Origin of the sequence: Pseudoroseicyclus aestuarii (genome assembly GCF_003217255.1) — a bacterium.
Classification (GTDB): domain Bacteria; phylum Pseudomonadota; class Alphaproteobacteria; order Rhodobacterales; family Rhodobacteraceae; genus Pseudoroseicyclus; species Pseudoroseicyclus aestuarii.
In genome coordinates, this window is record NZ_QJTE01000002.1 from 493,266 (window position 1) to 549,562 (window position 56,297).

50 protein-coding genes (2 of these 50 cut by a window edge) are annotated in these 56,297 nt (G+C 70.2%); 28 read left to right on the forward strand and 22 right to left on the reverse strand.

Annotated features, from left to right (window positions below):
• The 8 genes from DFP88_RS07185 to DFP88_RS07220 form a co-directional block, all read left to right on the forward strand.
• Positions 1-637, forward strand: partial view of an ABC transporter substrate-binding protein gene (locus DFP88_RS07185; RefSeq protein ID WP_425450821.1) — the 3' portion only. It extends 602 nt beyond the left edge of the window; the window shows 637 of its 1,239 coding nt (coding positions 603-1,239); its start codon lies off the left edge, out of view; its stop codon occupies positions 635-637.
• A 274-nt stretch (positions 638-911) separates the two neighbouring features.
• On the forward strand, positions 912-1,763 hold the full coding sequence (locus DFP88_RS07190; protein WP_425450822.1) for a carbohydrate ABC transporter permease: 852 nt from the start codon (positions 912-914) through the stop codon (positions 1,761-1,763).
• A 31-nt stretch (positions 1,764-1,794) separates the two neighbouring features.
• On the forward strand, positions 1,795-2,703 hold the full coding sequence (locus DFP88_RS07195; protein WP_110813771.1) for a carbohydrate ABC transporter permease: 909 nt from the start codon (positions 1,795-1,797) through the stop codon (positions 2,701-2,703).
• Between the two features lie 6 nt (positions 2,704-2,709).
• The gene (locus DFP88_RS07200) at positions 2,710-3,813 is read left to right on the forward strand and encodes an ABC transporter ATP-binding protein (RefSeq protein WP_110813772.1); all 1,104 of its coding nucleotides are present in this window, start codon (positions 2,710-2,712) and stop codon (positions 3,811-3,813) included.
• An 8-nt stretch (positions 3,814-3,821) separates the two neighbouring features.
• Complete coding sequence (locus tag DFP88_RS07205) at positions 3,822-6,245, forward strand: beta-mannosidase (protein ID WP_110814178.1); 2,424 nt, start codon at positions 3,822-3,824, stop codon at positions 6,243-6,245.
• Complete coding sequence (locus DFP88_RS07210; RefSeq protein ID WP_342767696.1) at positions 6,245-6,991, forward strand: sugar phosphate isomerase/epimerase family protein; 747 nt, start codon at positions 6,245-6,247, stop codon at positions 6,989-6,991. The genes DFP88_RS07205 and DFP88_RS07210 overlap by 1 nt, the downstream gene beginning before the upstream one ends.
• Positions 6,988-8,115: a Gfo/Idh/MocA family protein gene (locus DFP88_RS07215; RefSeq protein WP_110813773.1), complete on the forward strand. Its 1,128-nt coding sequence runs from the start codon at positions 6,988-6,990 to the stop codon at positions 8,113-8,115. Before DFP88_RS07210 ends, DFP88_RS07215 begins: the two co-directional genes overlap by 4 nt.
• A gap of 141 nt (positions 8,116-8,256) precedes the next feature.
• Positions 8,257-9,456 (forward strand): MFS transporter, encoded by a 1,200-nt coding sequence (locus DFP88_RS07220; protein ID WP_245904727.1) that lies wholly within the window; start codon positions 8,257-8,259, stop codon positions 9,454-9,456.
• A gap of 74 nt (positions 9,457-9,530) precedes the next feature.
• Here the strand turns inward: DFP88_RS07220 and DFP88_RS07225 are convergent, their stop codons facing one another.
• Genes DFP88_RS07225 through DFP88_RS07240 form a run of 4 tightly spaced genes read right to left on the reverse strand, consistent with a single transcriptional unit; the run spans position 9,531 to position 14,053 of the window.
• Positions 9,531-9,986, reverse strand: coding sequence for a DUF3035 domain-containing protein (locus tag DFP88_RS07225; RefSeq protein ID WP_110813774.1), 456 nt, complete (start codon positions 9,984-9,986; stop codon positions 9,531-9,533).
• Positions 9,987-9,995: 9 nt separating this feature from the next.
• On the reverse strand, positions 9,996-10,613 hold the full coding sequence (lspA, locus tag DFP88_RS07230) for a signal peptidase II (protein ID WP_425450823.1): 618 nt from the start codon (positions 10,611-10,613) through the stop codon (positions 9,996-9,998).
• Positions 10,614-10,630: 17 nt separating this feature from the next.
• Positions 10,631-12,214 (reverse strand): bifunctional phosphoribosylaminoimidazolecarboxamide formyltransferase/IMP cyclohydrolase, encoded by a 1,584-nt coding sequence (purH, locus tag DFP88_RS07235; protein ID WP_110813775.1) that lies wholly within the window; start codon positions 12,212-12,214, stop codon positions 10,631-10,633.
• A gap of 27 nt (positions 12,215-12,241) precedes the next feature.
• Complete coding sequence (locus tag DFP88_RS07240; RefSeq protein ID WP_245904728.1) at positions 12,242-14,053, reverse strand: heparinase II/III family protein; 1,812 nt, start codon at positions 14,051-14,053, stop codon at positions 12,242-12,244.
• A gap of 252 nt (positions 14,054-14,305) precedes the next feature.
• On the opposite strand from DFP88_RS07240, the gene DFP88_RS17310 reads away from it, so the two are divergent.
• The 5 genes from DFP88_RS17310 (at position 14,306) to DFP88_RS07265 (ending at position 19,644) form a co-directional block, all read left to right on the forward strand.
• Complete coding sequence (locus DFP88_RS17310; RefSeq protein WP_110813776.1) at positions 14,306-15,145, forward strand: calcium-binding protein; 840 nt, start codon at positions 14,306-14,308, stop codon at positions 15,143-15,145.
• 166 nt (positions 15,146-15,311) lie between these two features.
• Positions 15,312-15,581 (forward strand): 30S ribosomal protein S15, encoded by a 270-nt coding sequence (rpsO, locus tag DFP88_RS07250; RefSeq protein ID WP_110813777.1) that lies wholly within the window; start codon positions 15,312-15,314, stop codon positions 15,579-15,581.
• 244 nt (positions 15,582-15,825) lie between these two features.
• The gene (pnp, locus tag DFP88_RS07255) at positions 15,826-17,967 is read left to right on the forward strand and encodes a polyribonucleotide nucleotidyltransferase (protein WP_110814183.1); all 2,142 of its coding nucleotides are present in this window, start codon (positions 15,826-15,828) and stop codon (positions 17,965-17,967) included.
• Positions 17,968-18,232: 265 nt separating this feature from the next.
• On the forward strand, positions 18,233-18,898 hold the full coding sequence (locus DFP88_RS07260) for a L,D-transpeptidase (protein WP_110813778.1): 666 nt from the start codon (positions 18,233-18,235) through the stop codon (positions 18,896-18,898).
• Between the two features lie 161 nt (positions 18,899-19,059).
• Positions 19,060-19,644 carry a L,D-transpeptidase gene (locus DFP88_RS07265; RefSeq protein ID WP_110813779.1) on the forward strand — a complete coding sequence of 195 codons (585 nt, stop codon included), beginning with the start codon at positions 19,060-19,062 and terminating at the stop codon, positions 19,642-19,644.
• On the opposite strand, the gene DFP88_RS07270 is transcribed toward DFP88_RS07265, so the two are convergent.
• Genes DFP88_RS07270 through DFP88_RS07275 form a run of 3 tightly spaced genes read right to left on the reverse strand, consistent with a single transcriptional unit; the run spans position 19,641 to position 22,036 of the window.
• A complete protein-coding gene (locus DFP88_RS07270; protein WP_181418584.1) occupies positions 19,641-20,504 on the reverse strand; it encodes a glycosyltransferase family 8 protein in 864 nt (287 codons plus the stop codon). The two genes, DFP88_RS07265 and DFP88_RS07270, sit on opposite strands and share 4 nt — an antisense overlap.
• Positions 20,501-21,379 carry a glycosyl transferase gene (locus DFP88_RS17015; protein WP_181418585.1) on the reverse strand — a complete coding sequence of 293 codons (879 nt, stop codon included), beginning with the start codon at positions 21,377-21,379 and terminating at the stop codon, positions 20,501-20,503. Before DFP88_RS17015 ends, DFP88_RS07270 begins: the two co-directional genes overlap by 4 nt.
• Positions 21,380-21,382: 3 nt before the next feature.
• A complete protein-coding gene (locus DFP88_RS07275) occupies positions 21,383-22,036 on the reverse strand; it encodes a peroxiredoxin (protein WP_110813781.1) in 654 nt (217 codons plus the stop codon).
• A 144-nt stretch (positions 22,037-22,180) separates the two neighbouring features.
• Between DFP88_RS07275 and DFP88_RS07280 the strand changes: the two genes are divergently transcribed.
• Positions 22,181-23,629 carry an aldehyde dehydrogenase family protein gene (locus DFP88_RS07280; protein ID WP_110813782.1) on the forward strand — a complete coding sequence of 483 codons (1,449 nt, stop codon included), beginning with the start codon at positions 22,181-22,183 and terminating at the stop codon, positions 23,627-23,629.
• Between the two features lie 181 nt (positions 23,630-23,810).
• Here DFP88_RS07280 and rpsU read toward each other — a convergent pair whose 3' ends face one another.
• Positions 23,811-24,017, reverse strand: coding sequence for a 30S ribosomal protein S21 (gene rpsU, locus DFP88_RS07285; RefSeq protein WP_110813783.1), 207 nt, complete (start codon positions 24,015-24,017; stop codon positions 23,811-23,813).
• Positions 24,018-24,152: 135 nt separating this feature from the next.
• On the opposite strand from rpsU, the gene DFP88_RS07290 reads away from it, so the two are divergent.
• The 5 genes from DFP88_RS07290 to DFP88_RS07310 all read left to right on the forward strand — a co-directional run bounded on the left by DFP88_RS07290 (position 24,153) and on the right by DFP88_RS07310 (position 29,746).
• Complete coding sequence (locus tag DFP88_RS07290) at positions 24,153-24,842, forward strand: COQ9 family protein (protein ID WP_110813784.1); 690 nt, start codon at positions 24,153-24,155, stop codon at positions 24,840-24,842.
• A 2-nt stretch (positions 24,843-24,844) separates the two neighbouring features.
• Positions 24,845-25,819, forward strand: a complete 975-nt coding sequence (locus DFP88_RS07295; protein WP_425450824.1) for an NAD(P)H-quinone oxidoreductase — start codon at positions 24,845-24,847, stop codon at positions 25,817-25,819.
• A gap of 122 nt (positions 25,820-25,941) precedes the next feature.
• Positions 25,942-26,700 (forward strand): electron transfer flavoprotein subunit beta/FixA family protein, encoded by a 759-nt coding sequence (locus DFP88_RS07300; protein WP_110813786.1) that lies wholly within the window; start codon positions 25,942-25,944, stop codon positions 26,698-26,700.
• Complete coding sequence (locus DFP88_RS07305) at positions 26,700-27,626, forward strand: electron transfer flavoprotein subunit alpha/FixB family protein (RefSeq protein ID WP_110813787.1); 927 nt, start codon at positions 26,700-26,702, stop codon at positions 27,624-27,626. Before DFP88_RS07300 ends, DFP88_RS07305 begins: the two co-directional genes overlap by 1 nt.
• Before the next feature lie 110 nt (positions 27,627-27,736).
• Positions 27,737-29,746: a M3 family metallopeptidase gene (locus DFP88_RS07310; protein WP_110813788.1), complete on the forward strand. Its 2,010-nt coding sequence runs from the start codon at positions 27,737-27,739 to the stop codon at positions 29,744-29,746.
• Between the two features lie 88 nt (positions 29,747-29,834).
• On the opposite strand, the gene DFP88_RS07315 is transcribed toward DFP88_RS07310, so the two are convergent.
• Complete coding sequence (locus DFP88_RS07315; protein WP_110813789.1) at positions 29,835-31,163, reverse strand: replication-associated recombination protein A; 1,329 nt, start codon at positions 31,161-31,163, stop codon at positions 29,835-29,837.
• A 142-nt stretch (positions 31,164-31,305) separates the two neighbouring features.
• On the opposite strand from DFP88_RS07315, the gene DFP88_RS07320 reads away from it, so the two are divergent.
• Positions 31,306-32,724, forward strand: a complete 1,419-nt coding sequence (locus DFP88_RS07320) for a TrkH family potassium uptake protein (protein WP_110813790.1) — start codon at positions 31,306-31,308, stop codon at positions 32,722-32,724.
• Here DFP88_RS07320 and DFP88_RS07325 read toward each other — a convergent pair.
• Positions 32,721-33,341 carry a response regulator transcription factor gene (locus tag DFP88_RS07325; protein WP_110813791.1) on the reverse strand — a complete coding sequence of 207 codons (621 nt, stop codon included), beginning with the start codon at positions 33,339-33,341 and terminating at the stop codon, positions 32,721-32,723. The genes DFP88_RS07320 and DFP88_RS07325 overlap by 4 nt on opposite strands.
• 154 nt (positions 33,342-33,495) lie before the next feature.
• On the opposite strand from DFP88_RS07325, the gene DFP88_RS07330 reads away from it, so the two are divergent.
• The 3 genes from DFP88_RS07330 (at position 33,496) to DFP88_RS07340 (ending at position 38,074) form a co-directional block, all read left to right on the forward strand.
• Positions 33,496-34,017 (forward strand): putative pterin-binding protein, encoded by a 522-nt coding sequence (locus DFP88_RS07330; protein WP_110813792.1) that lies wholly within the window; start codon positions 33,496-33,498, stop codon positions 34,015-34,017.
• 2 nt (positions 34,018-34,019) lie between these two features.
• Complete coding sequence (locus DFP88_RS07335; RefSeq protein WP_110813793.1) at positions 34,020-36,590, forward strand: hybrid sensor histidine kinase/response regulator; 2,571 nt, start codon at positions 34,020-34,022, stop codon at positions 36,588-36,590.
• A gap of 104 nt (positions 36,591-36,694) precedes the next feature.
• Positions 36,695-38,074, forward strand: a complete 1,380-nt coding sequence (locus DFP88_RS07340; protein WP_110813794.1) for an aminotransferase family protein — start codon at positions 36,695-36,697, stop codon at positions 38,072-38,074.
• On the opposite strand, the gene DFP88_RS07345 is transcribed toward DFP88_RS07340, so the two are convergent.
• The 3 genes from DFP88_RS07345 to DFP88_RS07355 all read right to left on the reverse strand — a co-directional run bounded on the left by DFP88_RS07345 (position 38,071) and on the right by DFP88_RS07355 (position 40,693).
• The gene (locus DFP88_RS07345) at positions 38,071-39,267 is read right to left on the reverse strand and encodes an acyltransferase (RefSeq protein ID WP_110813795.1); all 1,197 of its coding nucleotides are present in this window, start codon (positions 39,265-39,267) and stop codon (positions 38,071-38,073) included. The genes DFP88_RS07340 and DFP88_RS07345 overlap by 4 nt on opposite strands.
• An 87-nt stretch (positions 39,268-39,354) precedes the next feature.
• Entirely contained in the window at positions 39,355-40,002 is a 648-nt protein-coding gene (locus tag DFP88_RS07350; protein ID WP_181418586.1) for a TetR/AcrR family transcriptional regulator, read from the reverse strand.
• A gap of 124 nt (positions 40,003-40,126) precedes the next feature.
• Positions 40,127-40,693: a YqgE/AlgH family protein gene (locus DFP88_RS07355; protein WP_110813797.1), complete on the reverse strand. Its 567-nt coding sequence runs from the start codon at positions 40,691-40,693 to the stop codon at positions 40,127-40,129.
• 105 nt (positions 40,694-40,798) lie between these two features.
• Between DFP88_RS07355 and DFP88_RS07360 the strand changes: the two genes are divergently transcribed.
• Entirely contained in the window at positions 40,799-41,599 is an 801-nt protein-coding gene (locus DFP88_RS07360) for a protein-disulfide reductase DsbD domain-containing protein (protein WP_181418587.1), read from the forward strand.
• Here DFP88_RS07360 and DFP88_RS07365 read toward each other — a convergent pair.
• The 7 genes from DFP88_RS07365 to ubiA all read right to left on the reverse strand — a co-directional run bounded on the left by DFP88_RS07365 (position 41,596) and on the right by ubiA (position 51,379).
• On the reverse strand, positions 41,596-44,943 hold the full coding sequence (locus tag DFP88_RS07365; protein WP_110813799.1) for an efflux RND transporter permease subunit: 3,348 nt from the start codon (positions 44,941-44,943) through the stop codon (positions 41,596-41,598). The two genes, DFP88_RS07360 and DFP88_RS07365, sit on opposite strands and share 4 nt — an antisense overlap.
• On the reverse strand, positions 44,943-46,409 hold the full coding sequence (locus DFP88_RS07370; RefSeq protein ID WP_110813800.1) for an efflux RND transporter periplasmic adaptor subunit: 1,467 nt from the start codon (positions 46,407-46,409) through the stop codon (positions 44,943-44,945). The genes DFP88_RS07365 and DFP88_RS07370 overlap by 1 nt, the downstream gene beginning before the upstream one ends.
• A gap of 111 nt (positions 46,410-46,520) precedes the next feature.
• Positions 46,521-47,051, reverse strand: coding sequence for a molybdenum cofactor biosynthesis protein B (gene moaB, locus DFP88_RS07375; RefSeq protein WP_110813801.1), 531 nt, complete (start codon positions 47,049-47,051; stop codon positions 46,521-46,523).
• 39 nt (positions 47,052-47,090) lie between these two features.
• Positions 47,091-47,918, reverse strand: a complete 828-nt coding sequence (locus tag DFP88_RS07380) for a uracil-DNA glycosylase (protein ID WP_110813802.1) — start codon at positions 47,916-47,918, stop codon at positions 47,091-47,093.
• 81 nt (positions 47,919-47,999) lie between these two features.
• Positions 48,000-48,329 (reverse strand): hypothetical protein, encoded by a 330-nt coding sequence (locus DFP88_RS07385; protein WP_110813803.1) that lies wholly within the window; start codon positions 48,327-48,329, stop codon positions 48,000-48,002.
• Between the two features lie 40 nt (positions 48,330-48,369).
• Positions 48,370-50,337: an OmpA family protein gene (locus tag DFP88_RS07390; RefSeq protein WP_110813804.1), complete on the reverse strand. Its 1,968-nt coding sequence runs from the start codon at positions 50,335-50,337 to the stop codon at positions 48,370-48,372.
• A 64-nt stretch (positions 50,338-50,401) separates the two neighbouring features.
• Positions 50,402-51,379, reverse strand: a complete 978-nt coding sequence (gene ubiA, locus DFP88_RS07395) for a 4-hydroxybenzoate octaprenyltransferase (protein ID WP_110813805.1) — start codon at positions 51,377-51,379, stop codon at positions 50,402-50,404.
• A 12-nt stretch (positions 51,380-51,391) separates the two neighbouring features.
• Here ubiA and DFP88_RS07400 point away from each other — a divergent pair, with 12 nt between their 5' ends.
• The 4 genes from DFP88_RS07400 to DFP88_RS07415 all read left to right on the forward strand — a co-directional run bounded on the left by DFP88_RS07400 (position 51,392) and on the right by DFP88_RS07415 (position 54,978).
• Positions 51,392-52,114, forward strand: a complete 723-nt coding sequence (locus DFP88_RS07400; RefSeq protein WP_110814184.1) for a 16S rRNA (uracil(1498)-N(3))-methyltransferase — start codon at positions 51,392-51,394, stop codon at positions 52,112-52,114.
• The gene (locus DFP88_RS07405) at positions 52,114-52,989 is read left to right on the forward strand and encodes a GNAT family N-acetyltransferase (RefSeq protein WP_110813806.1); all 876 of its coding nucleotides are present in this window, start codon (positions 52,114-52,116) and stop codon (positions 52,987-52,989) included. The genes DFP88_RS07400 and DFP88_RS07405 overlap by 1 nt, the downstream gene beginning before the upstream one ends.
• On the forward strand, positions 52,982-53,536 hold the full coding sequence (locus DFP88_RS07410) for a hypothetical protein (RefSeq protein ID WP_146227442.1): 555 nt from the start codon (positions 52,982-52,984) through the stop codon (positions 53,534-53,536). The genes DFP88_RS07405 and DFP88_RS07410 overlap by 8 nt, the downstream gene beginning before the upstream one ends.
• 71 nt (positions 53,537-53,607) lie before the next feature.
• Positions 53,608-54,978: a glutamate--cysteine ligase gene (locus DFP88_RS07415; protein ID WP_110813807.1), complete on the forward strand. Its 1,371-nt coding sequence runs from the start codon at positions 53,608-53,610 to the stop codon at positions 54,976-54,978.
• A 79-nt stretch (positions 54,979-55,057) separates the two neighbouring features.
• On the opposite strand, the gene plsY is transcribed toward DFP88_RS07415, so the two are convergent.
• Together plsY and pyrC are read right to left on the reverse strand one after the other, a co-directional pair.
• Positions 55,058-55,642, reverse strand: coding sequence for a glycerol-3-phosphate 1-O-acyltransferase PlsY (gene plsY, locus DFP88_RS07420; protein ID WP_110813808.1), 585 nt, complete (start codon positions 55,640-55,642; stop codon positions 55,058-55,060).
• Positions 55,639-56,297, reverse strand: partial view of a dihydroorotase gene (pyrC, locus tag DFP88_RS07425; protein ID WP_110813809.1) — the 3' portion only. The gene runs 619 nt beyond the window's last position; only the last 659 of its 1,278 coding nucleotides appear in the window; the start codon falls outside the window, past its right edge; the stop codon is at positions 55,639-55,641. Before pyrC ends, plsY begins: the two co-directional genes overlap by 4 nt.

Consider the following 56,297-nt stretch of genomic DNA (forward strand, 5'->3'; position numbering starts at 1 on the left):
GCTGGCGGGTGAAGAAGCCTGGCTCGCCGTGAACCAGGACAAGGATGCCGAAGTCGCCCGCGGCGAAGACTATGCCCGGGCCTTCCAGGCCTTCGGCGAAGCGCGCGAAATGGCCGACGGCGTCTCGGTGCAGGACTGGAACCAGGCGACCAACGCCGTGATCCAGGGCGAGGCCGCAGCGCAGATCATGGGCGACTGGGCGCAGGGCGAATTCGCCATGGCCGACATGGTCGCGGGCGAGGACTACGAATGCCTGCCGGGCCTCGGCGACATCGCGATCCTCGATGCCGGCGGCGATGCCTTCTACTTCCCGCAGCAGAGCGACCCCGAGGTCGAGGCCGCGCAGAAGGAGCTCGCGGCCCTGCTTCTGGACCCCGAGGTTCAGGTCGCGTTCAACTCGGTCAAGGGCTCGCTCCCGGTGCGGGGTGACGTCGACCTCGGCAGCGTGAACGAGTGCACGCAGAAGGGTCTTCAGCTTCTGGCCGACGGCAACGTCGTTCCCTCCGGCACCGCGCTGCTGTCGCCGGATACCACGAACTCGCTCAACGACCTGATGACCGAGTTCTGGAACACCCCCTCGATGACCCCCGAGGACGTGCAGGAGCAGTACGCCCAGATCATCGAACAGGCGGACTGACGCCGCCCGGACGGCCCGCCCGATGGGTGGCGGGCCGTCCCCACACGCTCCGGCCTCGCCGCCGGCCCGGGGAGGGGCCAGCGAGGGCCACGCCCCCAGCCGCAAGGTGGCCCGCTTAGGGCCGGCGCCGTGGACGGAGCGAAAGACCGGACCCGACCGGGTCCACCCTGAGGGAGGAGTTTCAATGGCCGTCGCAGAAGACGCCGGGTCCACCGGCCACAGAGCCGCCGCTTCATCGGGCGCCAAACGCCCAAGCCGGCTGCTGCGCAACCCGATGTCGAAGATCGCGCTCGTGCCGATGATCGCGATCGCGCTCGTCGTCTTTCTGGGCGGGACGGTTTGGACTATCGTCTATTCCTTCACCGACTCCGGCCTTCTGCCGCGGCTCGACTGGGCCGGGCTCGAGCAGTACGACCGGCTCTGGTCGACGCGAAAATGGATCGTCTCGATCCAGAACCTCGCGCTTTACGGCTTTGCCTCGATGATCGGCACGCTGGTGATCGGCTTCACCCTCGCCGCGCTGCTGGACCGCAAGATCCGCTTCGAGGGCGTCTTCCGCTCGATCTTTCTCTATCCCTTCGCGCTCAGCTTCATCGTCACCGGCCTCGTCTGGCAGTGGATCCTGAACCCGCAGTTCGGCGTTCAGGGCATCGTGCGCGGCTGGGGCTGGGAAAGCTTTTCCTTCGACCCGCTGAACAATCCCAACATCGTCATGTGGGGCCTGCTGATCGCCGGCCTCTGGCAGGGCACGGGCCTCGTGATGTGCATCATGCTCGCCGGCCTGCGCGGCATCGACGAGGACATCTGGAAGGCCTCCCGCGTCGACGGCATCCCGGTCTGGAAGACCTACATCCGCGTCATCATCCCGATGATGCGCCCGGTCTTCGTCACCGCGCTGGTGCTGATCGCCAGCGGCATCGTGAAGCTTTACGACCTCGTCGTCGCGCAGACCGGCGGCGGGCCGGGCATCAGCAGCGAGGTGCCGGCGAAATACGTGATGAGCGCCATGTTCGGCAGCCAGAACCTTGGCCAGGGCTTTGCCGCCTCCTCGATGATGCTGCTGAGCGTCGTGATCATCCTGATCCCCTGGGCCTACCTCGAATTCGGAGGCAAGAAGCGTGGCTAATCCCGCAACACTCGGCGCCACGGGCGCAGCCATGGATGCCTCGCGCGGGCAGATGTCCTCGGACCATCACCGCGGACCGCGTCCGAAAAAGGCCCTCTCGCGGCGCAACATCATGCTCTACGGCGTGCTGATCGTCGTCTCGCTCTACTACCTGCTGCCGCTTTACGTGATGATCGTCACATCGCTGAAGGGGATGCCGGAAATCCGCATGGGCAATGTCTTCGGCCCGCCGCTCGAGGTGACCTTCGAGCCATGGGCCAAGGCCTGGAGCCAGGCCTGTACCGGCATCAATTGCGACGGCCTCAGCCGCGGCTTCTTCAACTCGGTGCAGATCCTGATCCCCTCGGTCCTGATGTCGATCGCGGTGGCCAGCGTCTCGGGCTACGCGCTGAGCATGTGGAAATTCCGCGGGTCCGAGGTTTTCTTCACCATCCTGCTGATGGGCGCCTTCATCCCCTATCAGGTGATGATCTACCCGGTGGTGCTGCTCCTGCGGAACATGGGCCTTTTTGGCAGCCTCTCGGGTCTGGTGCTGGTGCACACGGTCTTCGGCATGCCGATCCTCGTGCTGCTGTTCCGGAACTACTTCGCCTCGCTCCCGGTGGAGCTGTTCAAGGCGGCGCGCGTCGACGGCGCGGGATTCTGGCAGATCTTCTTCCGGATCATGGCCCCGATGAGCCTGCCGATCTTCGTCGTCGCGATGATCCTGCAGGTCACCGGCATCTGGAACGACTTCCTCTTCGGCGTGATCTACACGCGCCCGGACCAGTACCCGATGACCGTCCAGCTCAACAACATCGTCAACTCGGTGCAGGGCGTGAAGGAATACAACGTCAACATGGCCGCCACGCTGCTGACCGGCCTCGTGCCGCTCACCGTCTACTTCGTCTCCGGCAAGCTCTTCGTCCGCGGCATCGCCGCCGGCGCGGTGAAAGGATAACTCCCGATGAACGACATGTCCCAGACCGCCACCGGCAACCCGTCTGTCAGCATCCAGGACCTCGACCTGTCCTTCGGCGCCGTGAAGGTGCTGCAGGGGCTGAACCTCGACATCGCGGAGGGCGAGTTCCTCGTGCTTCTCGGGTCTTCGGGCTGCGGCAAGTCCACGCTTCTGAACTGCATCGCCGGGCTGCTCGACGTCAGCGACGGGCAGATCTGGATCAAGGGCAAGAACGTCACATGGGCCGAACCCTCTGACCGGGGCATCGGCATGGTGTTCCAGTCCTACGCGCTCTACCCGCAGATGACGGTGAAGGGGAACCTGAGCTTCGGGCTGAAGAACGCCCGCGTGCCCAAGGACGAGATCGAGCGGCGGGTGGCCCGCGCCGCCGAGGTGCTGCAGATCGAGCCGCTGCTGGACCGCAAGCCGGGCGCCCTGTCGGGCGGCCAGCGTCAGCGTGTCGCCATCGGCCGGGCGCTGGTGCGCGACGTCGACGTCTTCCTCTTCGACGAGCCCTTGTCCAACCTCGACGCCAAGCTGCGCGCCGACCTGCGGGTCGAGCTCAAGCGCCTGCACAACCAGCTGCAGAACACGATGATCTACGTCACCCACGACCAGGTCGAGGCGATGACGCTGGCCGACCGGATCGCGATCATGAAGGGCGGCGAGATCATGCAGCTCGGCAGCCCGGACGAGATCTACAATCGCCCGCGCAACCGCTACGTGGCCGACTTCATCGGCTCGCCTTCGATGAACTTCATGGACGGGCACCTCGAGAACGGCGTGTTCAGCACCGACGAGCTGAGAATGCCGATGGATGGCTACGAGTTCACCGCGCGCCAGCCCGGCGGCCCCGCCATCCTCGGCATCCGGCCCGAGCATGTGGTGACCGGAGAGCTCGTCTCCGGCGCCCCGGTCCAGCACGAGGTGACGGTCGATCTGGTCGAACCCATGGGCTCCGACACGCTGGTCTGGGCGAAGCTGGGCGAGCAGATCTTCCGCATCCGCATGGACGGCCAGTCGCGCGTCAAGCCGGGCGAGACCATGGTGATCGGGCTCGACCCCTCGCGCGCATCCCTGTTCGATGCAGGCACCGAAGACAGACTGTGAGAGACACCTTGCCCGCAACGACCCGCGACCTGACCGGCGACGCCTGGACCCTGAGCGACGCCGACGAAGACTATTCCTGTCCCATCGCCCTGCCCGGCGATGGGGTCACCGCCCTGCAGCAGGCCGGGCTGATCCCGGACCCCTACTGGGGCCGCAACGAATACGACCTGCGCTGGATCTGCCACCGCGACTGGACCGTCACCCGCGATCTCGACCTCGATGAGACCGAGGTTGACTTGGTGCTGACCGGCCTCGATTGCGCGGCGCAGGTGCTGCTGAACGGGCAGCCGGTTCTCGAGGCGGCGAATGCGTTCCGCACCTGGCGGGCGGATCTGTCGGGCGCGGCGAAGGTCGGGAGCAACCGGCTGGAGATCCGGTTCCGCGCCCCGGTCGAGGCCGCGAACGAACGGCAGGCGGCACAGCCCTTCTACATCCCCTGGCACGAGGGGAACTGCCCGCTGCCCAACGGGAACATGCTGCGCAAGCCGCAGTGCGACTTCGGCTGGGACTGGAACATCGCCCTCGCGCCCTTCGGCGTCACCGGCGGCATCGTGCTCGAGCCGCGCCATGTCCCGCAGGTAAAGCGGTTGAGCGTTTCGCAGGACTGGCAGGGAGAGGCGGTGACGCTGCATGTCACCGCCCATGCCGAGAATGCCGAGGGGCAGGAGGCCCTTCTGCGCTTTGCCGGGCAGGAGGTGCGGGCAACCGTCACCGGCGGCACCGCCAGCGCCGCTTTCCACATCGAGACGCCGGAGCTCTGGTGGCCCAACGGCCTCGGGCCGCAGGTGCTGCACGATCTGAGCGTGACGGTGGGCGAGGCCGAGGCGCACCGCCGCATCGGCCTGCGCAGGATGGAGCTGGTGGCCGAAAAGGACGCCGCCGGCACCGCCTTCGGCATCCGCGTCAACGGCCATCCGGTCTTCGCCAAGGGCGCCAACTGGATTCCCGCCGACGCGCTGGCGGGGCGGATCACCGATGCCGCGACGCGCGATCTGCTGCAATCGGCGGCGGATGCCAACATGACGATGATCCGCGTCTGGGGCGGCGGGCGCTACGAGGCGGACAGCTTCTACGAGGCCTGCGACGAGCTGGGGCTGATGGTCTGGCAGGACTTCATGTTCGCCTGCCATCTCTACCCCTCGACGCCCGAGTTCCTGTCGGACGTCGAGCAGGAGGTGCGCGAGAACGTCGCCCGGCTGCACCACCATGCCTGCCTCGCGCTCTGGTGCGGCGACAACGAGCTGATCGGCGCGCTCGGCTGGTTCCCCGAAAGCACGAAGGACCGCGACCGCTACCTCGTGAACTACGACCGGCTCAACCGCGCGGTGGAGCGGGCGCTGAAGGAGACCGATCCGGGCGCCAACTGGTGGCCCAGCAGCCCCAGCCCCGGCCCGATGAGCTTTGGCGACGCCTGGCACGACGACAGCGCGGGCGACATGCACTTCTGGTCGGTCTGGCACGAGGGGCGCGATTTCGACCACTACCGCGACGTCTCGCCCCGCTTCTGTTCGGAGTTCGGCTTCCAGTCCTACCCGAACATGACGACGATCCGCACCTTTGCCGATCCGGCGGATTTCAACGTCGCGGCGCCGGTCTTCGAAAGCCACCAGAAGAACGCCGGCGGCAATGCCCGCATCGCCGAGACGATGTTCCGCTACTTCCGCTTTCCGCAGAAGTTCGAGGATTTCGTCTGGCTGTCGCAGATCCAGCAGGGGATCGCGATCAAGACCGCCGTGACCCACTGGCGCAGCCTCAAGCCGCATTGCATGGGCACGCTCTACTGGCAGCTCAACGACACATGGCCCGTCTGCTCCTGGTCCTCGCTGGATTACGGCGGCGAGTGGAAGCTGCTGCACCACATGGCAAAGGATTTCTACGCGCCGCTCACCGTCTCGGCTGTGCCGGAGGGCGGGGCGATCCGCCTTGTCGGCATTAACGACCACCGCGAGGCGCAGGAGATCACCGTCACTGCCCGCGCGCTGGGCATGAGCGGCGAGACGCGCGCGCTGGGGCAGGCGACCGCCACCCTCGGCGCCGATGCCGCCGAGGTTCTGCGGATCGAGGCGGGCGCGCTGGCCGAAGGCGAAGTTCTCGCCTTCGACTGGCGGTCCGCTGGGGGCGAGGGGCGTGACATCCACGCGCCCGAGCCCTGGAAAAGCTACGACCTGCGCGATCCGCAGGCCGTGCTCGACGTCGCCGAGGAGGGCGGCGTCTGGTGGGTCGAGGTTACGGCCCATGCCGCCCCCGCCTTCTTCGCGACGGTCGAGGCCGATGTGCCCGGCCGGCTGACGGATGCGGCGGGACACATCATGCCGGGCGAGACCGCCCGCATCGGTTTCACGCCGCGCGATCCGGGCGCGCGGCCGCGCTTTACCCTGCGCGATCTCTACACCGCCACCACGGCGGTCCCGGAGGGAGGAAAGGACTTCTGATGCACGTCTCTTATCAACTTTACTGCTCGCGCAAGTTCGGCCCGATCGAGGCCACGCTCGCGATGCTGGCCGAGGCCGGCTACCGCGAGGTCGAGGGCTACGGCGGCCTCTACGAGGACGTGAATTCGCTGGAAACGGCGCTGCAGGACACCGGGCTTGCCATGACCTCGGCCCATATCGGGCTCGATATGGTCGAGGGCGACCCCTCGCGCGTGCTCGGCATCGCCGAGCGGCTGGGCATCCAGAAGATCCTGGTGCCGCACCTCGCCCCCGATGCCCGCCCGACGGATGCCGCCGGATGGGAAGCTTTCGCCACCCGTCTGGTCAAGGCCGGGCAGCCCTACCGCGACGCGGGGCTGGTCTTCGGCTGGCACAACCACGACTTCGAGCTGGCCGATCTCGGCGGCGGGCGCACGCCGCTGGATATCCTGGCGCAGACGGACGGCATCGAGCTCGAGCTCGATCTCGGCTGGGTGCGCGTCGCCGGGCACGATCCGCTGGACTGGCTGACCCGCTACGGGCCGAAGATCACCGCCGCGCATGTCAAGGACATCGCCCCCGACGGGCAGGCGCAGGACGAGGACGGCTGGGCCGACGTGGGCCATGGCATCATGGACTGGGATGCGCTGTTCCCGGCGCTGCGCGAGGCGGGCGTCGATCACGTCGTGGTCGAACATGACAACCCCAGCGACGACCGCCGCATGGCGACCCGCTCGCTGGAAACCATCAAGGGATACGTGAAATGAGCGCGCTGGGCGTAGGCATCATCGGCTGCGGCAATATCTCGGCGGCCTACCTGCGGCTGGCGCCGCTGTTCAAGGACATCACCGTCAAGGCCGTGGCCGACATCAACCCCGAGGCCGCGAAGGCGCGAGCCGAGGAGTTCGGCGTCCGCGCCGAGACGGTCGAGGACATCCTTGCGGCGCAGGACGTGGACGTCATCGTCAACCTGACGGTGCCGGCGGCGCATTACGAGCTGACGCGCCGCATCCTCGAGGCGGGCAAGCACGCCTATTCCGAAAAGCCGCTGGTGCTGGAGCTGGATCAGGCCAAGGCCCTGCAGGAGCTGGCGGATGCCAAGAATCTGCGCATCGGCTCGGCCCCCGACACCTTCCTCGGCGGGGCGCATCAGGCCGCGCGCCGGGCGATCGACGACGGCACGACGGGCCGCATCCTTGGCGGCACCTGCCACGTCATGAGCCGCGGGATGGAGCATTGGCATCCCAACCCCGACTTCTTCTTCCTGCCCGGCGCCGGGCCGGTCCTCGATATCGGGCCCTACTACGTCACCAACCTGATCCAGCTGATCGGGCCGGTGAAGGCGGTGACGGCAATGTCCAGCTCTGCCTGGAGCGAGCGGACCATCGCCAACGGTGCGCGCACCGGAGAGGTGCTGCCGGTGAAGACGCCGACCAACATCCACGCCATCCTCGAGTTCGAGAACGGCGCGGTCGTCACGCTGGGCGCCAGCTGGGACATCCATGCCCATCGCCATGCCAACATGGAGCTTTACGGCGAGAACGCCTCGCTCTACGTGCCCGACCCGAACTTCTTCGGCGGCAAGGTCGAGCTGGCGGGTCCCGAGGCGGCGGTGCTCGACGGCGCCGACCATCCCTTCGGCGCGCCGAACCAGGATGTCGGCACCGCCAAGGAGCAGGCGAACTACCGCACCGCGGGCCTTGCCGACATGGCCGCCGCGATCCGCGAGGGGCGGCCGCATCGCTGCAGCCTCGATCTCGCGGTGCATGCGATCGACGTGATGACCTCGATCCTCAAGGCAGGCGAGCAGCGCGGCTACGTCGAGATGACGACCACCTGCGAGCGGCCCGCCCCGATGACAGCCGAGGACGCGCGCGCCCTGATGGCCTGAGGCTGACCAGCCCCGCGGCCGGGTGCGGCCGCGGGGCAAACCGCCTTGAACTTCGCGCCGATCCCGACGAGTGCTGCGCGCCGGGGAGGAGGGGACGCGCCCCTCCAACGCCCCTCGCGCGGAGCCGACAGGATCGACAGCATGACCAAGACAGACAGCCCCGCCATGCCCACGGGCCGCAGCGCCGCCCCGGCAGGCACGCGGATCGTCCTTTTCGCGCTGGCCATGGGCGGCTTCACCATCGGCACGACCGAGTTCGCCGCCATGGCCCTCGTCCCCTATTTCTCGGAAGGGCTCGGCATCACCGAGGCCTCTGCCGCCTATGTCATCGCGGCCTATGCGCTGGGCGTGGTGATCGGCGCGCCGCTGATCGCGGTGCTGGCCGCGCGGCTGCCGCGCCGGCGGCTGCTGGCGGCGCTGATGCTGCTGTATGGTGCCGCGAACCTCGCCTCGGGTCTTGCGCCGAATTTCGCGTCACTGGTGGCGCTGCGCTTCCTCGGCGGGCTGCCGCATGGGGCCTACTTCGGCATCGCCACGCTGCTGGCCGCCGGGATGATGGCGCCGGGCCAGCGCGGGCGCGCGATCTCGAAGATCATGATGGGGCTGACGGTGGCGACGATCATCGGCGTGCCCGGCGCGAATATCCTCGGCCAGACGATCGGCTGGCGCTGGTGCTTCGCCATCGCGGGCGCGCTGGCGCTGGCGACGGCGGCGATGATCTACGCCTTCGCGCCGCGCGGCACCGGCACCGCCTCGGACCCCTTGAAGGAGCTGGACGCGCTGAAGAACCGGCAGGTGATCCTGACGCTGCTTTTCGGCGCCATCGGCTTTGGCGGCATGTTCGCCGTCTACACCTACCTCGCCTCGACGCTCGAGCAGGTGACGGGCGTCGCTCCGGGGATCGTGCCGCTGTACTTCTCGCTCTTCGGGGTCGGGATGACGCTGGGCACCTTCGTCGCCGGCTGGGCGACGGATCTGTCGCTGAACGGATCGACCTGGGGCGTTCTGGGCGGGATGACGCTGCTTCTGGCGATCTACCCCGCGGTGACCGGCAGCCCGCTGGGCATGGCCGTCATGGCGCTGCTGATCGGCGGGGCGGGGTGCCTGACGATCATGCTGCAGACCCGGCTGATGATGGTCGCCCGCGAGGCGCAGACCCTCGCCGCGGCGCTGAACCACGCGGCACTGAACGTCGGCAATGCGCTGGGGCCCTGGCTGACGTCGCTTTTCCTGGCGGCGGGCTATGGCCTGCCCGTGGCCGGACCCGTGGGCGCCGTTCTCGGTGTCGCGGGGCTGGCGCTGTTCGCGCTGACGCTCTGGGACGAGCGGCGCGCGGGCTGACACCGGGGGAGGGGGCGCTGCCCCCGAGGCCTGCGGCCTCTCCCCCGGGATATTTTCAAAGAGAAGACGGCGGCTCAGTCCCGGGGAGGGGCCGAGGGGGTGGCGGCGCCGGCGGCGCGCCAGCGGGCGAGCTCGGCCGGGGCATCGAGGCGCTGGGCGGCGAAGCGGCCGTAGTAGCGCGCGGTTCCGGGGCGGGCGCCGCCCTGGCGGGCCGCGGCCTCGCCGGCGAGGGTGGCGCGGATCTGCGGCTCGGGCGCGCCGGCGGCGGCGAGCAGCGCGGCGTCGGAGGCCGGGATGCCGGACCCCGAGGGGCTGCCGCCCAGCCGGGCCACGGCGTCGAGGGTCGGCGTGCGGTCGGTGCGGTTCGTCCCGCCCGGCGTCGGCTGCGGCAGGCTCAGCACATCGGGGATCTGCAGGGCATCGCTCGGCAGGACCGAGAATTCGTCGGGTCCGCCGCCGCCGCGGGTCCGGTTGCAGCCGGAGACGAGGGCAAGGGCGCAGAGCGCCGCGATGATATGCGTGGTCCTCATGGCGCCTCTCTAGCGCGCTTCGCCGGGGGCGTCACGCGGGGTCTTGCCCTCGGGTGCGGGGGCTGGGGCGGGGGCCTTGGCGGGCCGCCGCGCGGGGGCCTTGCGCTTGCCTTCGGCGGGGGCCGCCTTGGCGCGCCTGGTGCCGCCCTTGGGCGCCGCGCCGCCGGGCTTTGGCGGATCGCCGGCGAAGAGGATCAGCCCGACGGCGCCGAGGAAGATCGCGATATCGGCGACGTTGAAGGCATAGGGGTTCTCGATGCCGCAGCAGGTCACGTTCAGGAAATCGGCCACAGCGCCGTAGAGCAGGCGGTCGACGACATTGCCCAGCGCCCCGCCGACGAGCAGCCCGGCGGAGAGCTGCACCCAGCGCGTCGCCGCGCCGCGGGCGATCCAGACCAGCACCCCGGCGCTGATCGCCAGCGCCACGCCGATCAGCACCCAGCGCATGTCGAAGCCGGAAAACAGGCCGAAGTTCACGCCTTGGTTCCAGGCCATGCGAAAGCCGATGAAGCCGGGGATCACGTCGAGCGCCATGCGCCCGGACAGATCGAGGGCGTGGACGACGACGTATTTCGTCGCCTGATCGGCGAGGAAGACCCAGAAGGCGGCGGTCAGCGTGATGCGCAGGGCGGGGGGCATCGCCATCAGTGCCGGAAGTGCCGCATGCCGGTGAAGACCATCGCCAGCCCAGCGCCGTCGGCGGCGGCGATGACCTCCTCGTCCTTGACCGAACCGCCGGGCTGGATCACCGCCCGCGCCCCGGCCTCGGCCGCGGCGAGCAGCCCGTCGGGGAAGGGGAAGAAGGCGTCGGAGGCGACGACGGAGCCCTGCGCCGGCGTATGCGGCAGGCCCAGCGCCTCGGCCATCCGCTCGGCCTTCACCGCGGCGATCATCGAACTGTCGAGCCGGCTCATCTGGCCCGCGCCGATGCCGACGGTCTGCATGTCCTTGGCGTAGACGATGGCGTTGGACTTCACGTGGCGCGCCACGGTCCAGGCGAACATCAGGTCGCGCAGCTCGGCCTCGCCGGGTTGGCGGCGGGTCACGACGCGCAGGTCGTCCATGCCGATGGCGCCGGCGTCGCGGTCCTGCAGCAGGTAGCCGCCGGCGATCTGCCGCAGCATCGGGCCGGCGGCGCGCGGGTCGGGCAGGGCGTCCAGTGTCAGCAGGCGCAGGTTCTTCTTGGCGGCGAAGATGGCGCGCGCTTCTTCGTCGGCGCCGGGGGCGATCACGACCTCGGTGAAGATGCCGGTGATGGCGCGCGCGGTCTCGGCGTCCAGCGGGCGGTTCAGCGCGACGATGCCGCCGAAGGCGGAGGTGCGGTCGCAGTCGAAGGCGCGGGCATAGGCCTCGGCGGCGGTCTCGCCCAGCGCCACGCCGCAGGGATTGGCGTGCTTGACGATGACGCAGGCAGGTCGGTCCTGCCCGAACTCGGCCACCAGCTCGACCGCGGCATCGGTGTCGTTGAGGTTGTTGTAGCTCAGCGCCTTGCCCTGGTGCTGCGCGGCCTGCGCGACGCCGGGACGGCTGCCGTCGGTATAGAGCGCGGCGGACTGGTGCGGGTTCTCGCCGTAGCGCAGGCCCTGCGCCAGGGTGGCAGAGACGCTGCGGCGGCGCGGCGCGGCCTCGCCGATGGCGCCGGCCATCCAGGTGCTGACGGCGGCGTCGTAGGCGGCGGTGCGGCCATAGGCGATCTGCGCGAGGCGCTGGCGGAAGGCGTAGGTCGTGGCGCCCTCGTTCGCGTCCAGCTCCTCGAGGAGGGCGTCGTAATCCTCGGTATCGGTGACGGTCGCGACCCAGGCGTGGTTCTTGGCCGCGGCGCGCAGCATGGCCGGGCCGCCGATGTCGATGTTCTCGACCGTCTCGTCGTAATCGGCGCCGCGGGCCACCGTCGCCTCGAAGGGGTAGAGGTTGACGACCAGCAGATCGATCCCGCCGATGCCATGCTCGTCCATCGCGGCGCGGTGGCTGTCCTCGCCGCGCAGGGCGAGCAGGCCGCCGTGCACCATCGGGTGCAGCGTCTTGACGCGGCCGTCCATCATCTCGGGGAAGCCGGTGATCTCGGAGACGTCGCGCACCGGCAGGCCGACCTTGCGCAGCGCGGCGGCGGTGCCGCCGGTGGAGACAAGCTCGATCCCGCGGGCGTCGAGGGCGCGGGCAAGATCGACGAGGCCTGTCTTGTCCGAGACGGACAGCAGCGCGCGCTTGATCGGAACGGTCTGGGTCATGGCATTCTCCGGGCCGCCGGCGCGGCGCTACTCCTCGTCCTCGGGCCGTGCGACGTCGCGCAGGCCCTGCGGCGTATCCTGCGCCTTGGACAGGGTCCAGCGCACGCGCGTCGCATAGGCCATCGCGCGGGCGGATAAAACCACCTGCTGCGTGGGCCGGGGCGCGGGGCGCCCGGCCTCGAGGTACATCGACCGCTCCAGCGCGAGGCTGGCGGCGCCGTCGTGGCGCAGGACCCAGATCTCGCCGTTGCGCAGCGCCAGCGCGACGGCGCTGCCGCCCTCGGCCTCGGCGGCATCGACATCGGGGTGCAGGTGGAAATGGATCGAGAAGCCCAGCCCCCTGTTGCCGCCCTGGCCAAGCATCTGGTCGAAGCGGCGGGTGTCGCCGGGGCTGAGCGTCGTCAGCAGGTCCTCGCCCGTCAGGCTGCGCCCGTCGCTCGACAGATCGAGGATGCGGGCATGGGTCAGGCCATGCGTGCGGCGCCAGCCGTCATGCGCCGTCTCGAGGCGCAGCGCGATGGCCTCCGGCTCGACGGGCACGGTGCGCGGGCCATCGGTCAGACGCTCGGCCCCGCCGCGCCCGGCCTGCCCGAAGCGCGCGGAGGAGTAGCCCTGCAGCGCCAGCGTGGAGTGGCTGGCCGTGGCGCGTCCGGCCTGCCGCCAGTCGGGGCCGAAGTCGCCGCCGGCGCCGCAATTGACGATCAGCGGGCGCCGCCCCGAGGTCAGCTCGAAGGCGAGGGTCGAGGCATGGGGCTCTGCCCCGCCGGCGCCCGAGGGCGGCGGCGCGGCATCGAGGATCAGCGTCGTGCGCCCGGCGCCGAGGCGAGCGTAACCCATGTGCAGCCCCGGCCCCGGCCGCGCCCGGCTGCCCGAGGCGGCCAGCGCCTGGTCGAGGCGGCCCTCGGCGCCGCGCCCGCCGCCGTGGAACCGCGCGAGGCCGCCGTCGGCATGGCGCAGCGCCCGCAGGGTGGCGGCGATGCGCCCCATCGCGAGGCGCAGCACCGGCGGCACGCGCCGCTCGGCGGAGACCAGCGCCTGCACGGTGCCGCCCAGAAGGGACAGGATCTCCAGCAGCGCCTCGGGGTTGCGGCTGTGGATCGCGCCTGTCTCGTCGATCCGGCGCGTCACCTCCTGCGCCAGCGCGCCCGTGGCAGGCTCTGCCGGATCGCCGATCCCCTCCAGCGACAGGCCGGCATGGATCAGCCCGGCCAGCGCCTCGATCCGGGGCAGGCCGGGCTCGGCCCGTTGCCAGTGCCGGGCGAGGAAGGCGGTCTGCGCGCCCAGGCTGCGCAGGAGGCGCGCCCGCTCGTCCTCGGTGCAACCGCGCAGCACGAAGGGCGCATGGTCAATCCAGCGCATCAGCCGCCGCGCCATGATGCGCGGCGCCCAGCCGGGCCCGCGGCCACCGCCGTAGCGGGCGATCCAGCCCTGCAGCCAGTCCTGCGCCCGCCCCCGCGCCTGCGCCCCGCCGAGGGCGGCGAGATCCTCGAGCCAGGCAAAATCGTGCAGCGCCTCGGCGGCGGAAGCCTCTGCCGTCCCGATGTCCCAGATCGAGCGGCCTTCGAGCTGCACCCGCTCCCCCTCGATCAGGGCCCGCCCCGCGAGCAGGTCCCTGCCGCGCTCGAGGCTGCCGATGCTGCGCGGCTCGGGCGGGGTGGCAAAGCCGGTGGCGGCGGGCGCGCGAGCGGCGAGCCTGACCTGCAGGCGGTCCAGCAGCCGCCGCCGTCCGGCCCAGGCCGCGCCGCGCGGCTGCGCCGGGGCGCGGGCCCCTGCGGATGCCGCGTCCTGCGGCGGCCCGATCGCCCCGTCGTCCCTGCCGCTGCGCTTGCCGATCTTCACCTTGTCTCCATGCCTGTGCCGTAGCGACGGCGCGTGCCTGCCCTGCCCGGTTCGCCGCCGTGGCGTGCGGCAGCCTATGGCGCCGCGCCGCCCAAGTCACGCCGCCGCCGTGATCGCCCCGTCCGCGCTAACCATTGGCTAACCGCGGTACCCGGTTTGGCAGGGGGGAAGGGCGAACTTGTGGTAATTAGCTTTTGAAGAATTTCGGGACCGGAAGCCGTCCCTCACACCAAGAAGGAAAGGATCATCGCGATGTTGGGATTTCTGGGCCTGATCGGCGTGTCGCTTGCGGGGCTGGCTTTCGTCTCTGGCGACGAGGACGACGACGAGGGCGGCAGCGCCGTCGAGCGTGACGACGGGACGGCCGTGGACATGGCGCCCGCGCAGGGCGAGGGAGAGCTGATCGACCTGCCGCCCGAGGAGGACGAGGCCGTCTATGAGCCGGAGCCGGTCGAGGTCACCTCGAACGAGACGGTCGTCGCCGGTGACTGGACCTTTGACGACGACGAGGAGCCCGAGACCGACTTGGACGAGGAAGCTCTCTGGGACGAGGTCTGGGACGAGGTCGAGCTTGCCCTCGACGAAGAGGGCGATGTTCTGCCGCTGCGCGACGAGGGCGAAGCCTTGCCCTGCATGACCGGCGGCGAGGGCAATGACGTTCTCGAGGGCTGCGACAACGGCGGCCTGCTCAGCGGCGGCTGGGGCGACGATGTGCTGACCGGCAATGCCGGCGAGGACGAGATGCAGGGCGGTGCCGGCAACGACGTGCTCGACGGTGTCGAGGTCGGCGCGGCCGAGGCCGACATCCTGAACGGCGGCTCCGGCGACGACCGGCTGATCGGCGGCGCGGGCGACGTGCTTTCGGGCGGACGCGGCGCCGATACCTTCGAGATCGCCCCCGGCGACGAGGTCGCGGTGATCGCCGACTTCGACCCCGCGGCCGATGCGCTGGTGCTGCGCGGCGGCGCCGAGACCGTCCTCGACACGCTGACCAGCGAAGACGGGCTGACGCTTCTCGCCGATGGGCAGCCCGTGGCCTACCTCTCGGGGGTGACGGCACTGGATCTGTCGCTGGTGCAGATGGCGGCCTGATGACACGAGGCAGGTTGTGATCGGCCGGGTCGGGACCCCTTCCCAACCCGGCCGATAACCTTTATAGGCGGCCATCCGCACCCGGACCCCGGGACGGACACCTTCAAGGGCCTTGCTGGACGACATCCCGGCTTGCGCCGTCCACCCTGTTTTCAAGGAGATCCCGATGTCGATCACGCCGGAAGACAAATCCAAGCTGATGAAGGACTACGCGACGCACGAGGGCGACACCGGTTCGCCCGAGGTGCAGATCGCGATCCTCTCCAGCCGCATCGCCACCCTGACCGAGCACTTCAAGGTGCACGCCAAGGACAACCACGGCCGTCGCGGCCTGCTCAAGATGGTTGCCCAGCGCCGCAAGCTGCTGGACTACGTCAAGGGCAAGGACGAGGCCCGCTACCAGAGCCTGATCCAGCGCCTGGGCCTGCGCCGCTAAGCGCCGGACTTTGCGAATTTGGAAAAGGGGTCGCTTCGGCGGCCCCTTTTTCGTTCCGCCTGCGCTTTGGCCCTCTCAGCGCACCGCTTCCCTCAGGGCCGGCTTTGCTGTATGGCCCCGCCATCTCGAACGGCGCGTCCGGCCCCTGGCGCATGAGACAATGGAGGGGCGGCGGCAATACGGCCGCCACGCAATGAGGGACGGCAGGGAGGGCTCTGCCAGCGTCCCAGATAGGAATCGCATGATGTTCAACGAAACGAAAAAATCGATCCAGTGGGGCGAAGAGACGCTGACCCTGGAATCGGGTAAGGTCGCGCGTCAGGCCGACGGCTCGGTCATCGCCACGCTGGGCGAGACCTCCGTCATGGCCAACGTCACCTTCGCCAAGGCGCCGAAGCCGGGCCAGGACTTCTTCCCCCTGACCGTGCACTACCAGGAAAAATACTACGCGGCCGGCAAGATCCCCGGCGGCTTCTTCAAGCGCGAGGCGCGCCCGTCCGAGAAGGAGACGCTGACCGCGCGCCTGATCGACCGCCCGATCCGCCCGCTCTTCGTTCCCGGCTTCAAGCATGAAGTGCTGGTGATGTGCACCGTGCTGAGCCACGATCTGGTCAACGATCCCGACATCGTCGCGATGATCGCCGCCTCGGCCGCGCTGACGATCTCGGGCGTGCCCTTCATGGGCCCGATCGCCGGCTGCCGCGTCGGCTACACCGGCGGCGAATACGTGCTGAACCCGACGATCGACGATCTGGACGGCATCCGCACGAACCCCGAGCAGCGCCTCGACCTGATCGTCGCCGGCACGCAGGACGCCGTGATGATGGTCGAATCGGAAGCCTACGAGCTGACCGAATCCGAGATGCTGGGCGCCGTCACCTTCGCGCACGAGCAGATCCAGCCGGTGATCGACCTGATCATCGACCTGGCCGAGGATTGCGCGAAAGAGCCCTTCGATTTCACCCCGCCGGATTACAGCGGTCTCTACGACAAGGTGAAATCCGCCGGCGAGCAGAAGATGCGCGACGCCTACGCCATCTCCGACAAGCAGGAGCGGACGAGTGCCGTCGCCGCCCTGAAGAAGGAGCTGATCGAGGGGCTCTCCGAAGAGGAGCAGGCCGATCCGAACCTCGGCGCCGCCCTCAAGAAGCTGGAATCGACCGTGCTGCGCGGTGACGTGGTCAAGAACGGTCGCCGCATCGACGGCCGCGCCCTCGACCAGGTCCGCTCGATCGACGTGCAGACCGGCCTGCTGCCGCGCACCCATGGCTCGGCCCTGTTCACCCGGGGCGAGACGCAGGCGCTGGTCGTGACCACGCTGGGCACCGGCGATGACGAGCAGTTCATCGACGCGCTGGAAGGCACCTCGAAGTCGAACTTCCTGCTGCACTACAACTTCCCCCCGTACTCGGTGGGTGAAGTGGGCCGCGTCGGCTCCCCCGGCCGCCGCGAGATCGGCCACGGCAAGCTGGCCTGGCGCGCGCTTCAGGCGGTGCTGCCGGCGAACACCGACTTCCCCTACACCATTCGCCTGGTGTCGGAGATCACGGAATCCAACGGCTCCTCCTCCATGGCCTCGGTCTGCGGTGGCAGCCTCGCGATGATGGATGCCGGCGTGCCGCTCAAGGCCGCCGTCGCCGGTGTCGCCATGGGCCTGGTGCTGGAAGACGACGGCTCCTGGGCCGTTCTGACCGACATCCTGGGCGACGAGGATCACCTCGGCGACATGGACTTCAAGGTCGCCGGTACCGAAGAGGGCATCACCAGCCTTCAGATGGACATCAAGGTGGCCGGCATCACGCCCGCGATCATGGAAAAGGCGCTCGAGCAGGCGAAGGCCGGCCGGATGCACATCCTGGGCGAGATGAACAAGTCGGTCTCCGGCGTCGGCCAGTTCTCGGTCCATGCCCCGCGGATCGAGACGATGACGATCCCGCAGGACAAGATCCGCGAAGTCATCGGCTCGGGCGGCAAGGTCATCCGCGAGATCGTCGAGGTTTCGGGTGCCAAGGTCGACATCAACGACGACGGCGTCATCAAGATCGCCAGCGCCAACGGCGAGGCCATCCAGAAGGCCTACGACATGATCTACTCGATCGTGGCAGAGCCGGAAGAGGGCAAGGTCTACAAGGGCACGGTCGTCAAGCTGGTCGATTTCGGCGCCTTCGTGAACTTCTTCGGCAAGCGTGACGGCCTCGTGCACGTCAGCCAGATCGAGAACCGCCGCCTGAACCACCCCTCCGACGTGCTGAAGGAAGGCCAGGAGGTCTGGGTCAAGCTGCTGGGCTTCGACGATCGCGGCAAGGTGCGCCTGTCGATGAAGATCGTCGATCAGGAGACCGGCGAAGAGATGAAGAAGGACGAGGAAGAAGCCGCGGCCGAGTAAGGCCAGGGTTTCCCCGTCCGAAAGGCCCCCGAAGGAGACTTCGGGGGCCTTTTTCGTCTTCGGCTGCCGGCTCTCTTGGCGCGCGGGTTTGGCCATGGCTCACGGCAACGTGGGGCCATCAGGGCATCAGGGCCGGGGATCGCGGGCAGGGCGGGGGCTTCCGGGCTTGATGTGACCGGGCGCCCGGCTTAGCTGTGGCGGGATCACGGGCCCTCAGCAGGCCCGCCGAAAGCGCTGCTGAGCGCAAGTCAGACGAGGGAACCCGATGTTCACACGGCGCCATCTTATCGCTTCGACAGCCGCCGCGATCGCGGCCCCCGCCGTCCTGCGCGCGCAATCCGCGACCCTGCCGGCGATGACCGATTTCGCCGGGGCCCCGGCCCCCGCGCCCCAGCGGCAGGCCGCCGCCGCGCAGCCCGAGCCCGTCATCGATCTGCCGCCGACCGTGCAGGACGGCTACCAGATCCCGCCGCAGTACCAGGCCGTCGTGGTGCCGACCCGCGGCCTCGCGGCGAACCAGATCCACATCGTCCCGCAGGAATACCACCTGTATTTCACCCTGCCGGGCAACCGCGCCATCCGCTACGGCGTCGCCGTCGGGCAGGAGGGTCTGGGCTGGTCCGGCAGCGCGACGATCAAGCGCAAGGTCGAATGGCCCAGCTGGACCCCGACCCCCGACATGATCGAGCGCGACCCCGAGCATTACGAGCAGTACGCCGACGGCATGCCCGGCGGCCCCGAGAACCCGCTGGGCGCCCGTGCGCTCTATTTCTACCAGGGCGACCGGGACACGGCGATCCGCGTGCATGGCACGACCTCGCCGGCCAGCATCGGCAAGTCGGCCTCGAACGGCTGCTTCCGCATGTACAACAGCCACGTGATCGACCTGTACAACCGGGTGCCGATTGGCGCCCGCGCCTTCGCCTACTAAGTCCAGGCCGAAAGGTTCAGCGCCGCGGCGGCCGATGGGCCGGCGCGGCGTTTCCTATTCGTGATGCCCCTCGCACCCCTGGGCTGTTAAAGCTGCCTTAAGGGATGACGCAGAATCCTTGGGCAGAGCAGGCCCGGACGCGAGGGAGGGGACAGGATACCATGACAGGATCGAACATCGGCCGTCGCGCCTTTCTGGCCGGCGGGGCCGCCGCCGCCGGTCTGGCTGCCGCGCCGGCTGCCGCGCAGGTGATGTCGCAGCGGCCCTTCGACATCCCCGAAAGCTGGCGACCGCGCGTGGTCGACATCAATGCCGATGCGCCAGCCGGGCTGATCTACGTCGATACTGCTGAACGCCGCCTTTACTGGACCCTGGGCGAGGGGCGGGCGATCCGCTACCTGATCGCCGTCGGTGCCGCGGGCCGAAATTTTCAGGGCGAGGCGCGGGTCGGGCGCAAGGCGGAATGGCCGCGCTGGACGCCGACGCGCAACATGATCCGCGCCGAGCCCGAGGTTTACGGCCCCTATGCCGGCGGCCTGCCGGGCGGGCACGAGTGGAACCCCCTCGGGGCGCGGGCCCTCTACATGTACCAGGGCAATCGCGACACGATGTACCGCATCCACGGCACGCCGCAGCCCTGGACCATGGGGCAGAGCTTTTCCTCGGGCTGCATCCGCCTGGTGAACGAGCATGCGATGGATCTCTACAGCCGGGTGCCTGTTGGCACGCGGGTCGTGGTCAGCTAGCCCATCAACCGACGCTCGGCCCGCCGGTAACGCAGCACCGCCGCAGGCCCCCGCCGCAGCGCGGCCAGCCGCAGGGGCCCCCATGGCTTGTGCGGCCCGTGAAAGTGCAGGACCCGCGGGGCCAGGGCCTCGCTTTCCTGCGCCGAGGGGTCGAGCCCGCGCATCTGCCGGTGCTGGCGCCCGACGCGCCCCCAGGAGCAGTTCCAGGCCGGGTTCAGGTGATGCACCTGCCCCTTGAACAGCAGGTTCAGCCTGTCCTGATCGACCGTGGCGTAGCCCGCCGCGGCCTCCATGTCGGTCATCGCCTCGGCCAGACCGGGGGTGGCCTTGATGGCTGCGGTGTCCATCAGCAGGACCCCGGAATTGAAGTAATCCGTCGCCGGATGCGGCGCCATGAGCTGCGCCGTGCCCTGCAGGCGATCCGCCCGCGCAGGCCGCGCCGCGCGCCGCGTCACCACGTAGTCGCGCACGGCGCCCATTGGGCGGCCTTGAAGATCCAGCGCGAAAAGCGGCGAGAGGTCCCCCGTCACGAGGGTGTCGCCATCGAGGTAGAGCACCCGCCCTTCGAGGAGCCGCGGCAGGAACATCCGGCCCAGAGCGACCGGCGTGATATGCGCCTTGGGGCTGCGCGCCTGCGCCAGCAGCGCCGGATCGAGTTGGTGCACGGTCAGCGCCCCCGGCGCCAGCGCCTCTGCCCGGCGCTGCGCCTCGGCCCTGGCGGTGTCGGTCAGCCCGTGTCCGAAGAGGTGCACGGCAATCGGCCCCGAGGCGGCCTCAAGCGCCGAGAGGATCGACAGGAGCGTGGGGCGAAACAGGCCCATGTCGGTGACATAGGCGATCTGGATGGGCGGCAGGGTCATGCCGCCAGCCTGTCGTCGAAGGGGATGCCGATGTCCAGCAGCGCGGAGACCGGCGAATGGCAGGTCAGCGCGATGCCGCGCTTCGCCGCCTCGTCCCGCGCGAGGGCGAAGAGCGGCAGAATCCGCCCCTGCGCCTGCGCCACGCCGGAAAAGGCGGCGCCGCCCGTCTCGTAAAAGCGCGGCGCATCCGACAGGTCGATGCCGGCCAGACCGATGCGCCGGGCGCTGGTTGCAAGCGCGCATTGCAGCGCGCTGGTGGCCACGGTGCCGCTGATGATCACGCCCCGCGCCGGATCGCGCGACAGAGCGGCCTGGCCCTGCCGTAGCAGGTGCGGCGCAAGCGCGGGATCGTCCAGACCGCGCCGGGCGCCGCCCAGCGGCTTGCGCAGATCGTCCAGCAGGAGGATGCGCCGGTCCTCGGCCCAGGCCGGATCGAGCGTGAGCAGCGCCCGCAGCGCGCCCGGCGAAAGCAGCGCCCAGCTGTCTCGCGGCAGGTGCTGCGCGATCATCGCGTGATGGCGCCAGACAAAGCGCTCGTCCTCGATCACCGCCGCCAGCGCCCCGCCCAGCCGCGGCACGAGGCTGAGTGCGCCGTTCAGCACCATCGCCTCGCGCGCCGCGACCCGCTCCACCGCCTGGCCGCGAAGCGAGGGGCCGGAGCCGAAGATCACAAGGCTCTCGCCGGCCTCCTCCGCGAAATCGGCAAAGGGCGAGAGGCCCCCGGCGCGCCGCCCGCGCCAGAGGATCTCGCCCCCGCCCGCCGCATCGCGCGCAAGGCGCAGGTGCGGCCAGGCCGCCTCGTCATGGGCGCGGGCCATCCCTCGCAGGCGAAAGCCCAGCCGGATCAGGCGCCGCGTCAGCGGCCTGTCGGACATCGGTCAGGCCGGAACCTTGGCCTTGCGCAGGTAGGGCAGCACATGCTCCAGCTCGCCGAACTTGGCCGTCGCTTCCTCGTCCGACAGGGTGGCGGGCACGATCACGTCCTGCCCGACGGTCCAGTCGGCGGGGGTGGCGACGCCCTTGGAGGAGGTCAGCTGCAGCGCGTCGAGGGCACGCAGCACCTCGGCGAAGTTGCGGCCCACCGTCATCGGGTAGGTCATCGACAGCTTCACCTTCTTGTCCGGCCCGACGATGAAGACCGAACGCACGGTCGCGGTATCGGCAGGCGTACGGCCATCGGGAAGATAGGCCTCGGCGGGCAGCATGTCGAAGGCCTTGGACATCTTCAGGTCGGTGTCGGCGACCATCGGAAACTCGGGCGTGCTGCCGCCGGCCTTCTCGATATCGGCCTTCCAGCGCTTGTGGTCCTCGGCGCTGTCGACCGAGACGCCGATCGGCTTGGCGTCGCGGGCCGCCCATTCCTTGGCCAGCGTGGCGACGGCGCCGAACTCGGTGGTGCAGACGGGGGTGAAATCCTTGGGGTGGCTGAAGATGATGGCCCAGCTGCCGCCGATGTAATCGTGCAGGGACAGGCTGCCCTGGTCGGTCTCGACGGTCAGGTCGGGGATCGTGTCGTTGATGCGCAGTGCCATCGCTAGGTCTCCCACTAGGGTAATCTCGTCTCGCGTGATGCGGGGCGCCTCCGCATATAAGCCCGCAGGCTGCGCATGCCACCCCGTTGCAGCGCCCCGGCCGGAATGGCACCTTCTGCGCGAAACCGCCCGGGGGATGCCGCGATGATGATCAAACGAGACTTCTACATCGACGGCGCCTGGGTGCCGCCGCAGACCCCGCGCGATTGCGCGGTGATCGATCCCTCCACCGAAGAGGCCTGCGCCACCATCAGCCTTGGGGGGCAGGCCGATACCGATACCGCCGTCGCCGCCGCGCAGCGCGCCTTTGCCTCTTGGTCCATCAGCCCGCTGGCCGAGCGGCGGCGCCTGGTCGAGGGCATCCTCGCGCAATACGAGGCGCGCAAGGAAGAGATGGCGCAGGCGATCAGCCTCGAGATGGGGGCGCCGATCGACATGGCCCGCTCCAGCCAGGCGGAATGCCTGCCCGAGCATCTGACCGCCTTCCTCGAGGCCTTCGACAAGATCGACTGGATCCGCCCGCTCGGCCCCCATGCCCCGGACGACCGCATCGCGCTGGAGCCGATCGGTGTGGTCGGCCTGATCACGCCCTGGAACTGGCCGATGAACCAGGTCACGCTCAAGGTGATCCCAGCGCTTCTCGCGGGCTGCACCGTGGTGCTGAAGCCGTCGGAAGAGGCGCCGCTCTCCTCGATGCTCTTTGCCGAGTTCGTGCATGACGCCGGCTGCCCGCCGGGCGTCTTCAATCTGGTGAACGGCGATGGCGCCGGGGTGGGCACACAGCTTTCGGCGCATCCGGACGTGGCGATGATCTCCTTCACCGGCTCGACCCGCGCCGGCCGCGCGATCAGCCGCACCGCCGCCGAGACGCTCAAGCGCGTGACGCTGGAGCTTGGGGGCAAGGGCGCGAACCTGGTCTTCGCCGATGCCGGGCTCGAGGCGGTGGAGCGCGGCGCCCGCTCCTGCTTCAACAACACCGGCCAGTCCTGCAACGCCCCGACGCGCATGCTGGTCGAGCGTAGCCTCTACGACGAGGCCATCGAGGTCGCTGCCCGCACCGCCGAGGCGACGGGCACCGCCCCGGCCTCCGCGCCCGGCGCCCATATCGGCCCGCTGGTGAACAAGGCGCAGTGGGACAAGGTGCAGGCCCTGATCGAGACGGGAATCGCCGAGGGCGCGCGCCTCGTCGCCGGCGGGCCCGGCCTGCCCGAGGGCGTCAACCGCGGCTTCTTCGTCCGGCCCACGGTCTTCGCCGATGTGACGAACGAGATGACCATCGCGCGGGAGGAGATCTTCGGCCCGGTCCTGTCGATCATCCCCTTCGAGACCGAGGGAGAGGCCGTCGCCATCGCCAACGACACCCCCTACGGCTTGACCAACTACGTCCAGAGCAGCGACGGCGCCCGCCGCAACCGCCTCGCCCGCCAGCTGCGCTCGGGCATGGTCGAGATGAACGGCCAGTCGCGCGGCGCCGGCAGCCCCTTCGGCGGGATGAAGGCCTCTGGCGGCGCGCGAGAGGGCGGGACCTGGGGGATCGAGGAATTCCTTCAGGTCAAGGCGATCTCCGGCTGGGACAGCGCGGCAGAGGGCTGACGCCCCTCATTCTTCTCTTTGAAAATATCCTCGGGGGGAGGCGCCGCCAGCGGCGGCGCCGGGGGGCAGACAGCCCCCCTGCCGCGCCGGACACAGGCGCAACGAAAAACCCCCGAGGCGGCGCCACGGGGGTCATCCTGCGAATGCAGTGGTCGCGATGGACCGGTCTGAAGCGCGGAGCTTAAAGCATGCCCTCGCGCTGCAGCTTCTTGCGAGCGAGCTTGCGCTGACGGCGAATCGCCTCGGCCTTCTCACGCGCTTTCTTCTCGGACGGCTTCTCGAAATGCTGCTTCAGCTTCATTTCCCGAAACACGCCCTCGCGCTGCAGCTTCTTCTTCAGGGCGCGAAGCGCCTGATCCACGTTGTTGTCGCGAACGCTAACCTGCATGTGGTTTTCACCACCTTTCCAGTTGAAGTTTCGATCTCAGGCAGGAACACGCGTCTCTATCAAACCGTTCCCCGCTTGTCTAGGCTGCAGCAACGGGCAGCGCCCGCGCCGCAGGCATCACTCCGGAGGACGAGCATGACACGGTCCGACATCCCCGCCGATCCCGCCGCCATTCGGCTTCTGGACGCCATCCGCGCCCATGTGCCCTTCGACGGCTGGTCCGACGCGGCCTTCCGCGCCGCCGCCCGCGATGCCGGCATCCCCCTGCCCGAGGCGCGGGCCCTGGTGCCGAAGGGGGCGGCGGGGCTGGCCGCCCTGCTGCACCGGCAGGGCGATGCGCAGGCGAGCCACGCCATCCGCGAGGCCGACTTCGCGGCGATGAAGTACAGCGACCGCGTCGCCCATGCGCTGAAACTGCGCCTCGATGCGATGCCCGGCCGCGAGGAGGTGCGCCGCTCTACCGCCCTCTTCGCTCTGCCGCAGCACGCGGGCGAGGGCGCGGCGCTGATCTGGGGCACCGCCGATACGATCTGGTCCGCGCTGGGCGATACCTCGGACGACGTGAACTGGTACTCCAAGCGGGCGACGCTCTCTGCGGTCTGGTCCTCGACCGTGCTCTACTGGCTGGGCGACGACAGCCCCGGTGCCGCCGAGACCCGCGCCTTCATCGACCGCCGCATCGCCGGGGTGATGCAGATCGAGGGCGCGAAGGCCAAGGCGCGGAACTCCGCCCTGCTGCGCCCCGTCACCGGCGCCCTCGGCCTTCTGACCCGCAACATCCGCGCGCCGCGCCAGCCGGGCGGCCTTCCGGGGCGCTGGACATGACGATGATGCCGGTGATCGAGATCGCCCGCCCCGGCGGGCCAGAGGTGCTGACCCTGGCCGAGCGCGAGATCCCGCAGCCCGGCCAGGGCGAGGTGCTGATCCGCGTGGCCTACGCCGGGGTCAACCGCCCCGATGCGATGCAGCGGGCCGGCCAGTATCCCATGCCCCCCGGCGCCAGCGACCTGCCGGGCCTCGAAGCCTCGGGAGAGATCGTGGCCCTGGGCGAGGGCGTAACCGGCTGGTCCATCGGCGACAGCGTCTGCGCGCTGCTGCCCGGCGGCGGTTACGCCGGCCATGCCGTGGCGCCCGCCGGCCATTGCCTGCCGGTGCCCGAGGGGCTGGACCTGCGGCAGGCCGCGGCCCTGCCGGAGACGGCCTTCACCGTCTGGTCCAACGTCTTCATGCGCGGCGGGCTGCAGGGGGGCGAGCGCTTTCTCGTCCATGGCGGCAGCTCCGGCATCGGCACCATGGCGATCCAGATCGCGACCGCGCTGGGCGCCCGCGTCTTCGCCACCGCCGGCAGCGCCGAGAAATGCGCCGCCTGCACCCGCCTCGGGGCCGAGCGCGCGATCAACTACCGGCAGGAGGATTTCGTCCAGCTGCTGCAGGACGAGGGCGGCGCCGACGTGATCCTCGACATGGTCGGCGGGTCCTATGTGCAGCGCAACATCGCGGCGCTGGCGACAGGCGGGCGGCTGGTGCAGATCGCCTTCCTGCAGGGCGCAAGGACAGAGGTGAACCTCGCGCCGCTGATGATGAAGCGCGCGACCCTCACCGGCTCGACCCTGCGGCCGCAGAGCGTGGCGGCCAAGACCGAGATCGCCGAGGCGCTGCGCGCCCATGTCTGGCCGCTGATCGCGGCGGGGCAGGTCGCACCGCTGATCGACAGCGAATATCCCCTGGCCGAGGCCTCTGCCGCCCATGCCCGGCTCGAGACCTCGGACCACATCGGGAAGATCGTGCTGAAACTGCCCTGAGGCGGTGATGCGCCCTTTTTCGTGACGTCGCGCCCCTCTGCTGGGTCGGTTTTGCCCTGTCATCCATGGGTGCGGGCCGCTACCACTTCGAGGGGACGCAAGGAATTCTGGAGGCAGCGCTCATGAAGGTTCTCGTACCGGTCAAGCGCGTGATCGACTACAACGTGAAGGTCCGGGTCAAGGCTGACGGCAGCGGCGTCGACCTGGCCAACGTCAAGATGAGCATGAACCCCTTCGATGAGATCGCCGTCGAAGAGGCGATCCGCCTGAAGGAGAAGGGCGCCGCCGAAGAGGTCGTCGTCGTCTCGATCGGCGTGAAGCAATCGCAGGAAACGCTGCGGACCGCCCTCGCCATGGGCGCCGACCGCGCGATCCTGATCACCGCCGCCGAGGACCCCGCCCAGGACATCGAGCCGCTGGCCGTCGCCAAGCTGCTCAAGGCGGTGGTCGACGAAGAGCAGCCGGGCCTCGTCCTCTGCGGCAAGCAGGCGATCGACAACGACATGAACGCCACCGGCCAGATGCTGGCCGCGCTTCTGGGCTGGAGCCAGGCGACCTTCGCCAGCAAGGTCGAGATCGAGGGCGATGCCGCCACCGTCACCCGCGAGGTCGACGGCGGTCTGCAGACCGTGAAGGTCAAGCTGCCGGCCATCGTCAGCGCCGACCTGCGCCTGAACGAGCCGCGCTATGCCTCGCTTCCGAACATCATGAAGGCCAAGAAGAAGCCGCTCGAAGAGAAGACCGCCGCCGATCTGGGCGTCGATGTCACGCCGCGGCTGACCACGGTCTCGGTGGCTGAACCCGAAAGCCGCAAGGCCGGGATGATGCTGGGGTCGGTCGACGACCTCGTCGAGAAACTCAAGGACCTGGGGGTGGTGTGATGGCTGTTCTTCTGATTGCCGAAGTGACGGACGGCGCCCTGAACATGGATGCCACGGCCAAGGCGGTCTCCGCCGTCGCTGGCCTGGGCGAGGTCACGGTCCTCTGCGCCGGCGGCGAGGTCGAGGGCGCGGCCAAGGAGGCGGCGACGATCCAGGGTGTCACCAAGGTGCTGACGGCCGAGGATCCGCTTTACGGCCACCGCCTGGCGGAGCCGACCGCGGCGCTGATCGTCAGCCTTGCCGAGGGCTACAGCCATATCGCCGCCCCGGCGACGACCGACGCCAAGAACGTCATGCCGCGCGTCGCCGCGCTGCTCGACGTCATGGTGCTGTCCGACGTCATCGGCATCGACGATGCCGAGACCTTCCGCCGCCCGATCTACGCGGGCAACGCGATCCAGACGGTGAAATCCGGCGATCCGGTCAAGGTGATGACGATCCGCACCTCGGGCTTCGACGCGGCGCCGACGGGGGGCGAGGCCGCCATCGACAGCGTGCCGGTCGGCACCGATCCTGCCCTGTCCGAATGGGTCGAGGACAAGGTCGCCGCCTCTGACCGGCCCGAGCTGACTTCGGCCGGGATCGTCGTCTCCGGCGGGCGGGGCATCGGGTCGAAAGAGGATTTCGCGATCATCGAGGCGCTGGCCGACAAGCTGGGCGCCGCCGTCGGTGCCAGCCGCGCCGCCGTCGATTCGGGCTATGCGCCCAACGACTGGCAGGTCGGCCAGACCGGCAAGGTCGTCGCCCCCGAGCTCTACGTCGCCGTCGGTATTTCCGGTGCGATCCAGCACCTTGCCGGGATGAAGGACAGCAAGGTGATCGTCGCGATCAACAAGGACGAAGAGGCGCCGATCTTCCAGGTCGCCGATTACGGCCTTGTCGGCGATCTTTTCACCATGGTGCCGGAGCTGACGGAAAAGCTCTGACCCTCATGGCTCGTTAAATACTCCGGGGGGCGCCATCGGCCCGCCACTGGCGTTGAGGCCGGTGGCGGCGGGGCTGGCCCCCGGCCCTCCGCCAGACAGCGGAGCGCAGCATGACCTCTTTGACAGACCCCTGGACCAGCCACTTCGGCCTGCCCCCCTGGGGCAAGATCGACGACGACGCCTGGGCCCCCGCCTTCGATGCGGCGATGGACGAGGCGCGCGCCGAAGTCGCGCGGATCGCCGAGAATTCCGAGGCGCCGAGCTTCGAGAACACGATCCACGCGCTCGAGCTGTCGGATCGCACCCTCTCGCGGATCACCGGCGCCTTCTACGCCGTGCCGGACCAGACGCCGGCCCGCCAGGCGATCGAGCGCGAGTATGAGCCCAAGTTCGCGGCCCTCGGCTCAGAGATCATCGGCAATGCCGCGCTTTTCGCGCGGATCGAAGCGCTGTGGCAGGACCGCGAGAGCCTGGGCCTGATGGAGGAGCAGGCCCGCGTCCTGCACCTGACCCACCGCAACTTCGTCCGCCAGGGCGCGCAGCTGACCGGCGAGGACGCCGCGCGCATGGCAAAGATCAAGGGCCGGCTCTCGGTGCTGGGCACGCAGTTCGCGCAGAACGTCCTTGCCGACGAAAGCGGCTGGCGGCTTGAGCTGTCGCCAGAGGACCTGACAGGCCTGCCCGATTTCGCCCTCGCCGCCCTGCGCGCGGCGGGCGAGGGGCGGCCCGTGCTGACGCTGTCGCGCAGCGTCATCGTGCCCTTCCTGCAATTCTCGCCCGACCGCGCCCTGCGGCGCCGCGCCTACGAGGCCTGGGTCAGCCGCGGCGAGCATCCCGGCGAGACCGACAACCGCGGCATCGTCGCCGAGACGCTGGCCCTGCGCGAGGAGCGGGCGCGGCTTCTGGGCTTCGACAGCTTCGCCGCCTGGAAGCTGGCGCCGCAGATGGCCGGCAGCCCCGAGGCCGTGCGCGAGATGCTGCACGCGATCTGGACCCCGGCCCGCGCCGCCGCCCTCGAGGATGCCGCCGAGATGGAGGCGATGCTCGCCGAGGATGGCGAGAGCGGCCCGCTCGAACCCTGGGATTGGCGCTACTACGCGGAGCGGCTGCGCCAGCAGCGCCACGACCTCAACGAGGCGGTGCTCAAGCCGTATTTCCAGCTCGACCGCATGGTCGAGGCGGCCTTCTGGACCGCCGGGCGGCTGTTTGGCCTCTCGTTCCGGGCCATCGAGCCGGACCTTTGGGATCCGCATTGCAAGGCCTGGGAGGTGACGCGCGAGGGGCAGCATATCGCCGTCTTCATCGCCGATTACTTCGCCCGCCCGCCCAAGCGCTCGGGCGCCTGGTGCATGGCGTCGCGGTCGCAAAGCCGGGCCGAGGGCGAGACCCGCCCCGTGGTCGTCAATGTCTGCAACTTTGCCGCGCCCGAGGCCGGGCAGCCGGCGCTTCTATCCTTCGACGATGCGCGCACGCTGTTCCACGAGTTCGGCCATGCGCTGCACCAGATGCTGTCCGACGTGACCTACGAGAGCATCTCGGGCACCTCGGTCGCGCGCGACTTCGTGGAGCTGCCCAGCCAGCTTTACGAGCATTGGCTGGAAGTGCCCGAGCTTCTGCAGCGCTTCGCCACCCATGCCGAGACCGGAGAGCCGCTGCCCGAGGCGATGATGGAGCGGCTGCTGGCGGCCAATACCCATGACATGGGGTTCCAGACGGTCGAGAACGTCGCCTCCGCGCTCGTGGACCTCGAATTCCACGATGCGCCTGCGCCCAGCGATCCGATGCAGCGGCAGGCCGAGATCCTCGACGGCATCGGCATGCCCCATGCGATCCGGATGCGCCACGCCACGCCGCATTTCCAGCATGTCTTCTCGGGCGACGGCTATTCCGCCGGCTACTACAGCTACCTCTGGTCCGAGACGATGGATGCCGATGCCTTCGAGGCCTTCCGCGAGGCGGGCGATCCCTTCGACGCGGAGCTTGCGGCCAAGCTCGAGGCGCATGTCCTCTCGCGCGGGGGCTCGGAGGAGGCGGCGGCGCTGTATGAGGCCTTCCGCGGGCGGATGCCGGGGGTCGAGGCGCTGCTGAAGGGGCGGGGGCTTCTGGCCGAGCCGGCCTGAGCGCGGCAGGGGCCGGGGGGGCAGCCCCCCGGACCCCCCGGGATATTTGCAAAGAGAAGAAGGGGGGCGGGGAAGAAGGGGGGGGGCGTCAGCCGCCCTTCTTGGCGCGCAGGTTCGCGAAGAAATCGACGCGTTTCTTCAGGTCGCGCTCGAAGCCGCGGTCGACGGGCAGGTAATAGACCCCGCGCTTCATCGTCTCGGGGAAGTAGTTCTGGCCCGAGAAGGCGTCTTCCTGGTCGTGGTCGTAGGCATAGCCCGCGCCGTAGCCCTGCTCCTTCATCAGCTTCGTCGGGGCGTTGCGAATATGCTTGGGCGGCGGCTCGGAGCCGGATTTCTTCGCCTCGGCCATGGCGGCCTTGTAGGCGACGTAGCCGGCATTCGATTTCGGCGCGAGGGCGAGGTAGATGACCGCCTGGCCCAGCGCCAGCTCTCCCTCGGGGCTGCCGAGGCGTTCATAGGTCTCCCAGGCGTGCTGGCAGAGGGTCTGGGCCTGCGGATCGGCGAGGCCGATATCCTCGATCGCCATGCGCAGGATGCGCCGCGCCAGGTAGCGCGGATCCTCGCCCCCCGTCAGCATCCGCGCCAGCCAGTAGATGGCGGCATCGGGGTCCGAGCCGCGGACCGATTTGTGCAGCGCCGAGATCAGGTTGTAATGCTCGTCGCCGGACTTGTCGTATTTCGTGGCGCGGCGGGTCAGCCGGGTTGTCAGCGCCTCGCGCCCCAGCGGCTTGTCCAGCTTCCAGGCGGCGACCTGCTCGATCAGGTTCAAGAGCGCCCGCCCGTCGCCATCGGCCATCTCCAGCAGCGCGTCGCGGGCGGAGCCATCGAGCGGCAGGCTGCGCCGCAGCTCCTGCTCGGCGCGCTGGGCGAGGCGTTCGAGGTCCGCCAGATCCAGCCGCTCCAGCACCAGGACCTGCGCGCGGCTCAGGAGCGCGGCGTTCAGCTCGAAGGAGGGATTCTCGGTCGTCGCGCCGACGAGGAGGATGGTGCCGTCCTCCATATGCGGCAGGAAGCTGTCCTGCTGCGCCTTGTTGAAGCGGTGGATCTCGTCGACGAAAAGCAGGGTGCCGCGGCCCTGGCCGCGGCGCATCTTGGCCGCTTCGAAGACCTTGCGCAGTTCCGGGACGCCGGTGAAGATCGCGCTGATCTGCACGAAGTGCAGGTCGGTGGCATCGGCCAGCAGGCGGGCGATGGTGGTCTTGCCCACCCCCGGCGGCCCCCAGAAGACCAGCGAGGACAGCGCCCCCGAGGCCAGCATCGCGCCCAGCGGCGCCTCTGGGCCCAGGACATGGGCCTGGCCGATCACTTCGGTCAGGGCGCGCGGGCGCAGCCGGTCGGCCAGCGGCCGCGGCGCCGCGGCAGAGGCGTCGGGGCGGGAGGGGGCGGGCTGCGGCGTGCTGTCGAAGAGATCGGCCATGCCCCGACATCTAGGGCCGAACGGGCGCGGCCGGAAGGGGCGAGAGGCGGCCCCGCCGCGGGCACGCTGGACAGTGTCGCGGGGCCGGACTACCGATCCAGGCGGCGCCACGCTTTCGACGGCGCCGCGTCCGGGGCCACCGATGACCTTCGTCCTTTTCGTCAATGCGCTGATCCTCTGCGCCGCCGGCGGCCTGATGCTGGTCGAGGGGCTGCTCTTTCCGCTCACGCGAGGGCCCTTCCTTGAGGCGGGAATGCTGGCGCTCTGCGCGGGCCTGCTGACGGGGCTCTGCGCCTCGCCGCGGCTGGAGGCGATGCGGCCTCTGCACACCTTTTTGCTGACGGCGAGCGTCTGGCTGACGGCGGGGCTGGCCGGGGCGCTGCCGCTCTGGCTTTGGGGGATGAGCTTCACCGACGCCGTCTTCGAGGCGATCTCGGGGATCACCACGACGGGATCGACGGTGATGACCGGCCTCGACGATACGCCGCAGGGCATCCTGTTCTGGCGGGCGCAGCTGCAGTGGTTCGGCGGCGTCGGCTTCATCGTCACCGGCATGGCGCTGCTTCCGGTGATGCGCGTGGGCGGCATGCAGCTCTTTCGCACCGAAAGCTCCGAGCGCGGCGAGAACGAGCTGACCACCGCCACCCGCTTTGCCAGCGCGACGCTCTGGGTTTACTGCTCGCTCACCGCCGTCTGCGCCATGGTCTATGCGCTGGGCGGGATGACCGCCTTTGAGGCGGTGGTCCATGCGATGACCACGCTGTCGACGGGGGGCTTCTCGACCTCCGATTCGTCCTTCGGGCAATTCGCCAGCCCCTGGCTCCAATGGTCCGGCACACTCTTCATGCTGGCCGGCGGCTTGCCCTTTGCCTGGTACATCCACATCGCCCGCGGCGGCAGCCCCTGGAGCGAGCAGGTGACGGCGTTGCTGCGGACACTGGCCTTCGTGATCGGCGGGCTGACCCTCTGGCGCATGATCTCGGGCGAGGTCGGGCTGGAGCCGGCGCTGCGCGAGGTGGCCTTCAACGTCGTCTCGGTGGTGACGACGACGGGCTTTGCCACCACCGATTACCTGACCTGGGGCGCCTTCGCGGCCACCGCCTTCTTCGTGCTGACGGCGATGGGGGGCTGCACCGGATCGACCTCGGGCGGGGGCAAGATGATGCGCTGGATCCTGCTCTCGCGCTCCATCTCGGCGGAGATTGCGCGCATCCACCAGCCGCACAGGATCGACCGCATCCGCTACGAGGGGCGGGCGGTGGGGCAGGACCGCATCGACGGCGTGATCTCCTTCATGGGGTTCTTCTTCCTGACCTTCGCGCTGCTCTCGGTGGCGCTGACGCTGCTGGGCCTCGACATCGCGACGGCGACCAGCGGCGCGCTGACGGCGCTGGCGAATGTCGGCCCCGGCGTCGGGTCGATCATCGGCCCGGCGGGCACCTTCGCGCCGCTGCCGGACGGGGCGAAGTGGCTGCTGGCGGTGGGTATGTACGTCGGCCGGCTCGAGATGCTGACGGTCTTCGTGCTGCTGACGCCGGTCTTCTGGCGCGAGGCGACCTAGAGCAGGTTGAGGTCGCGCCCCAGCATCGCGGCATGGGTCCGGTTGCGGGCGCCCAGCTTGCGCGACAGCGTCTTGACGTGCAGCTTCACCGTCACCTCCTGCAGCCCGTGGTCGCGCGCGATCTCCTTGTTCGACTTGCCCTCGGAGAGGCCGCGCAGGACCTCGGCCTCGCGACGTGTCAGGACGATGCGGCCGGCGCCATCGCCGGTGCCACCCTCTTCGGCGGGCGTCATGAAGCCCCGCGGCACGAAGACCTCTCCGGCGATCATGAAATGCACCGCCGCCACGACGGAGCGCGAGGACAGCGACTTGGGCAGGAAGCCCGCCGCCCCGGCCGCGAGCACGGAGGCGGCGACCTCGCGCGTCGCCCCGCCCGAGATGACGGCCACGGGCGCGCCCTGCGCCGCCTGCATGGCATGCTTCAGCGGCTCGATGCCGGCCATGCCGGGCATGTGCCAGTCCAGAAGGGCCAGGTCGACGGGATCGCGGCCAGCCAGAACCTCCAGCGCGGAGGGCAGGCACCCGGCGCCGCTGACGGCGAAGCCGGCGGTCTGCGTCAGATAGGCGGCGAGGGTCTCTCGCACCAAGTCGTGGTCATCGGCGATCAGGATGCGCATGGCCGGTCCTTTCGGTCGGAGACCGGGACCTATCCCTTTGGCTCTTAAGGGCGTCTGAACGGCTAGGGCAGGGGGTGCTTAAACCTTGCTTGAGAAAGAGGCTCTAGGACCGGACCCGCGGACATTTCCGTTTCGCCGCCCAAGGAGGGGTCTCATGCTGCATTCGTTCAACTCGGCACGGCGGCTGGCGCTAGCCGCGATCCTCGCCTCCGTGCCCGTCGGGCCGCTCATGGCCGATCTGACTCAGCCCGAGGGGCCGGTGATCCTGACCGTCTCGGGCGCCATCGCGCAGACGAACGGAGACGGTGCGGCGACCTTCGATCTTGCGATGCTCGAGGCGATGGACCCCCAGAGCTTCGAGACCGGGACGATCTGGACCGAGGGCACCAGCACCTTCACCGGCGTACCCCTGCGCCGCATCCTCGAGGCGGTCGGCGCCGAGGGCGAGGTGCTGACCCTGCGGGCGCTGAACGACTACTCCGTCGAGATGCCCAGCGAGGCGGTCGATGACAACGCGCCGCTGATCGCCTACGCCCGCGACGGCGCGCCCCTGTCGCGGCGCGACCGGGGGCCGCTCTGGGTGATCTACCCCTACGATTCCGATGCCGCCTACCGCAACGACACGATCTACACCCGCTCGGTCTGGCAGCTCGATCGCATCGAGGTCGGGGGCTGAGCATGGCGGCCCCACGCCGGCCCCGGCTGCCACGGCTGCGTCCCGCCCTTACCGTGGCGGCCGCGGCGTTGGCCCTCGTCGTTCTCGGCGCGATGACGCTGGACCTGCTGCGCAAGCGGAACCTCGAATCGCTGGTCCGCTCCGACAACGTGCAGTGGAACCTCAGTCAATTGGAGGTCGAGTTCCTGCGTCTGGAGAACGCGGTCATCGTCGCGCGCAACGCCGATGCCGAGCCTGGCCGCGCCCCCGACGAGGCGGACTTCGAGGCGATCCGTCGCTGGTTCGATGTCCTCTACAGCCGGGCCGCCTCGCTGGGGCAGGCGCCGATCTTCGACGGTGTAGCCGCCGAAGAGCATGCCACGGCGCTGGGCCTCTTGCGCGACACCCTCGATACCTGGGTTCCGCTGATCGACGGCAGCGACGCGGCGCTGCGGCGGGTGCTGCCCGGTCTGGCGACACGGATCGCGGACAGCCGGGACGAGATGCGTACCCTTTCGATACAGGGGCTGACCGCCTCGACCGTCATGGCCGAAAGCTACCGGCGCGAGGTGGACGCCACGCTGCTCCGGGTCGGCCTCGGGGGGGTCGCGCTGCTCGCCCTTCTGCTGCTGCTTCTGGTTTCGACCCTGCGCAGCGGCCGTCGTGCCCAGATCAATGCGGATGCGGCGGGCGAGGCCTCGTCCCGCTACGAGGCGCTGCTGTCGTCTTCCATGGACGCGATCATCGCGACCGATTCCCATGGCAGGATCATCGAGTTCAACGCCACCGCGAGCCGCCTTTACGGCTGGCCCCGCGACGAGGCCGTGGGCCAGACGATCCAGGGTCTTCTGTCGCCGCCCGAACGCCGGGGTCTCGTGGCGAAAGCCTATGCAGAGCTGCGGAACGGCGAACGCCCGCCCTCGGAAGAGCCCGTGCAGATGCTGGGTCTGCGCCGGGACGGCACGACATTCCCGGGCGAATGCCGGCTGCGAATCGCGCGCCAGGGTTGCGACATGCTTTTCGTCATGGCCGTGCGCGACGTCTCCGCCGAGGTCGCCGCGAAGGAGGCGATGGCCCATGCCCGCGACGAGGCGCTGGCCGCCGCCAAGGCCAAGAGCGACCTTCTCGCCGTCATGAGCCACGAGATGCGCACCCCGCTGAACGGCCTTCTGGGCACGATGGAGCTGATGCGCGACGAGGAGATGACCGACCGCCAGCGCGACCGTCTGCGGATCATCGAGACCTCGGGCCGGCTGCTGCTGAGCCATGTGAACGACGTGCTCGACATCTCGCGCCTCGATTCGGGCAAGGTCGACCTCACCGAGGAGGCCTTCGACCTTGAGGCGCTGCTGACCGAGGTGGCGGAGGGGCAGCGCAGCCTCGCGCAGGCCCGGGACACCGAGATCACCGTCGCGCTCGACCCGGCGCTGCCGCAGTACTTCACGGGCGATCCGATCCGCCTGCGGCAGATCGTCCTGAACCTCGTCGGCAATGCCGCGAAGTTCACCGAAGGCGGCACCGTGATGATCGAGGCCGAGCGCGGCCTGCCCGGCGAGGTGGAGCTGCGGGTGATCGACACCGGTTGCGGCATGTCGAAGCAGAACCTGATGCGGATCTTCGAGGATTTCGTCACGCTCGACAGCTCCTACACCCGGACCTCGGGCGGCACCGGGCTGGGCCTCGGGATTGTGCGGCGGCTGGTGCGGGCCATGGGCGGCAAGATCGGCGCCGAGAGCGAGGAGGGCGCGGGCAGCGTCTTCACCCTGCACCTGCCCCTGCGCTCGGCCGAGCAGCCGATCGGCAGCGTCGCGGCCAGCGAGCCCGATCCGCAGGTGCCCGCGCGCCGGATCCTCGTGGTCGAGGACAACGAGATCAACCGCATCGTCGTCTCCGAGATGCTGCGCAAGGAGGGGCACGAGGTCACCCTGGCCTGCGACGGGGCCGAGGGCGTGGCAACGGCCCAGGGCGGGGGCTTCGACCTGATCCTGATGGATATCTCCATGCCGCGGATGGACGGCGTGACGGCCACGCGGACGATCCGCGGCACCGAGGGGCCCTGCCGCTTCGTGCCCATCGCGGCGCTGACCGCCCATGCCATGCCCGAAGAGATCGCCCGCTTTCACGAGGCCGGGATGCAGCACGTGCTGACCAAGCCGCTCTCGCGCGCCGCGCTGCGCGACCTGATCCTCAGCGCCGGGACACCGCCCAAGGCCGAGGACGGGGAGGCCGCGGTCGAGACCTGCCGTTCGGAGGTTGTGGACCAGGCGGTGCGCGACGCCTTCTACGCCGACCTCGGCGAGGACCGGGCTGGCGAGTTGCTCGAGACCTATATCGAGGACAGCGGGCGCAGCCTCTCCCGGCTGGTCGAGCAGAGCGAATCGCTGCCCGCGCGGCAGCTGCAGGCAGAGCTGCACCGCCTTGCCGGCGCCGCCGGTCTGTTCGGCGCGGTCCGCCTGACCGAGGCGCTGCGCCGCCTCGAGACGCTGGGCAAGACTGGGCAGGAACCGGCGATGCGCGCCGGTGTCGCCCGGTTGCCCGAAATCTGGGAGGCGACCGTCACCCAGCTGGTCTCGCGCGGCTCCGCGGCGGCCTGAGAGGGGCAGGGGGCAACGGCGGGGCTTGACCCGCCGCGCCCAGGGCGCAGAGTTTCCGGATCGGCGGCGCCCCTCGCGCCGCCCGCGAAAGCCGGAGGCCGCGCATGGACGACAGAGCGACGAACGACCCTTCCGCGGTGATCGAGGCTGACCGCGCCCATGTCTGGCACCACCTGTTGCAGCACAAGCCCTACGAGACCGTCGATCCCCGGATCATGGTCGAGGGGCGCGGCATGCGGGTCTGGGACATCACCGGCAAGGAGCATCTCGACGCCGTCTCGGGCGGCGTCTGGACGGTGAACGTCGGCTTCGGCCGGACCGAGATCGCCGATGCGGTGCGCGACCAGCTGGTGACGATGAACTACTGGGCCGGGGCGCAGGGCACCGTGCCCGCCGCCCGCTTTGCCGAGCGCCTGATCGAGAAGATGCCCGGCCTCAGCCGGGTCTACTTCGGCAGCTCCGGATCCGAGGCCAACGAGAAGGCCTTCAAGATGGTGCGCCAGATCAGCGCCAAGCATCATGGCGGGCGCAAGTCCAAGATCCTCTACCGCGACCGCGACTACCACGGCACCACGATCGCCTGCCTCTCGGCCGGCGGCCAGAAGGAGCGCAACGCGCAATACGGCCCCTTCGTGCCCGAGTTCGTCGCCGTGCCGCATTGCCTTGAGTATCGCGCGCAGGAGGGGCTCGCCGGTGAGGACTACGGGGTGCGCGCCGCCGAGGAGATCGAGAAGGTCATCCTGCGCGAGGGGCCCGAGACCGTCGGCGCCCTCTGCCTTGAGCCGATCACCGCGGGCGGCGGCATCATCGTCCCGCCCCGGGGCTACTGGGAGAAGGTGCAGGAGATCTGCCGCAAGTACGAGATCCTGCTGCATATCGACGAGGTCGTCTGCGGGATGGGCCGCACCGGCCGCTGGTTCGGCTACGAGCAGTTCGGCGTGCAGCCCGATATCGTGACGCTGGCGAAGGGCGTCGCCTCGGGCTACGCCGCGATCTCGGCCTGCGTGACGACCGAGGCGGTCTTCGAGATGTTCAAGGACGACACCGATCCGCTCGGCTACTTCCGCGACATCTCGACCTTCGGCGGCTGCACAGGCGGGCCGGCGGCGGCGCTGGCGAACATGGACATCATCGAGCGCGAGGATCTTTGCGGCAATTCCGCCCGCACCGGCGCCTATTTCGGTGAGCAGCTGCATGCGCTGGCCGACCGCCAGCCGCTGATCGGCGATGTGCGCGGGATCGGCTTGTTCCAGGGGATCGAGCTGGTCGCAGACCGCCGCACGAAAGAGCCGCTGGACGAGCGGCAGGTGATGGCGGCGGTGGCCGATTGCCTGAAACAGGGCGTGATCGTTGGCGCGACCAACCGCTCCGTTCCCGGCTACAACAACACGATTCTCTTCGCCCCGGCCCTGATCGCCGGGCAGGGCGAGATCGACGAGATCGTCGGTGCGGTCGAAGGGGCCCTGTCGCGGCTGCCGGGCTAGGCTGACGGGGCCGCAAGGGGCCTTGTCCCCGCGCGGCGCCGTGCCCAGGGCAGCGGGCCCAGCCCGATGGTCCAGGACAGCGCCGGTACGCGCGACAGCGCCAGGGCCAGAGCATAGCTTCCCGCGACGGCGAAGCCGATATTGGTAAGCACGTAGAGGCTCGGCGTCATGATGCGCCCCTCGGCAATCAGCCGGAACAGGTCCAACAGCATCGGGTGCACCAGGAAGATGCCGAAACTGTAGGGCGCCAGCCGACCGATCCAGCCCGGCCAGCGCAGAGGCGCCAGCATCACCAGCCCGAACAGGGCCACTGGCATCAGCAGGTGGGCCGAATCGGCGTTCGGGTAATTCCGCGACCATGTCCCGGACTGGATGACCGCCATGGCTTGCCCGAACTTGATCCAGAGGCAGGCCAGCGCGAGCAGCCCCAGCGAGGTCAGCACCGCGCGCTGCAGCCGCGCACTGCGGGCCCGATCCCAGCTGCCGCCCTCTCCACCGGCGCCGACCCGCAGGAAGATCCCGTAGAAGGCGGCGCCGACGAGGCCGTAGCCGGTATAGGTGGCGATGCGGATTGCCCGCAGCAGGTACTGTGTGGCGACCGGATCCTCGATCCCGCCCCACACGGCCATGTTCAATTGGCGCTTGAGGATCAGCAGCGGGATCAGCACCAGCCCCAGCGCCGGCCGCGCCACCGCCATACGGTAGAGCGGAAAGGCGAGGACCAGCGCGAAGAGCGTCGGCAGGAAGTGCATGTGCTGCTTCACATCGCCCAGGAGCAGGTAGCCGATCCAGATCTCGGCCTGGCTTGTCAGCGCACGCAGCAGGTAGTGGCCCCAGCCGAGGTGATAGCCGAGCGCGAGGTTCACGCAGACGTAGACCGCGACCCAGAAGACGAAGGGCACCAGCAGCCGCTGCGCCTGCTCGGCGATGACCGCGCCGTAGCCGCGCGGCCGCCGGTGCAGCGACATCGCGAGGAGGAACAGGGAGATCACGAGGAACAGCTCGGTCCGGGCCATGTAGAACAGCGTCTGCAGCAGCACGGGCAGCGCGCGTCCGGCGGGCGTGGCATCGGAGAAGGGGCTTCCGTCGGGCGCCGCCGATGCATGCATGCAGATGATCGAGACCCCGGCCAGCACGCGCAGCGCGTCGAGCCAGAGGAGGCGGGCGGAGGGGGATGCGGGTGCCGTCGACATGCACCCCTCGTAAGCGTCAATGTTTAAAGATGGCTTGCGCCGGAACGGCGCCCAAGCGGCGTCGGTGTCGCCGCTTGCCGCTGCCGGTCAGTGCGACAGGGCGCCCGCGTCTTCGGCTGTTTGGCCATCGGTCGTGGCGGGCGCGCGCTGCGCGACGTAGCTGTCGATCAGCCGGGTGATCGCCTCGCGCGCGGTGCGGTTCATCTCGGACGAGAAGCCGAGAGAGCCGACCATCGTCCAATGCCCGTAAAGCAGCGAGACGAAGAGATGGGCGATCTCGGTGCAGGCGGGCTGGTCCAGCTGCGGCCGGCTGACCTGCAGCTCCATCGCCACGACCTCCTGCAGCAGCTGGAACTGGTCGTGCAGCGCCGTCCGGATCTTGTCGGACCCGGTCGCGAGGCTCAGCAGCGCGTCGTAGACGGGTTCGTCGGCCGGCTTCTCGAGGCCGTCGAGCACGCCGAAGAAGAAGTCGAGGAACAGGTCCAGCCGCTGCGCGCGCCGCGTCTCGAGGATGCCCTGCGACAGAAGCTCGCGGTAGCGCGCGGCGAGCCGGTCGCAGACCGAGACCATCATCGCCTCGGGACTGGGGAAGTAGTGCCGGATCAACTGGCGGGACATCTCCGCCTCGCCCGCGATCAGGTCGTAGGACAGGCTGGGCAGCCCGTTCTTCGCGATGGCTCTCAGGGCGCCTTCGATGATCTCGGGGCGGCGCACTTCCGCGATCGGCTTCGTCATCCGCAATACATGCTCCGGTCCTGCATTCTGAGGCGGTGTTAACCTTTCCGCCACCCGGTGCAACATCACTTCTGTAGACGTGGTAAATCCGGTGCCATTCGGTACAGAGAGCGACCGAATCGGGTCAGGCGTGACCCGCGCTGGCCGAAAGATTCAGCGGATCGACGCCCAGCGTCTTGAGCGCGGCGGCCCATTTATGCTCGCTCGCGCGGCCGAAGACGATGCCATGGGGCGCCTCGGCGATCAGCCAGCCGTTCTGCGCGATCTCCGCCTCGAGCTGGCCCGCGCCCCAGCCGGCATAGCCCAGTGCCAGCAGAGAGGACTGCGGCCCGCGCCCCTCGGCAATCGCCTCGAGCACATCGAGCGTCGCGGTCATCGAGGTGCCGGTGTCGATCTGCAGCGTCCCCTGCTCCGATTCGTAGTCCGCGCTGTGCAGGACGAAACCGCGCGTCTCCTCGACCGGCCCGCCGAGGTGCACGCGGATATCGCGCAGCTCGGGGCCCTTCTCGATATCCAGCTGCTCGAGCAGGTCGGCGAAGCGGATCTCGGGCGCCGGCTTGTTGACGATCAGCCCCATCGCGCCGTCGTCGGAATGGGCGCAGACGTAGATCACCGCCTGGCCGAAGCGCGGATCGCCCATGTCGGGCATCGCGATGAGAAGCTTTCCGCTCAGGTCGGTGATATCGGTCATGTCGATGAAATGTGGTGCATTCCCGCCGCGATCAAGGGGCGGCGCAGGGCCGTCTCTCCGCGAAGTGACTTAACATCGGCAGCGCGTTGGAGGATGTCCCTTGCCATGCTCAATCGCTTCATCACCGCCTGCTGCGCCACGATCTGCCTAGCCTGTCCTGCCGCTGCAGAGCGCGCGATGCCGCTGTCGCTGGCGGTGCTGCCGGGCTGGCAGGCCGAGGACGGGACCCGCATGGCCGCGCTGCGCCTGACGCTCGATCCGGGCTGGCACACCTACTGGCGCGTGCCCGGCGACGTCGGCATCCCGCCGCTGCTGGACTGGCAGGGCAGCGAGAACCTCGCCTCGGTGCAGGCGGCCTGGCCGGTGCCCGAGGTCCTGCGCGAGAACGGCATGATTTCTCTCGTCTATACCGATCAGGTGGTGATCCCGCTGGCCCTCACGCCAGAGCGGCCGGACCAGCCGATCCGCCTGCGGGGCGAGGTCGATCTGGGCGTCTGCGAGACGATCTGCATGCCGGTGGTGCTGGACATCTCCATCGACGTTGCGGCGGGCGAGGGGCGGCGCGATCCGGCGATCCTCGCGGCGATGCTGGACCGGCCGCAGACCGGCGCCGAGGCGGGGGCGCGCGGCGCCACCTGCCACCTGTCCCCGGAGGGCAGTGATTACGCGCTGAGCGCCGAGGTGACCCTGCCGGCGCTGGCCGAGGAAGAGGTCGTTGTGGTCGAGGCGGCGGATCCCGCGCTCCATGCCCTGCCGGTCCCCGGCCGGCGCAGCGGTGAGCGTCTGACCGCGGTGACGGCGCTCACGGCCACTCAGCCGGGCGTGGCGGTCGACCGCTCGGCCCTGACGATCACCGTGCTGGGCGGCGGGCGCGCGGTGCAGATCGACGGCTGCACCGCCGGCTAGGCCCGCCGCGCCGCCAGTCCCGCCGCCAGCCGGATCGCCAGCAGAATAAGGGCCAGTGCCCCGAGGTAGAGCCCCAGCGCCGCGCCGAAGCCCTGCGGCAGGGCCGCCAGCGCCCAGGGCGCTGCGGGCCAGAGCGCGGGCACGATCAGCAGCACGAAAAGCGCCAGCGCCGCTGCGGCGGCAAGACCCATCGGCAGGCGCAGCACCGGCGCCCGCAGGCCCCGCCGCGCCGCCCGCACCCGCGCGGCCCAATCCGCCTGCACCGCCAGCAGCGCCGGCACCACGCAAAGCACCAGCACGAAGCCGAAGCCCAGGCCGTAGACCAGCGTGATCACCGTCGGCTTGAGGAATTCCGCTTGGCTCGAGGTTTCGTACATCAGCGGCGCAAGGCCGATCACCGTGGTCAGCGTGGTCAGGAAGACCGGGCGCAGCCGGTCCGTCGCGGCGTCGATGATGGCGGGCCCCAGCCCGCGCGCCTCGGAATACTCGTCCACCGTCGTCACCAGCACGATGGAATCGTTGATGATGATGCCGGCCATGCCGATCATCCCGACGATCGAGAACATCGAGATCGGGATCCCCCATAGCGCATGGCCCCAGATCGCCCCGATCAGGCCGAAGGGGATCACGCTCATCACCACGACGGGGCGGGTCCAGCTGCCGAAGATCCAGCACAGCGCAAGGTAGATGCCGCCCAGGCAGAACAGCAGGCCGGTGCGGGCGTCGGACAGGAACTCCTCCTCCTGCTCGCTCAGGCCCGACAGGCGCGTGGTGACGCCGTAGTCCGCCTCGATTTGCGGCAGGACGCGCGCCTCGATCTGGGCCATGATCTCGCTCGCGCGGTCGGCGTCCTCGTCGTCGAGCCCGCCGTTGACCGAGATCTGCGCCACGCCGTTCTCGCGCCGCACGCTGGAAAAGCCGCTGCGCTGCTGGACGGTCACGATATCGGCCAGTGGCAGGGTCGCGCCGCCTTCGGTCCGCAGCAGCGTCCGGTCCAGGAAATCGGCCGTCAGCTCGTCCTCGGGCAGCTCGACGCGGATGCTGGCGGTGCGGGTGCCGACGGGGTAGGTCGCGGCCTCGATCCCGCCAAGGCGCTGGCGCAGCTCCTGTCCCAGAGCCTCGATGGTGAAGCCCAGCGCGCGTCCCTGCGGCGTCAGCGTCAGGATCATCTCCTCCATGTCGTAGGCGAGAGAATCCTCGAGCCCCGAGACCTCGGGGTAGGCAGCGAGCGCGGTCTTCAGCGCCTCGGCGGCGTCCTTCAGGGTCTGCGCCTCTGCGCCGGCCAGCTGGATGTCGATGGCATCGCCGCCGGGCCCCGCGCCCCAGCTTCGGAAGCTGAGGACCTCGGTCATCGGCAGGGTCTGCACCTCCTGCTGGAGGCGGGTCACGAAGGCGCTCGCCGTCATCGGGCGCTGGTCGCTGTCGGTCAGCTCGACCTCGATCGCGCCCAGCTGCCAGTCCTCCTTGCTGTCGACGCCCGACAGGCCGCGCCCGGCGGTGCCGCCGGTCTGCGCGGTGACATAGGCGACGGGGTTCACCCCGGTCTCCGCCTCGTAGGCCTCGCCAAGGTCGAGTGCGGCCTGCTGCAGCGCGATCATCTGCGCGCGGGTGTCGTCCCGCTCCGCGCTGTCGAGCATGGCGAAATTGCCGGTCAGCACCCGCTGCTCGGGCGAGGAGAAGAAGCGCCACTGCACGTCCCCGCTGATGTAGAGCGCGACCTGCGAGGCAAGGCCCAGCACCGCCAGCGCCAGCACCGGGTAGCGCAGCGCCACGACGGCGGTGATGAAGGGCCGGAACAGCCTGTCCCGCACCCAGGAAAAGCCGCGGTCCACCTGCCGCGAGGGCCAGTCGTACCAGGGCTTTCCCGTCTGCCCGACCGAATGGCGCAGGTGGTTGGGCAGGATCACGAAGCATTCCACGAGCGAGGCGATCAGCACGATGATGACGGTGACCGGGATCGCCTGCATCAGGTCGCCGAAGCGCCCGCCGACCGTGACCAGCCCGAAGAAGGCGATGACCGTCGTCAGGGTCGAGCAGAAGACCGGCAGGAACATCCGCCGCGCCGCCGTCTCGGCGGCGGTGGCGGGCGCCTCGCCCAGCTGGCGGGCGCGGAAATCGGCATGTTCGCCCACCACGATGGCATCGTCGACGACGATCCCCAGCGTCAGGATCAGCGCGAAGAGCGACATGATGTTCAGCGTCATGCCGAAGGCATACATCAGCGCGATGCCGCCCAGCATGGCCGCGGGGATCCCCAGCGCCACCCAGATCGCCGTGCGCGCGCTGAGAAACAGGAACAGCAGCAGCACCACGAGGCCGAGGCCCATCGCCCCATTGTCCAGCAGCAGGCGCAGGCGGCCCGTGATCTCCTCGGCGCGGCTGTCGACCAGATCGACCGAGACGCCCTGCGGCACGCCGGCGCGGACCTGCCGCGCGACCTCCTCGACGCTGGATTGCAGCGCGATGGTATCGCCTGTGGCCGAGCGGCTGACATGGATGCGCACCGCCGGATCCGCCCCGACGAACAGCGCGGCGTCGCGGGTCGGGCCCTGCTCTTCGACGCGGGCGACATCGCCGACGGTCAGCTGCGTGCCGTCCGCCTCCTGGCGCAGCACGATGGCGGCGATCTCGTCGGCGCCGCGGCGGGCGGTGCCGGTGCGGATGCGGGCGTCGCCCGCTTCGCCCGCCGGGCTGGCAGAGACTTCCTGCGCGATGGCCTGCGCGACATCGGAAAGGCCGATGTCGTAGCGGATCAGCGACAGCGAGGGCACGGTGACCAGCGTCTCGGGCGCGGTGACGCCGCTGACCTCGGCCTGGGTGACACCCTGCGCGAAAAGCTGCTGCACCATGCCATCGGCGATCCGGGCAAGCTGATCGACCCCGATCGGGCCGGTCACAACGACGTCCGTCACCGTGTCCGACCAGCCGCCGCGCCGCACCACCGGATCGTCGACGCCGTCGGGCAGGCCCGAAACCTCGTCGACGGCGGCCTGCACGTCGCGCTCGGCGCGGTCCATGTCGTAGTTCGGCTCGAACTCCAGCCGCAGGCGGGCGCTGCCTTCCGAGGCGCGGGCGTCGGTCTCGGTCACCCCGGTGACGGCCTGAAACGCGGGCTGCAGAAGCTGCACGATGCCGGCATCGACATCCTCGGCCCCCGCGCCGTCCCAGGAGACGCGCACGTCGATGGAATCGATCACCACGTCGGGAAAGAACTGCGCCCGCATCCGCGGCAGGGCGAAAAGGCCCGCCACCACCATCAGGCACAGCACGAGGTTCGCGGCGGTGCCGTGGCGGGTGAAATAGGACAGCAGGCCGCCCGCGGGCTGGCCGTCAGGCCGGGCCATCAGCCGCCCATCCTTGTCTCGATCCGTGTCACCGTCTCTGCCGGGACCATGGGCGCGCGCAGCTGCGCCAGCAGCCTTTCGCGGGTATCCTCGGGGAGGCCATCGTTCTCTTCGATATAGGCCAGCAGCCTGTCCCGCCGGTCGGGGGACAGCGCGATCATCTCGGGCGCTGCCTCGGCGCTTTGCGTCTCGGCCTCCTCGGACCTCTGCGCCGGCTCGGCGCGCAGCCCGGCGCCCAGCAGCGGCGTGCGCAGGGCGACGACCTCCTGCCCGGCGAGGTCGGGCGCCCGCACCAGCACGTCGTCGCCCTGCCGCCGCACCAGCTGCGCCTCGGCCAGCGCCAGCCGCCCGTCCCGCAGCACCAGCACCGTCCCGTCCGAGGCGAGCGCTGTGGCCGGCAGCCGCGCCAGCCCGTCCAGCGGCGGCTCCTGAATCGCGACGGTGACGAAATCGCCGGGCCGCAGGAAAGGGGCCGCATCCAGCGCGGCATAGATCAGCCGCCCCGTCTGCCCCTCGGCCACCGCGGCGCTTTCGCGGGTGATGCGGCCCGTGGCGGTCAGGTCGAGGTCCTGCGCGGGCAGGGTGGCCGTGACCTCGGCGGCAATGAGGTCGCCGCCCTCGCCCAGAAGCTGCGCATATTGAGAGGTCGAGATGCGGAAGGAGACCTCCAGCTGCGCGGGATCGAGCAGCGTGGCCAGCGCCTCGTTCTGGCTGACCCGCACCCCCTGCGCCACGGCGACATCCGAGAGAACGCCGCCGAAGGCCGCGGTCAGGCGCGTGTCCTCCAGCGCCCGCTCCGCCTCGGTCACGGCAAGCTCGCTACGGGTCAGGGCAGTAGCGGCCTGATCGACCCGCGCCTCGGCCTGGTTCACCGCCTCGCGCGCGGTCAGCACGGCCTGCTCGGCGCTGGCGGCGGCCAGCTCTGCCGTTTCGAGGTCGGCGGCGGTCGAAAAGCCGCCATCGTCCAGGGTCCGCTGCCGCTCCAGCGCGCGGGTCCGCAACTCGGCCTGGCTGCGGGCGGCGGCCAGCTCGTCCTCAGACAGGGTGACGGAGCGGCGGGCATCGCGCTGCTCGGCCTGGGCATCCGACAGATCGGCCTGCGCGCGCGTCAACTCGGCCTGGGCCGTGGCGGGGTCGATAATCAGCAGCCTCTGGCCCGCGCTCACGGCGCCGCCTTCGACGAAAGCCTCGTCGATCTCGGTCACGATGCCCGAGGCGGGGGCGCGCAGGTCCAGTGTCCGGCCCGCCTGCACCTGCCCGTAGACCGTCAGGATCGGGGCGATGGTCTCGGGGGTGACTGTGACCGTGCTGACTGTCGTCACGGGTTCGCGCTGCTCGAATTGGCGCGGCTGCTGCGACAGGCGCGATTGCGCCGCGCCCCAGAGGATCGCCCCGGCCCAGGCCAGAAGCGCCAGGGTCAGGGCCATCAGGAAAAGGCCGGTCAGGGATCGGCTTAGAAATTTCATCGTTTGCGGGTCCGGGTTTGCCTGGCAGAAGCCTGCGGGGGGCAGGCGTTCTTGTCCATGCCAAAGCCCTTCAACGTTGCATGAGCGGGCGTCCGTCGCGGGTCGCCGCCTTTATTTCCGGCGCTCGGTCTCGGTCAGGCGCGGCAGGATCTCGACGAAGTTGCAGGGGCGGTGGCGGTAGTCGAGCTGCGCTTTCAGGATCTCGTCCCAGGCGTCGCGGCAGGCGCCGGGGCTGCCGGGCAGCGCGAAAAGGTACGTGCCCTGCGCCACGCCGCCGGTGGCGCGGCTCTGCACCGCGCTGGTGCCGATCTTGCCCATCGAAACCATGGTGAAGACCGTGCCGAAGGCGTCGATCTCCTTTTCGTAGACGTCGCGATGCGCCTCGACGGTGACGTCGCGCCCGGTCAGCCCGGTCCCCCCGGTCGAGAGCACCACGTCGATCCCCGCATCCGCGATCCAGTCCCGAAGCTGGCCGGCGATGGCGGTGCGGTCGTCGGGCAGGATCGCGCGGGCGGCCAGCAGGTGGCCCGCCGCCTCAAGCCGCCCGACCAGCGTGTCGCCGGAGCGGTCGTCGGCGGCGCTGCGGGTGTCGCTGACCGTCAAGACGGCGATGCGAACGGGGATGAAGGCGCGGTCGGTCATGGCTGTCTCCAGAAGGGCTGCGGGGCCAGGCAGGGCGCGTCAGGGGGCAAGCCGGGCCTTCAGGGCTAGAAGGTCGGCCCAGGCGTCGCGCTTGCCGGATGGGTTGTCCAGAAGCCGCGCGGGCGGCAGCATCGGCAGGGCGGGGCGGCCCAGCGCCTCGGCCCAGGTGCCGCGCAGACGCAGGGCACTGCCGCCCAGCAGCGCATGGCAGGCCGCGCCCATCGGCACGATCACCGCCGGATCGACCAGCGCCACCTGCCGCTCGAGGAAGGGGCGCAGCATCGCCAGATCGCCCGGCTCGGGCGGGCGGTCGCCGGGCGGGCGCCAGGGCAGGATCGCGGCGGCATAGGCAGCCTGGGCGGCGTCCTCGGCATCGAAGGAGAGGCCGATGGCCGCCAGCATCCGGTCCATCAGCCCGGCGGCGGGGCCGGCGAAGACGGCGCCGGTGCGTTCCTCTTCGGCGCCGGGCGGATCGGCGATCAGCATGACCCGCGCCGCGGGGCTGCCCTGCCCGAAGATCGTCGCCCGCGCCCCGCGCCTGAGCGGGCAGAGGGTGAAGCCATCCAGCGCCGCCTCGAGCGCGGCCAGATCGCCGGCCCCCTGCGCCGCGGCCCGCGCGGCCTCCACCGGGTCCGGCCCGTCCCGCGGCGGGGCAGGCTGGGCCTGCTGCGGCGCGCTGCGCGCGGCCTCGCCCGCGGGCATGTCGGGGGCGGCGGGCGCCGAGCGCGGGGCGGCGGGACGCGGCGGGGCAGCGTCGGTCAGCGTGGTGCGGTCAAGCGGCGCGTCGAGCATCGCCTCGTCCACGCCCATCTCGATCTGCCAGTCGAGCAGCGCGCGCGCCGTCCAGTAATCGAGCTGCTGTGTCATGCCGCCCAGCCTACCGCCTTCGCGCGCAAAGGGGCAGGGGGTGCGGCACCGGCGCGCGCCTGACGCGGCGCGCGGCAGGCATCAGGCCTTCTTCTGATGCTTGTCGATCCAGTCGCGCAGCTCCTCGGTTTCGGACCGCGCCTCGCGCAGGCCCTCCATCGCGGTGCGCAGCTCGGCCTCGAGCTGCTGGTTGCGGGCATTGAGCTTCGCTTCCTGCTCTTCCATCTGGATCAGCGCCTCGTCGCGCGTCTCCTCGGCATCGTGCAGGGCCTGCGCCATGCGATCCAGCTCGCCGATCTCGGCCCGGGTGACGCGGGTGAAGCGGTAGACCAGCCAGTTCGCGAACCAGCCAAGGGCAAAGGCCACGAACAGGATGACTGCCGTCACCACGATGAATTCCGTCCTGTTCACGCCGCGCGTCCCTTCATGTCTCGTCCTGTTCCTGTGCCGTTCATTCGCCCGAGACGTCGAGGTCGTCGGGGCGCGCGCGGGGCAGGCCCGGCGCCTCGGCCGCGTCCTGCGCGGTGTCTGCTTCGCCCTCGGCGGTCTCGCTGTCTTCCGCCTCTGCCTCGGCGTCCCCGGGCGCGGCGTCCTCTGCTTCGCTCTCGGCCTCCGCCGCCTCGGCTGAGGCGCCGATCAGGTTGAACTCGATCCGGCGGTTGGCTTCGCGGCCCTCTTCGGTGGCGTTGTCGGCGATGGGATCGGCCTCGCCGTAGCCGACCGCCTCGAAGGCGGCGACGGGCACGCGGGCCTGCCGCAGCGTGTCCAGCACCGCATCGGCCCGGCGCTGGCTCAGGCGCTGGTTGCCGCCCTCGGAGCCCTGCGAATCGGTATAGCCCGCGACCTCGAGTTCGATATTGGGGCAGCGCTGCAGGATCTCGGCGATCTGGTCGACGACGGGGCGCGTGCCCGCGGTGATCGAGGCGCTGCCCGGATCGAAGGTGATCTTCTGCGCCTGGCTGACGAAGCGAATCTGCTGCACGCATTCCTGCGGGCTGGGCAGCCCGGCGATGGGATCGAGCGCCTCGACATAGGTGACGTCCAGCGCCAGCTCCGCCGCGGGGCCGAGGCGGTCGGCCACCATCACCGCGATCTCGTCGCTGGCGTCGGCATTGCCGGTCTGGCCGCGCAGGTCGATGCCCTCGGGCGTGACGGTCAGCGTCCCGTTCGACAGTTCGGCCAGCGCGCTCAGCCCGGTCAGCACCCGCAGGGACCAGTCGCCGGGCAGGTCCTGCGCCAGCCGCGTGCCGTCGCTGATCTCGGCGCCGAACTCGGCCCGCGCCAGCTGCGCGGCGGTCTGCTTGGCCTGGGCATCGGGCATCCGCCCGCGCAGGCGCAGCGGCCCCTCCTCGGGGAGGGTGGCGGTGAACTGGGGCGGCCCCTCGGGCTGCGGCTCGGGCGTCTCGGGCAGCTCCGCCTCGAGCGCGAAGAGGTCGGGCAGATCGCCGGTCAGGTCGCCCACGACCTCGTCGAAGAGGGCCGGCGCCGTACCCATCGGCGCGACGAGCGAGACGTCGGCATCGGAGAAGGTCAGCGTGCCGCCGCCCAGCGCCTGCACCGCGGCGATGCCGCGGGCCACCGCCTCGCCCCAGCGGGTCGAGGGCACGCCAAGGCCCAGCCGGCAGGTGGCCGGGCCGGGCACGCCGGCCTCGATCGCGGCCTCGACGATGCGCGCGCGCGCCTCTTCGGTATCGGCGGAGCAGGCGTCGAAATGGGCGGTGCCGTCCTCTTCCATGACGAAGCGCAGGGTGAAGGGGGTGATGACGGGGCGCGGCGCGCTGACAGAAAGATCGAGCTCGACCTCCTCCGGCGCCTCGGCCTCGAGCGTGGTGATCAGCTCGCGCTGTTCCTCGGGGCTGTCGGCGATGGTCTCGATCGCCACGTGCCCCGCCCCGACCGAGATCTTGGCCCGCGGCAGCGTCTCGAGCGTCTCGATGGCGAAGCGCAGCGCGGCGTTCCAATCCTCGGGCAGCGGGTAGTCGGCCTCGTCCAGCAGGTCGGTCACCGTCGCGCCGCCCGCGATGCGGCCGATGGCGCGGGTCATCGCCTCGCGGTCGGTGCTGGCGGGCACGAGGCCGATCAGCGAGACGCCGGAATCGTTGCGCAGGATCTCGACGGCGAAGTCCGGCACCTCGATCGGCTCGGCGGCGGCGACGCTCATCGCGTCGATCACCCGGCTCGCCTCGACCACGCCGCCGGCGGCGGAGATGGCGCGGAAGCGGTCCGCCTCGCTCGGGGCCTCGCCCTCGATCACCACCTGCAGCCCGTCGGCCTGCACCCGCGTCCAGTCGAATTCCGCCAGCGCCTCGCGCACCGAGCGGGTCGAGGCGCCCTCGACCACCGCGACGGCGACGCGGGCCGAGACGGCGCAGAGCGCTGCGGCGAGGACGAAGGCGAAAAGCGGGATCAGGCGACGCATCGGCTGGGGGACCTGCGGCTGTTTCGGGCGCCCCCTTCTAGGGCGCCCGCAGGCCGAGGTACAATCACAGCGCCGAGGCGACGGCGAAAAACAGCACAGGCAGCAGCCCGGCATCCCGGTTCGAGCGGAACAGTCGCAGCAGACCGGCCGTATCGTCCGCGTCGAAGCGCGCCAGCTGCCATGTCATGTGCCAGCCCAGCGCCCAGGGCCCCGCCAGCGCCACCAGCAGCGACAGGATCGACCGCTCCTGCGCCGCAAGGACGACGGCGGTGCCCATCAGCAGCACCGTCAGCACGAGGAACCCGCGCAGCCAGCGCCTTGTGTTCTCGCCGAAGAGGCGGGCGGTGGATTTCACGCCGATCAGCGCGTCGTCCTCGGTGTCTTGATGGGCGTAGATCGTGTCGTAGAACAGCGTCCAGGCGATGCCCGCGAGGTACAGCAGCACCGGCGCCCAGCCCAGCGTGCCGGTCAGCGCCGCCCATGCCAGCAGCGCGCCCCAGTTGAAGGCGAGGCCGAGGAAGACCTGCGGCCACCAGGTGAAGCGCTTGGCAAAGGGATAGACGGCGACGGGCAGCAGCGACAGCACGCCAAGGCCAATGGCGGCCCAGCGGAAACTCAGCAGGATGGCGCAGGCCACCAGCGCCTGCACCGCCATCCACACCAGCGCGCCCTTCACGCTGACGGCGCCCGAGGGGATCGGGCGCGAGCGGGTGCGCGCCACCCGCCCGTCGATGTGCCGGTCGGTCACGTCGTTCCAGGTGCAGCCCGCGCCGCGCATCAGAAAGGCGCCGATCGCGCAGCCCGCCGCGATCCAGGCGCCCTGCCAGCCGAAGCGCCCAGCGCTCAGCGCCGCCAGCGCAAGGCCCCACCAGCAGGGCAGCAGCAGCAGCCATGTGCCGATCGGCCTGTCGGCCCGCGACAGCCGCAGGAAGGGCCGCGCCCACTGCGGCGCGCCGGTATCGACCCAGTTTCCGGTGACGGAATCCGAGACCCGCCCATGCGCGGGATCCCGATGCTCTGGCGCCGCGCCCCTGCCGGTCATATGGTCTGCCCCATGGCTGTTCCGAGGCTCTATCTAGATCACCCGCTGGCGCCGGGGCAAACCGTTCCTCTGGAACGGGCGCAGGCGCATTACCTCTCCTCCGTCATGCGGCTGGGGGCGGGGGCCGAAGTCCTCGTCTTCAATGGTCGCGACGGCGAGGTGCTTGCCCGCATCGAGGAGGCCGGCAAGCGCGGCGGATCGCTGCGCGTCGAGGCGGCGACGAAACCGCAGATGGCGCCGCCCGATCTCTGGCTGCTGTTCGCACCGATCAAGAAGGCGCGCACCGATTTCATCGTCGAGAAGGCGACAGAGATGGGCGCCGCGCGCATCCTGCCTGTACTGACCGATTACACCAATGCCGAGCGCGTGCGCACGGACCGGCTTCAAGCCCATGCCGTAGAGGCCGCCGAGCAATGCGGCGGCACCTATGTGCCGCAGGTGGCAGAGCCGGTGAAGCTGGGGGCCCTGCTGGATGGCTGGGACCCGGCGCGGCGGCTGATGTTCTGCGACGAGGCGCTGGTGGGCGCAGGCTCGGGCCTGCCCGCGCGGGCCGCCGCGCCGGGGCCATGGGCGATCCTGATCGGGCCCGAGGGCGGTTTCACCGAGGTCGAGCGCAAGCGCATGGCGGGCCTCGAGGCATCGGTGGCCGTCAGCCTCGGCCCGCGGATCCTGCGCGCCGATACCGCCGCCGTGGCGGCGATGACGCTGTGGCAGAGCGCGCTGGGGGACTGGTGATGACTGGCTCCCGGCTCTGGCCGGCGGATCGCGGCGACGTGCCGGCGCTGCGCGATTTCCTGCAGCGGCATGTGCTGACCTCGATGTTCCCGCTGTCGAACCTCGATGAGTTCGGGCTGGTCGTCGATATCGCCGACCACCCGCGCGCCACGCGGTTCTGGCTGGAGCAGGGGCCGGAGGGGCTGCGCGGCGTACTGGGGTTGACGGTGGCCGGCATGGCGATGCCGCAGATGCCCGGCGGCGACATGGGTGCCGCCGCCCGCGCGCTGGCGGGGCAGGAGGTCTTCGGCATCACCGGCGAAAGCGGGCAGGTCGCCGCTCTGGCGCAGGCGCTGGACGCCGGGACCCGCCCGCTGCGGATGAACGACGACGAGCCGCAGTATGCGCTGGATCTTGCGAATCTCGTGATTCCCGATGGAGACAGCCGCCTCGTGCCGCTGGACGAGACGCAGCGAGAGGTGGCGATTCAATGGCGCGCCGCCTACGAGCAGGAGGTGCTGGGCGAGACGGCCGAGCGCGCGCCAGGGGTCGCGGCGCGCGGCGTCGCCGAGTGGATCGCGGGCGGCAGCCACCGCGTGCTGCTGCAGGACGGAGAGCCGGTGGCGATGACCGGCTTCAACGCCGCGCTGCCCGACATCGTGCAGATCGGCGGCGTCTACACCCCGCCCGCCCTGCGCGGGCGGGGCCTCGCGCGGCGCGCCGTCGCACTGCATCTGGAGGAGGCGCGGGAAGCCGGGGTGCGCCGCGCGACGCTCTTCGCAAGCTCTGCCGCCGCGGCGCGCGCCTACGAGGCGATCGGCTTCCGGCAGGTCGGCCGTTTCACCATCCTTCTTTTCGCCCAGCCTTTCGTGGTGCCGGAGGCGGCGGATGGCTGAGTTCCTGAGGCCCGAGGCGCGCGCCGCCCTCTGGCGGGCGCGCGAGGCGATCGTTGCGCTGGTCGTGGCGGCGCTGGGCGGCTGGTGGGCCGCCGAAAGCTTCGGCGCCATGCGCTGGCTGGGGCTTGTCGTCTGCGCCGCCGGGCTGGTCGCGGCGGCGGCGGCGGTGCAGCGGCTGCGGGTGCCGCGCGGCGGGACGGGACCGGGCGTGGTGACGCTGGACGAGGGGCGGATCGCCTACATGGGGCCGCTGACCGGCGGCAGCATCGACCTCGCCTCGGTCGAGGTGCTGAAGCTGGATCGCGGCGCCACGCCGCCGCACTGGATCCTCGAAGGGCAGGGCGCGCGGCTGGAGGTGCCGGCCACGGCGCTGGGCGCCGAGGTGCTGCCCGACGGCTTCGCCCAGCTGCGCGGGTTTCGCCACGGCCAGATGATGGCGGCGCTGAACGACGCGGGCCGCGGGATGATCACCGTCTGGGACGGGCGCCGCGCCGCGCCGCAGGTTCCGCGCGACGGAACGCCGGGGGACCGCCGCCGCCTGCATTGACTTGCGGCCCTCGCATGGGCACCTGTGGCAAACCCGAAAACGGCGGGTGCAGCAGCGACGGAGCCAGACTGATGTCCATCCCCCAGACCGGCGGAGGCGCGATCGAGCGCCCCGAGCAGCTGGCCGAATATCTTGCCGCCGGCTGCAAGCCCGCCGAGGACTGGCGCATCGGCACCGAGCACGAGAAGTTCGGCTACGACAAGACCACGCTGCTGCCGCTGCCCTACGAGGGGCGCACCTCGATCCGCTCCATGCTCGAAGGGCTGCGGGACCGCCACGGCTGGGCCCCGGTGAGCGAGCAGGGCAACCTGATCGGCCTCGAGCGTGAGGGGGCGAACATCAGCCTCGAGCCCGGCGGCCAGCTGGAGCTGTCTGGCGCGCCGCTGGAGACGATCCACCAGACCTGCGATGAGGTGAACGGCCACCTGGCCGAGGTGAAGGACGTCGCCGATGCGATCGGCGCCGGCTTCATCGGCCTTGGCGCCGCGCCGATCTGGTCCGAGGATCAGACCCCGCTGATGCCCAAGGGCCGCTACAAGCTGATGGACCGCTACATGCGCGAGGTCGGGACCCACGGCACGCAGATGATGCGGCGCACCTGCACGGTGCAGGTGAACCTCGATTTCTCCTCCGAGGCGGACATGGTCAAGAAGCTGCGCGTGTCGCTGGCGCTGCAGCCGGTGGCCACCGCGCTCTTCGCCAATTCGCCCTTCTTCGACGGCAAGCCGAACGGTCTGAAAAGCTGGCGCAGCCGGATCTGGCGCGGGCTGGACGATGCCCGGACCGGGATGCTGCCCTTCGCCTTCGATGAGGGCATGGGCTTCCAGGCTTACGTCGACTGGGCGCTCGATGTGCCGATGTACTTCGTCTACCGCGAGGGGCGCTACATCGATGCCACCGGCCAGTCGTTCCGCGACTTCATGAAAGGCAAGCTGCCGGCCCTGCCGGGCGAGCTGCCGACGCTTTCGGACTGGGCCGATCACCTGACGACGGCCTTCCCGGAGGTCCGCGTCAAGAAGTTCATCGAGATGCGCGGCGCCGACGGCGGCCCCTGGCGGCGGCTCTGCGCGCTGCCCGCCTACTGGGTCGGGCTGCTTTACGACGGCGCGGCGCTGGATGCGGCTTGGGATCTGGTGAAGGGCTGGGACGCGGACACGCGCGAGGGGCTGCGCGTCGCAGCCTCCGAGCGGGCGCTGGAGGCCGAGGCGGGCGGGGTGAAGATGCTCGAAGTCGCCCGCGCCAGCGTCGAGATCGCCGAGGCGGGTTTGAAGGCCCGCGCGCGCGAGGGCGCCGGCGGGCTGATCGCCGACGAGACGCATTTCCTTTCGGCCCTGAAGGAGAGCGTCGAGACCGGGCAGACCCCGGCGGACGAGCTTCTGGCGCGCTATCACGGCGATTGGAACGGCGATCTGAGCCGGATCTACGGCGAATATTCCTACTGACGCCGCGCGGGGCCGCGGCGGCGGAGCGGGGGGCCAGCCCCCCGCACCCCCCGGAGTATTTGAGGAAACATGAAGGGGGCTAGCGCCCCTTGCCGGCGCGCGGCTCGGTGCCGTTCAGAAGGCGGCGGATGTTCGAGACGTGGCGGATGTAGATCAGCACCGCCAGGATCAGCGCCAGGAGCGCGATCTCGGGCCGGCCGAGCAGCAGCGCCCAGAGCGGGGCGAGGGCGGCGGCGATCAGTGCCGAAAGCGAGCTGATGCGCGTGGCGAAGAAACCGGCCGCCCAGGTGGCGCAGGCCAGCAGGCCCACCGGCCATGCCAGCGCCAGCAGCAGGCCGAGATGGGTCGCCACGCCCTTGCCGCCGCGAAAGCGCAGCCAGACCGGGAAGCAGTGCCCGAGGAAGGCGGCCGTGGCGGCGGCGTAACTGGCCGCTTCGCCGCCGAAGTGCCGCGCCAGGAGGACCGCCAGCGCGCCCTTGCCGCCGTCGAGCAGCAGCGTCGCGAGGCCGATGCTGCGCCCGCCGGTGCGGGCGACATTGGTGGCGCCGATATTGCCCGAGCCGGACTTGCGCGGATCGCCCTTGCCGGCGGCGATCATCAGGATCACGCCGAAGGGGATCGATCCCAGAAGGTAGCCGATGACGGCCCAGAGCGCGGCGGTCATGCCTCGCCCCCGTGCACGCGGCTGCCGCCGACCCAGGTGCCGAGGACGCGGCCCTGCATGCGGGCGCCGTCGAAGGGCGTGTTCACGGACTTCGACAGCAGCGTCCAGCGGTCGAGGACGAAGGGCGCATCCGGGTCGAAGAGCACGAGGTCGGCGGGCGCGCCGAGCGCGAGGCGTCCAGTCTCGAGGCCGAGGCGCCGCGAGGGGTTCAGCGACAGCGCGCGGAAGAGCTGCGGCAGGGTGAGGTCGCCGGCGTGGACGAGGCGCAGGGCGGCGGGGAGCAGCGTCTGCAGTCCCACGGCGCCAGAAGCGGCTTCTTCGAAGGGCAGGCGCTTGCTCTCTTCGTCCTGGGGCGTGTGCATCGAGCAGAGGATGTCGATCAGCCCGGAGGCCAGCGCCTCGACCACGGCCTTGCGGTCGTCCTCGGACCGGAGCGGCGGCTTGAGCTTGAAGAAGGTGCGGTAGTCCGCGACGTCGAGCTCGTTCAGCGTCAGGTGATGGATGCCGACGCCCGCGGTGATGTCGAGGCCGTTGCGCTTGGCCCGTTCGAGCGCGGGCAGGGCGCGGTCGGTGGTGATCTGGTCAACATGGTAGCGCGCGCCCGTCATCTCGATCAGGGCGATGTCGCGGTCGAGGCCCATGCGCTCGGCCATGG

Coding starts and splice junctions, on each gene's coding strand:
- DFP88_RS07390 (WP_110813804.1), bottom strand. CDS start 50,337: ATGCGTCGCCTGATCCCGCTTTTCGCCTTCGTCCTCGCCGCAGCGCTC.
- DFP88_RS07310 (WP_110813788.1), top strand. CDS start 27,737: ATGACCTCTTTGACAGACCCCTGGACCAGCCACTTCGGCCTGCCCCCC.
- moaB (WP_110813801.1), bottom strand. CDS start 47,051: ATGACCGACCGCGCCTTCATCCCCGTTCGCATCGCCGTCTTGACGGTC.
- DFP88_RS07220 (WP_245904727.1), top strand. CDS start 8,257: ATGACCAAGACAGACAGCCCCGCCATGCCCACGGGCCGCAGCGCCGCC.
- purH (WP_110813775.1), bottom strand. CDS start 12,214: ATGACCCAGACCGTTCCGATCAAGCGCGCGCTGCTGTCCGTCTCGGAC.
- DFP88_RS07360 (WP_181418587.1), top strand. CDS start 40,799: ATGCTCAATCGCTTCATCACCGCCTGCTGCGCCACGATCTGCCTAGCC.
- DFP88_RS07350 (WP_181418586.1), bottom strand. CDS start 40,002: ATGACGAAGCCGATCGCGGAAGTGCGCCGCCCCGAGATCATCGAAGGC.
- DFP88_RS07190 (WP_425450822.1), top strand. CDS start 912: ATGTCGAAGATCGCGCTCGTGCCGATGATCGCGATCGCGCTCGTCGTC.
- DFP88_RS07340 (WP_110813794.1), top strand. CDS start 36,695: ATGGACGACAGAGCGACGAACGACCCTTCCGCGGTGATCGAGGCTGAC.
- DFP88_RS07320 (WP_110813790.1), top strand. CDS start 31,306: ATGACCTTCGTCCTTTTCGTCAATGCGCTGATCCTCTGCGCCGCCGGC.
- DFP88_RS07270 (WP_181418584.1), bottom strand. CDS start 20,504: ATGACCCTGCCGCCCATCCAGATCGCCTATGTCACCGACATGGGCCTG.
- rpsU (WP_110813783.1), bottom strand. CDS start 24,017: ATGCAGGTTAGCGTTCGCGACAACAACGTGGATCAGGCGCTTCGCGCC.
- DFP88_RS07410 (WP_146227442.1), top strand. CDS start 52,982: ATGGCTGAGTTCCTGAGGCCCGAGGCGCGCGCCGCCCTCTGGCGGGCG.
- DFP88_RS07195 (WP_110813771.1), top strand. CDS start 1,795: ATGGATGCCTCGCGCGGGCAGATGTCCTCGGACCATCACCGCGGACCG.
- DFP88_RS07405 (WP_110813806.1), top strand. CDS start 52,114: ATGACTGGCTCCCGGCTCTGGCCGGCGGATCGCGGCGACGTGCCGGCG.
- DFP88_RS07295 (WP_425450824.1), top strand. CDS start 24,845: ATGATGCCGGTGATCGAGATCGCCCGCCCCGGCGGGCCAGAGGTGCTG.
- DFP88_RS07200 (WP_110813772.1), top strand. CDS start 2,710: ATGAACGACATGTCCCAGACCGCCACCGGCAACCCGTCTGTCAGCATC.
- DFP88_RS07300 (WP_110813786.1), top strand. CDS start 25,942: ATGAAGGTTCTCGTACCGGTCAAGCGCGTGATCGACTACAACGTGAAG.
- DFP88_RS07330 (WP_110813792.1), top strand. CDS start 33,496: ATGCTGCATTCGTTCAACTCGGCACGGCGGCTGGCGCTAGCCGCGATC.
- DFP88_RS07345 (WP_110813795.1), bottom strand. CDS start 39,267: ATGTCGACGGCACCCGCATCCCCCTCCGCCCGCCTCCTCTGGCTCGAC.
- DFP88_RS17310 (WP_110813776.1), top strand. CDS start 14,306: ATGTTGGGATTTCTGGGCCTGATCGGCGTGTCGCTTGCGGGGCTGGCT.
- DFP88_RS07225 (WP_110813774.1), bottom strand. CDS start 9,986: ATGAGGACCACGCATATCATCGCGGCGCTCTGCGCCCTTGCCCTCGTC.
- ubiA (WP_110813805.1), bottom strand. CDS start 51,379: ATGACCGGCAGGGGCGCGGCGCCAGAGCATCGGGATCCCGCGCATGGG.
- plsY (WP_110813808.1), bottom strand. CDS start 55,642: ATGACCGCCGCGCTCTGGGCCGTCATCGGCTACCTTCTGGGATCGATC.
- DFP88_RS07415 (WP_110813807.1), top strand. CDS start 53,608: ATGTCCATCCCCCAGACCGGCGGAGGCGCGATCGAGCGCCCCGAGCAG.
- DFP88_RS07260 (WP_110813778.1), top strand. CDS start 18,233: ATGTTCACACGGCGCCATCTTATCGCTTCGACAGCCGCCGCGATCGCG.
- DFP88_RS07265 (WP_110813779.1), top strand. CDS start 19,060: ATGACAGGATCGAACATCGGCCGTCGCGCCTTTCTGGCCGGCGGGGCC.
- DFP88_RS07365 (WP_110813799.1), bottom strand. CDS start 44,943: ATGGCCCGGCCTGACGGCCAGCCCGCGGGCGGCCTGCTGTCCTATTTC.
- DFP88_RS07325 (WP_110813791.1), bottom strand. CDS start 33,341: ATGCGCATCCTGATCGCCGATGACCACGACTTGGTGCGAGAGACCCTC.
- DFP88_RS07335 (WP_110813793.1), top strand. CDS start 34,020: ATGGCGGCCCCACGCCGGCCCCGGCTGCCACGGCTGCGTCCCGCCCTT.
- DFP88_RS07355 (WP_110813797.1), bottom strand. CDS start 40,693: ATGACCGATATCACCGACCTGAGCGGAAAGCTTCTCATCGCGATGCCC.
- pnp (WP_110814183.1), top strand. CDS start 15,826: ATGTTCAACGAAACGAAAAAATCGATCCAGTGGGGCGAAGAGACGCTG.
- rpsO (WP_110813777.1), top strand. CDS start 15,312: ATGTCGATCACGCCGGAAGACAAATCCAAGCTGATGAAGGACTACGCG.
- DFP88_RS07380 (WP_110813802.1), bottom strand. CDS start 47,918: ATGACACAGCAGCTCGATTACTGGACGGCGCGCGCGCTGCTCGACTGG.
- DFP88_RS07290 (WP_110813784.1), top strand. CDS start 24,153: ATGACACGGTCCGACATCCCCGCCGATCCCGCCGCCATTCGGCTTCTG.
- DFP88_RS07400 (WP_110814184.1), top strand. CDS start 51,392: ATGGCTGTTCCGAGGCTCTATCTAGATCACCCGCTGGCGCCGGGGCAA.
- DFP88_RS17015 (WP_181418585.1), bottom strand. CDS start 21,379: ATGTCCGACAGGCCGCTGACGCGGCGCCTGATCCGGCTGGGCTTTCGC.
- DFP88_RS07210 (WP_342767696.1), top strand. CDS start 6,245: ATGCACGTCTCTTATCAACTTTACTGCTCGCGCAAGTTCGGCCCGATC.
- DFP88_RS07280 (WP_110813782.1), top strand. CDS start 22,181: ATGATGATCAAACGAGACTTCTACATCGACGGCGCCTGGGTGCCGCCG.
- DFP88_RS07215 (WP_110813773.1), top strand. CDS start 6,988: ATGAGCGCGCTGGGCGTAGGCATCATCGGCTGCGGCAATATCTCGGCG.
- DFP88_RS07305 (WP_110813787.1), top strand. CDS start 26,700: ATGGCTGTTCTTCTGATTGCCGAAGTGACGGACGGCGCCCTGAACATG.
- DFP88_RS07275 (WP_110813781.1), bottom strand. CDS start 22,036: ATGGCACTGCGCATCAACGACACGATCCCCGACCTGACCGTCGAGACC.
- DFP88_RS07370 (WP_110813800.1), bottom strand. CDS start 46,409: ATGAAATTTCTAAGCCGATCCCTGACCGGCCTTTTCCTGATGGCCCTG.
- DFP88_RS07315 (WP_110813789.1), bottom strand. CDS start 31,163: ATGGCCGATCTCTTCGACAGCACGCCGCAGCCCGCCCCCTCCCGCCCC.